This window comes from Rhodobium gokarnense, assembly GCF_025961475.1.
GTDB classification, from domain to species: domain Bacteria; phylum Pseudomonadota; class Alphaproteobacteria; order Rhizobiales; family Rhodobiaceae; genus Rhodobium; species Rhodobium gokarnense.
This window is the reverse complement of sequence record NZ_JAOQNS010000005.1, coordinates 170,749-227,524: the sequence shown is the minus strand read 5'-3', so window position 1 is coordinate 227,524 and position 56,776 is coordinate 170,749. Positions and strand designations below refer to the sequence as shown.

At 66.2% G+C, this 56,776-nt stretch carries 54 protein-coding genes (2 of these 54 running past the window's edge); 37 read left to right on the top strand and 17 right to left on the bottom strand.

Features of this window, described 5'->3' with window-relative positions; translation table 11 throughout:
* A protein-coding gene (locus M2319_RS10780; protein ID WP_264601464.1) for a benzoate-CoA ligase family protein crosses the window boundary here: on the bottom strand, positions 1-927 show its 5' portion. It extends 606 nt beyond the left edge of the window; 927 of the gene's 1,533 nt are visible here — the first part of the coding sequence; its start codon is at positions 925-927; the stop codon falls past the left edge of the window.
* Between the two features lie 113 nt (positions 928-1,040).
* A complete protein-coding gene (locus tag M2319_RS10775) occupies positions 1,041-1,502 on the bottom strand; it encodes a DUF4863 family protein (protein ID WP_264601463.1) in 462 nt (153 codons plus the stop codon).
* A gap of 341 nt (positions 1,503-1,843) precedes the next feature.
* Here M2319_RS10775 and M2319_RS10770 point away from each other — a divergent pair, with 341 nt between their 5' ends.
* From M2319_RS10770 to M2319_RS10730, 9 genes are all read left to right on the top strand, one after another.
* Positions 1,844-3,010, top strand: a complete 1,167-nt coding sequence (locus M2319_RS10770; RefSeq protein WP_264601462.1) for an ABC transporter substrate-binding protein — start codon at positions 1,844-1,846, stop codon at positions 3,008-3,010.
* Positions 3,011-3,175: 165 nt separating this feature from the next.
* Complete coding sequence (locus M2319_RS10765) at positions 3,176-4,051, top strand: branched-chain amino acid ABC transporter permease (protein WP_264601461.1); 876 nt, start codon at positions 3,176-3,178, stop codon at positions 4,049-4,051.
* A gap of 2 nt (positions 4,052-4,053) precedes the next feature.
* Positions 4,054-5,067 carry a branched-chain amino acid ABC transporter permease gene (locus M2319_RS10760; protein WP_264601460.1) on the top strand — a complete coding sequence of 338 codons (1,014 nt, stop codon included), beginning with the start codon at positions 4,054-4,056 and terminating at the stop codon, positions 5,065-5,067.
* Positions 5,060-5,806, top strand: coding sequence for an ABC transporter ATP-binding protein (locus tag M2319_RS10755; RefSeq protein ID WP_264601459.1), 747 nt, complete (start codon positions 5,060-5,062; stop codon positions 5,804-5,806). Before M2319_RS10760 ends, M2319_RS10755 begins: the two co-directional genes overlap by 8 nt.
* Positions 5,799-6,500, top strand: a complete 702-nt coding sequence (locus tag M2319_RS10750) for an ABC transporter ATP-binding protein (RefSeq protein ID WP_264601458.1) — start codon at positions 5,799-5,801, stop codon at positions 6,498-6,500. The genes M2319_RS10755 and M2319_RS10750 overlap by 8 nt, the downstream gene beginning before the upstream one ends.
* A 13-nt stretch (positions 6,501-6,513) precedes the next feature.
* Complete coding sequence (locus M2319_RS10745) at positions 6,514-7,182, top strand: class I SAM-dependent methyltransferase (RefSeq protein ID WP_264601457.1); 669 nt, start codon at positions 6,514-6,516, stop codon at positions 7,180-7,182.
* A 34-nt stretch (positions 7,183-7,216) separates the two neighbouring features.
* The gene (locus M2319_RS10740) at positions 7,217-7,696 is read left to right on the top strand and encodes a PaaI family thioesterase (protein ID WP_264601456.1); all 480 of its coding nucleotides are present in this window, start codon (positions 7,217-7,219) and stop codon (positions 7,694-7,696) included.
* Complete coding sequence (locus M2319_RS10735) at positions 7,693-8,109, top strand: PaaI family thioesterase (RefSeq protein ID WP_264601455.1); 417 nt, start codon at positions 7,693-7,695, stop codon at positions 8,107-8,109. Before M2319_RS10740 ends, M2319_RS10735 begins: the two co-directional genes overlap by 4 nt.
* Before the next feature lie 73 nt (positions 8,110-8,182).
* Positions 8,183-9,286 carry a CaiB/BaiF CoA transferase family protein gene (locus tag M2319_RS10730; protein ID WP_264601454.1) on the top strand — a complete coding sequence of 368 codons (1,104 nt, stop codon included), beginning with the start codon at positions 8,183-8,185 and terminating at the stop codon, positions 9,284-9,286.
* 285 nt (positions 9,287-9,571) lie between these two features.
* On the opposite strand, the gene M2319_RS10725 is transcribed toward M2319_RS10730, so the two are convergent.
* A complete protein-coding gene (locus M2319_RS10725; protein WP_264601453.1) occupies positions 9,572-10,483 on the bottom strand; it encodes a dihydrodipicolinate synthase family protein in 912 nt (303 codons plus the stop codon).
* A 227-nt stretch (positions 10,484-10,710) separates the two neighbouring features.
* On the opposite strand from M2319_RS10725, the gene M2319_RS10720 reads away from it, so the two are divergent.
* Genes M2319_RS10720 through M2319_RS10700 form a run of 5 tightly spaced genes read left to right on the top strand, consistent with a single transcriptional unit; the run spans position 10,711 to position 15,279 of the window.
* Positions 10,711-11,940, top strand: a complete 1,230-nt coding sequence (locus M2319_RS10720; RefSeq protein ID WP_264601452.1) for an ABC transporter substrate-binding protein — start codon at positions 10,711-10,713, stop codon at positions 11,938-11,940.
* A 30-nt stretch (positions 11,941-11,970) separates the two neighbouring features.
* Complete coding sequence (locus tag M2319_RS10715) at positions 11,971-12,843, top strand: branched-chain amino acid ABC transporter permease (RefSeq protein ID WP_264601451.1); 873 nt, start codon at positions 11,971-11,973, stop codon at positions 12,841-12,843.
* A complete protein-coding gene (locus M2319_RS10710; RefSeq protein ID WP_264601450.1) occupies positions 12,843-13,847 on the top strand; it encodes a branched-chain amino acid ABC transporter permease in 1,005 nt (334 codons plus the stop codon). Before M2319_RS10715 ends, M2319_RS10710 begins: the two co-directional genes overlap by 1 nt.
* Positions 13,847-14,566, top strand: a complete 720-nt coding sequence (locus M2319_RS10705) for an ABC transporter ATP-binding protein (RefSeq protein ID WP_264601449.1) — start codon at positions 13,847-13,849, stop codon at positions 14,564-14,566. Before M2319_RS10710 ends, M2319_RS10705 begins: the two co-directional genes overlap by 1 nt.
* Positions 14,563-15,279: an ABC transporter ATP-binding protein gene (locus M2319_RS10700; RefSeq protein WP_264601448.1), complete on the top strand. Its 717-nt coding sequence runs from the start codon at positions 14,563-14,565 to the stop codon at positions 15,277-15,279. Before M2319_RS10705 ends, M2319_RS10700 begins: the two co-directional genes overlap by 4 nt.
* A gap of 6 nt (positions 15,280-15,285) precedes the next feature.
* On the opposite strand, the gene M2319_RS10695 is transcribed toward M2319_RS10700, so the two are convergent.
* Together M2319_RS10695 and M2319_RS10690 are read right to left on the bottom strand one after the other, a co-directional pair.
* Positions 15,286-16,131, bottom strand: a complete 846-nt coding sequence (locus M2319_RS10695) for a GntR family transcriptional regulator (protein WP_264601447.1) — start codon at positions 16,129-16,131, stop codon at positions 15,286-15,288.
* A gap of 298 nt (positions 16,132-16,429) precedes the next feature.
* Entirely contained in the window at positions 16,430-17,041 is a 612-nt protein-coding gene (locus M2319_RS10690) for a TetR family transcriptional regulator C-terminal domain-containing protein (protein ID WP_264601446.1), read from the bottom strand.
* 125 nt (positions 17,042-17,166) lie between these two features.
* On the opposite strand from M2319_RS10690, the gene M2319_RS10685 reads away from it, so the two are divergent.
* From M2319_RS10685 to M2319_RS10670, 4 genes are all read left to right on the top strand, one after another.
* Positions 17,167-18,366: a pyridoxal phosphate-dependent aminotransferase gene (locus M2319_RS10685; RefSeq protein WP_264601445.1), complete on the top strand. Its 1,200-nt coding sequence runs from the start codon at positions 17,167-17,169 to the stop codon at positions 18,364-18,366.
* 111 nt (positions 18,367-18,477) lie between these two features.
* Positions 18,478-20,067 carry a 5-guanidino-2-oxopentanoate decarboxylase gene (locus M2319_RS10680; RefSeq protein WP_264601444.1) on the top strand — a complete coding sequence of 530 codons (1,590 nt, stop codon included), beginning with the start codon at positions 18,478-18,480 and terminating at the stop codon, positions 20,065-20,067.
* Positions 20,068-20,177: 110 nt separating this feature from the next.
* Positions 20,178-21,008: a transporter substrate-binding domain-containing protein gene (locus tag M2319_RS10675; protein ID WP_264601443.1), complete on the top strand. Its 831-nt coding sequence runs from the start codon at positions 20,178-20,180 to the stop codon at positions 21,006-21,008.
* Between the two features lie 21 nt (positions 21,009-21,029).
* Positions 21,030-21,992, top strand: a complete 963-nt coding sequence (locus tag M2319_RS10670) for an amino acid ABC transporter permease (protein WP_264601442.1) — start codon at positions 21,030-21,032, stop codon at positions 21,990-21,992.
* Between the two features lie 171 nt (positions 21,993-22,163).
* Here the strand turns inward: M2319_RS10670 and M2319_RS10665 are convergent, their stop codons facing one another.
* On the bottom strand, positions 22,164-24,326 hold the full coding sequence (locus tag M2319_RS10665) for a xanthine dehydrogenase family protein molybdopterin-binding subunit (RefSeq protein ID WP_264601441.1): 2,163 nt from the start codon (positions 24,324-24,326) through the stop codon (positions 22,164-22,166).
* A complete protein-coding gene (locus M2319_RS10660; protein WP_264601440.1) occupies positions 24,323-24,802 on the bottom strand; it encodes a (2Fe-2S)-binding protein in 480 nt (159 codons plus the stop codon). Before M2319_RS10660 ends, M2319_RS10665 begins: the two co-directional genes overlap by 4 nt.
* A gap of 100 nt (positions 24,803-24,902) precedes the next feature.
* Between M2319_RS10660 and M2319_RS10655 the strand changes: the two genes are divergently transcribed.
* Positions 24,903-25,511 carry a TetR/AcrR family transcriptional regulator gene (locus tag M2319_RS10655; RefSeq protein WP_264601439.1) on the top strand — a complete coding sequence of 203 codons (609 nt, stop codon included), beginning with the start codon at positions 24,903-24,905 and terminating at the stop codon, positions 25,509-25,511.
* On the opposite strand, the gene M2319_RS10650 is transcribed toward M2319_RS10655, so the two are convergent.
* Positions 25,497-26,516, bottom strand: a complete 1,020-nt coding sequence (locus M2319_RS10650; RefSeq protein WP_264601438.1) for a GNAT family N-acetyltransferase — start codon at positions 26,514-26,516, stop codon at positions 25,497-25,499. The genes M2319_RS10655 and M2319_RS10650 overlap by 15 nt on opposite strands.
* Positions 26,517-26,782: 266 nt before the next feature.
* On the opposite strand from M2319_RS10650, the gene dmeF reads away from it, so the two are divergent.
* Positions 26,783-27,787 carry a CDF family Co(II)/Ni(II) efflux transporter DmeF gene (gene dmeF, locus M2319_RS10645; protein ID WP_264601437.1) on the top strand — a complete coding sequence of 335 codons (1,005 nt, stop codon included), beginning with the start codon at positions 26,783-26,785 and terminating at the stop codon, positions 27,785-27,787.
* A 153-nt stretch (positions 27,788-27,940) separates the two neighbouring features.
* Here dmeF and M2319_RS10640 read toward each other — a convergent pair whose 3' ends face one another.
* From M2319_RS10640 to M2319_RS10625, 4 genes are all read right to left on the bottom strand, one after another.
* On the bottom strand, positions 27,941-28,231 hold the full coding sequence (locus M2319_RS10640; RefSeq protein ID WP_264601436.1) for a hypothetical protein: 291 nt from the start codon (positions 28,229-28,231) through the stop codon (positions 27,941-27,943).
* A 408-nt stretch (positions 28,232-28,639) separates the two neighbouring features.
* On the bottom strand, positions 28,640-29,245 hold the full coding sequence (locus M2319_RS10635) for a response regulator transcription factor (RefSeq protein ID WP_264601435.1): 606 nt from the start codon (positions 29,243-29,245) through the stop codon (positions 28,640-28,642).
* Positions 29,229-31,526, bottom strand: a complete 2,298-nt coding sequence (locus M2319_RS10630) for an ATP-binding protein (protein WP_264601434.1) — start codon at positions 31,524-31,526, stop codon at positions 29,229-29,231. Before M2319_RS10630 ends, M2319_RS10635 begins: the two co-directional genes overlap by 17 nt.
* On the bottom strand, positions 31,523-32,179 hold the full coding sequence (locus M2319_RS10625; RefSeq protein ID WP_264601433.1) for a biliverdin-producing heme oxygenase: 657 nt from the start codon (positions 32,177-32,179) through the stop codon (positions 31,523-31,525). Before M2319_RS10625 ends, M2319_RS10630 begins: the two co-directional genes overlap by 4 nt.
* A gap of 276 nt (positions 32,180-32,455) precedes the next feature.
* On the opposite strand from M2319_RS10625, the gene ppsR (M2319_RS10620) reads away from it, so the two are divergent.
* The gene (ppsR, locus tag M2319_RS10620) at positions 32,456-33,871 is read left to right on the top strand and encodes a transcriptional regulator PpsR (protein WP_264601432.1); all 1,416 of its coding nucleotides are present in this window, start codon (positions 32,456-32,458) and stop codon (positions 33,869-33,871) included.
* A gap of 160 nt (positions 33,872-34,031) precedes the next feature.
* Positions 34,032-34,502: a TspO/MBR family protein gene (locus tag M2319_RS10615; protein ID WP_264601431.1), complete on the top strand. Its 471-nt coding sequence runs from the start codon at positions 34,032-34,034 to the stop codon at positions 34,500-34,502.
* A 54-nt stretch (positions 34,503-34,556) separates the two neighbouring features.
* On the opposite strand, the gene M2319_RS10610 is transcribed toward M2319_RS10615, so the two are convergent.
* The 5 genes from M2319_RS10610 to ppsR (M2319_RS10590) all read right to left on the bottom strand — a co-directional run bounded on the left by M2319_RS10610 (position 34,557) and on the right by ppsR (M2319_RS10590) (position 40,124).
* Positions 34,557-34,832 carry a hypothetical protein gene (locus M2319_RS10610; protein WP_264601430.1) on the bottom strand — a complete coding sequence of 92 codons (276 nt, stop codon included), beginning with the start codon at positions 34,830-34,832 and terminating at the stop codon, positions 34,557-34,559.
* Positions 34,833-34,979: 147 nt separating this feature from the next.
* A complete protein-coding gene (locus M2319_RS10605) occupies positions 34,980-36,173 on the bottom strand; it encodes a geranylgeranyl diphosphate reductase (protein WP_264601429.1) in 1,194 nt (397 codons plus the stop codon).
* Positions 36,174-36,177: 4 nt separating this feature from the next.
* Positions 36,178-37,548, bottom strand: a complete 1,371-nt coding sequence (locus M2319_RS10600) for a BCD family MFS transporter (protein ID WP_264601428.1) — start codon at positions 37,546-37,548, stop codon at positions 36,178-36,180.
* 28 nt (positions 37,549-37,576) lie between these two features.
* Entirely contained in the window at positions 37,577-38,485 is a 909-nt protein-coding gene (chlG, locus tag M2319_RS10595; RefSeq protein WP_264601427.1) for a chlorophyll synthase ChlG, read from the bottom strand.
* 211 nt (positions 38,486-38,696) lie between these two features.
* Positions 38,697-40,124, bottom strand: a complete 1,428-nt coding sequence (ppsR, locus tag M2319_RS10590; protein WP_264601426.1) for a transcriptional regulator PpsR — start codon at positions 40,122-40,124, stop codon at positions 38,697-38,699.
* A 667-nt stretch (positions 40,125-40,791) separates the two neighbouring features.
* Here ppsR (M2319_RS10590) and bchF point away from each other — a divergent pair.
* The 15 genes in view from bchF to idi are tightly spaced (at most 44 nt apart) and all read left to right on the top strand, a layout consistent with a single transcriptional unit that may run on beyond the window.
* Complete coding sequence (gene bchF / locus M2319_RS10585) at positions 40,792-41,265, top strand: 2-vinyl bacteriochlorophyllide hydratase (protein ID WP_319801781.1); 474 nt, start codon at positions 40,792-40,794, stop codon at positions 41,263-41,265.
* Positions 41,266-41,288: 23 nt separating this feature from the next.
* Positions 41,289-42,578 (top strand): ferredoxin:protochlorophyllide reductase (ATP-dependent) subunit N, encoded by a 1,290-nt coding sequence (locus M2319_RS10580; RefSeq protein ID WP_406682103.1) that lies wholly within the window; start codon positions 41,289-41,291, stop codon positions 42,576-42,578.
* 3 nt (positions 42,579-42,581) lie between these two features.
* Complete coding sequence (bchB, locus tag M2319_RS10575; RefSeq protein ID WP_264601423.1) at positions 42,582-44,192, top strand: ferredoxin:protochlorophyllide reductase (ATP-dependent) subunit B; 1,611 nt, start codon at positions 42,582-42,584, stop codon at positions 44,190-44,192.
* On the top strand, positions 44,167-47,892 hold the full coding sequence (locus tag M2319_RS10570) for a magnesium chelatase subunit H (RefSeq protein WP_264601422.1): 3,726 nt from the start codon (positions 44,167-44,169) through the stop codon (positions 47,890-47,892). Before bchB ends, M2319_RS10570 begins: the two co-directional genes overlap by 26 nt.
* Positions 47,889-48,821, top strand: a complete 933-nt coding sequence (bchL, locus tag M2319_RS10565; RefSeq protein ID WP_264601421.1) for a ferredoxin:protochlorophyllide reductase (ATP-dependent) iron-sulfur ATP-binding protein — start codon at positions 47,889-47,891, stop codon at positions 48,819-48,821. Before M2319_RS10570 ends, bchL begins: the two co-directional genes overlap by 4 nt.
* Positions 48,822-48,835: 14 nt before the next feature.
* On the top strand, positions 48,836-49,537 hold the full coding sequence (gene bchM, locus M2319_RS10560) for a magnesium protoporphyrin IX methyltransferase (RefSeq protein ID WP_264601420.1): 702 nt from the start codon (positions 48,836-48,838) through the stop codon (positions 49,535-49,537).
* On the top strand, positions 49,534-50,973 hold the full coding sequence (locus M2319_RS10555; RefSeq protein WP_406682093.1) for a BCD family MFS transporter: 1,440 nt from the start codon (positions 49,534-49,536) through the stop codon (positions 50,971-50,973). Before bchM ends, M2319_RS10555 begins: the two co-directional genes overlap by 4 nt.
* 26 nt (positions 50,974-50,999) lie before the next feature.
* Positions 51,000-51,764: a photosynthetic reaction center subunit H gene (gene puhA, locus M2319_RS10550; protein WP_264601419.1), complete on the top strand. Its 765-nt coding sequence runs from the start codon at positions 51,000-51,002 to the stop codon at positions 51,762-51,764.
* The gene (gene puhB, locus M2319_RS10545; protein WP_264601418.1) at positions 51,761-52,456 is read left to right on the top strand and encodes a photosynthetic complex putative assembly protein PuhB; all 696 of its coding nucleotides are present in this window, start codon (positions 51,761-51,763) and stop codon (positions 52,454-52,456) included. Before puhA ends, puhB begins: the two co-directional genes overlap by 4 nt.
* A gap of 13 nt (positions 52,457-52,469) precedes the next feature.
* Positions 52,470-52,967, top strand: a complete 498-nt coding sequence (puhC, locus tag M2319_RS10540; RefSeq protein ID WP_264601417.1) for a photosynthetic complex assembly protein PuhC — start codon at positions 52,470-52,472, stop codon at positions 52,965-52,967.
* A complete protein-coding gene (locus M2319_RS10535; protein ID WP_406682092.1) occupies positions 52,964-53,266 on the top strand; it encodes a hypothetical protein in 303 nt (100 codons plus the stop codon). The genes puhC and M2319_RS10535 overlap by 4 nt, the downstream gene beginning before the upstream one ends.
* Positions 53,263-54,351 (top strand): magnesium-protoporphyrin IX monomethyl ester (oxidative) cyclase, encoded by a 1,089-nt coding sequence (gene acsF / locus M2319_RS10530; protein WP_264601416.1) that lies wholly within the window; start codon positions 53,263-53,265, stop codon positions 54,349-54,351. The genes M2319_RS10535 and acsF overlap by 4 nt, the downstream gene beginning before the upstream one ends.
* Positions 54,352-54,365: 14 nt before the next feature.
* Positions 54,366-55,250 carry a putative photosynthetic complex assembly protein PuhE gene (puhE, locus tag M2319_RS10525; protein WP_264601415.1) on the top strand — a complete coding sequence of 295 codons (885 nt, stop codon included), beginning with the start codon at positions 54,366-54,368 and terminating at the stop codon, positions 55,248-55,250.
* A 44-nt stretch (positions 55,251-55,294) separates the two neighbouring features.
* Positions 55,295-56,509, top strand: a complete 1,215-nt coding sequence (hemA, locus tag M2319_RS10520; protein ID WP_264601414.1) for a 5-aminolevulinate synthase — start codon at positions 55,295-55,297, stop codon at positions 56,507-56,509.
* A protein-coding gene (gene idi / locus M2319_RS10515; RefSeq protein WP_264601413.1) for an isopentenyl-diphosphate delta-isomerase crosses the window boundary here: on the top strand, positions 56,506-56,776 show its 5' portion. The gene runs 254 nt beyond the window's last position; the window shows 271 of its 525 coding nt (coding positions 1-271); it begins with the start codon at positions 56,506-56,508; the stop codon falls past the right edge of the window. Before hemA ends, idi begins: the two co-directional genes overlap by 4 nt.

Here is a 56,776-nt window from a genome sequence, read left to right as displayed (position 1 = left end):
GTCGACGCCGAAAAGCTTCTTCCAGCGCTTGCCCACATCCTCCGGCAGCGCCTCGCCGGCCGAAACGCAGATCCGCAGCTTCGGCGAGCCCATCGCGGGCCCGGCCTCCGGATAGGCAAGCATCGCCGCATAGAGCGTCGGCACGCCGCAAAAGACGGTCGGCTGGTATGTCTGCAGGATGTCAAAGACCGCCTGCGGCGTCGGCCGGGCGGGATAGAGGATGGTGGTGGCGCCGGCCGCCATCGGGAATGACAGGCCGTTGCCGAGCCCATAGGCAAAGAACAGCTTGGCTGCGGAAAAGACGACGTCGTTCTCCGAAAAGCCGATGATGTTGGTGCCGAAGAGCGTTGCGGTTTCCGCCGCGCTCGTCTGCACATGCGGCACGCCCTTCGGCGCGCCGGTCGAGCCGGAGGAATAGAGCCAGAAGGCGACCTCGTCGGCGGTCGTCTCGGCCGTCGCGCCGCGCTCCGAGGCGGCGAGTTCGGCGGCGAAGTCCAGCGTTCCCGCAACCGGATGGCCGACGACGAAGACATGCTCCAGCGTCGGGATCGAGGCAAGGATCGGCGCCACGGTCTGGTAGAGCGGCTCGGAGACGAAGAGGGCCTTGGCGCGGGAATCGGAGAGCATGTAGCGGTACTGCTCGCCCGACAGCAGCGTGTTCAGCGCCACCGGGATGACGCCGGCGCGGATCGCGCCGAGGAAGATGACCGGATATTCGATCGTATCGAGGGTGATCATCGCCACCCGGTCCTCGCGCCTCAACCCGAAGCGGGAAAGGAGCCCGACCATGCGCTCGCTATCCGCCTGAAGCTCACCATAGGTGAGGCTGCGCTCGCCCTCGATGAAGGCCGGCTTGTCGCCGCGCCCGGCGTCCACATTGCGGTCGATGAAATCCACCGCGACATTGAAGATGCGCTTGTCGTCCATGTGCTTCCTGCCCTTGCGCGGGGCGCTTTAGGGGCGCCCGGTCCGTTGTTGTTGCCCGATCCATTGTTGTTTTGATCGTCGGGGCCGGCCGGCATGCAGCGGCCTTGTCCCCTTTACTTTCCGGTGAACTCGATCGCCCCCTCCGGGAGCAGGTAGAGCACGTAGGCGTCGCCCCCGCTCACCGTCGGGTGGTGGGCGCTGCCCGGCTCGTAGACGTACCAGGGGCCGTCGAATCCGTCGAAGCGCGGCGCGCCGTCGATCGGCATGACGAGCCCGATCTCGCCGTTTGTGTGGACGTGGTGCGGGCCCTTGACGTCCTTCATGCGCACCACGTCGACGCTGAAGCGTCCCGCCTCCGCACCGGGCTTCACCGCGCGGCCGAACTTGATACCGCCGGCCTCGCGCTGCATCAGCCAGCCGTCTTCCTCGCCGCGGGCGCAGGCCTCGGCCAGTGTCGTCACGATATCACCGTTTGCGGGGAAGCTGCGGTTGAGGTGATCGGCGAGCGCTCCGTCAAGCGGGCGCGCGCCGATGGCATCGACGACGGTGGCGATCGAAGTCTTGAATGTGTCCATGGTCGGTCCTCCCGCGGCCTTTCCGGCCGTCGTGCTTGTAATGTGCATTATATCGCATAATCGCATTCCATGGTCCGGATCAAGCAAAATCCGGAACAGTCCGGATATGAAAGATATTACCCATGCAAAAACATAGGGTTATTGGGGTGGGGTGCGGCCGGGACATATTCGCAAATCATCACTTGCACCGTGGGGAGAAAGAATTATAGTGCTCGTATTCGGCCGGGGGACCTCCCGGAACGACAATGCGAAATCCCGGGATGCACATCGGGAAATCCAGGTAGGCTTGCACGCGGGTCCCCGCCTTGTAAGGTCGGGGGCACCACCAGGGAGGAAATAAAATGCGAAAGACTTTCATGGCGTCCGCCGTTCTGGCGGCGGCGCTGACGCTGCCCGCTCAGGCAGCGGACTACAAGGTCGGGCTGCTGCTGCCCTATTCGGGCGTCTATGCCTCGCTCGGCAATGACATCACCGCCGGCTTCAACCTTGCGGTCGAGCATTTCGGCAAGGATCTCGGCGACGACAGCCTGACCCTCGTCCAGGAAGACACCGAGGTGAAGCCGCCGGTCGGCCTCGCCAAGGCGCGCAAGCTGGTCCTGCAGGACAAGGTCGACGCCATTTCCGGCATCGTCTCGTCCGGCGTTCTCGCCGCCCTGCGCGACTTCGTGCACCAGACGGAGACCCCGCTTATCGTCGCCAATGCCGGCAACGACCAGATGACCGGCGAGCGCTGCAGCCCCTACATCATCCGCGTGTCCTTCTCCAACGGCCAGGTCAACCGGCCGATGGGCCCGTGGCTGGTCGAAAAGGGCGTCAAGAAGATCTACACCCTGGCGCCGGACTATGCCGCCGGCCACCAGATGATCGAGGCGTTCTCCAAGTCCTTCACCGAGGCTGGCGGCGAGATCGTCGACGGCCAGTTCACGCCGTTCCGCAAGACCAAGGACTTCGGCCCGTACCTGACGGCCGCTGCCGCCAGCGGCGCCGACGGCATCTTCGTCTTCTATGCCGGCGGCGAGGCGATCGGCTTCGTCAAGCAGTACGGCGAATTCGGCATCAACGAGAAGATGCCGCTCTACGGCTCCGGCTGGCTGACCTCGCCGCTCTATGTGGCCGCCGAAGGCAAGGCCGCCGACGGCGTCATCACCTCGCTGAACTATTCGCCGAGCATCGAGAACCCCGAGAACGAGCGCTTCCAGAAGGACTACATGGCCACCCATGACCGTCCGGCCTCGGAATACGCCGTCCAGGGCTACGATGCCGGCCGGCTGGTCATCGAGGCCATCAAGGCCTCCGGCGGCGACAAGGACGCCTTCAAGAAGAACCTCTCCAAGGTCAAGTTCTCCGGCCCGCGCGGCCCCCTGGAGATCGACCCGGCGACCAACAACATCGTCCAGAACATCTACATCTACGAGACCAAGGTCGCCGAGGACGGTTCCACGTCCCAGGAGATCCTGGATGTCGTCGAGGCCGTTCGCGACGCGCCGAACGGCTGCCAGATGAACTGATCCGGCTTGGGGCCGGAGGCGGCACGCTTCGCCTCCGGCCTTTCGCCCGCCCGCCGCAGTCTTTGACGAGACCCGCGTGACGCCGGCGTTGCAAAACCCGAAAATTCTGGCTGTGATGGGGGCCGTGGCGTTTTCAGCACGCGACGGCGGGAGGCGAGCTTCCTGATGTTGACCGATCCCGGATATCTTTTCGTTCAGTTCCTGAACGGGCTGCAGTTCTCCATGCTGCTGTTCCTGTTGTCGGTCGGGCTGAGCGTCACCTTCGGGCTGATGAACTTCGTCAACCTCGCCCATGGTGCACTCTATGCCTGCGGCGCCTTCATCGGCTATTCCATCGCCATGGCGACCGGCTCGTTCTGGGCCGCGTTCCTTCTTGCCCCGCTTGCCGTCTGCGTCATCGGCGCGGTCCTCTACGGCGTCCTGATCCGCCAGGTCCGCTCCGCCGGCCCGCTGACCCAGGTGCTGCTGACCTTCGGGCTCATCTTCATCTTCCTCGATGCCTTCCGGGTCATCTGGGGCGACCTTGCCCTCGGCGTCTCCGCGCCGACGCTGCTTGCCACCAACATCCACATCTTCGGCCAGACCTATCCGCTCTACCGCCTGTTCCTGATTTGCCTCGGCCTTGCCGTCTACCTGATCCTCTGGCTGTTCCTGGAGCGCACCAATATCGGCGCCATGGTGCGGGCCTCCGTCGACAATGCGGAAATGGCCTCCTGCCTCGGCGTCAATGTGGAGCGGCTGTTCTTCGCGGTCTTCTGCACCGGCTGCCTGCTTGCCGGTCTTGCCGGCGTCGTCGCCGCGCCCATCGTTTCGGTCTATCCGGGCATGGACCTTGAGATCCTGATCCCGACGCTCATCGTCGTCGTCATCGGCGGCCTCGGCAGCCTCAAGGGTGCCATCGTCGGCTCGCTCCTGATCGGCATGCTGCAGACCTTCGGCCAGGTGCTGATCCCGCAGCTTGCCGGCTCGCTCAGCTACATCCTCCTCGGCGCAACGCTCATCCTCAGGCCCGAGGGCCTGTTCCCGGCGCGGGCGCACTGACCATGTACTATCCCTCAAAGCTCCGCTCCGCCGTCGCCGCACTCCTTTTCGTCGCCGGCATCGTTGCCGCCTTCCAGGCCGGCTATTTCGGCAAGGAGATCCTCGTCGAGATCGCGCTCTACGCGCTTCTGGCCTTGAGCCTCGACTTCCTCGCCGGCTTCGGCGGCATGGTCTCCCTCGGCCACGCCGCCTTCTACGGCATCGGCGGCTATGCCTATGTGATCCTGTCGATGCAGGCCGGCGTGCCGCCGCTCGCCGCCATGGGGCTGGCGCTCGTTCCCTGCTTTGCCGCCGGCTGGCTCCTCGGCATCGTCACCTCCAAGGTGCGCGGCATCTTCTACATCATGGCGACGCTCGCCTTCGGCCAGATGATCTACGTCTTCACCTTCCAGAACCGCATGCTCGGCGGCAGCGACGGCATCGCCGGCGTGCCGCGCATCGACCTTTCCGCCATCGGCATCGACATGAACGACCCCAGCATCTTTGCCTGCGCCGTCGTCGTCGCCACCGGCCTCGTCTATCTCGTGTTCTCGCGCATCCTGACGTCGAGCTTCGGGCGAACGCTCGTCGGCCTCCACCGCAACGAAAACCGCATGCGCGCCCTCGGCCTCTCGGTGCGCTGGTACAAGGCGATGGCGAGCGCGCTCGCCGGCACGGCGGCAGGCTTTGCCGGCACCATCGCCGCCCAGCACACCATGTTCGTCTCGCCCGGCATGATGGACTGGACCACCTCCGGCGAGGTGCTGATCATGGTCATCCTCGGTGGCCTTGAAACCCTCATCGGCCCGATCGTCGGCGCCGCCTTCGTCGTGCTGCTGAAGCACGAGATCTCCGAATTCACCAACCACTGGCACTTCTTCATCGGCGTCTTCCTGATCGTCGCCATCCTTGCCGGCGGCAAGGGCCTCTATGGCTCGCTGGAAGCCGGCGTTGCCCGGCTGACCCGCAAGAAGCCGGTTGCGGACGACGCGTCTGACGCCGCCCCCGCCGAAACCCCGGAGGCCGGCAATGCTTGAGGTGATCGAACTCTCCAAGGCCTTCGGCGCGCTACGGGTCACCAACAACGTCTCGTTCAAGCTGGAACAAGGCGAGCGCCGGGTCGTGCTGGGCCCGAACGGCGCCGGCAAGACGACGCTGTTCAATCTCCTGACCGGCGAACTCGCGCCGGATTCCGGGAAGATCAACATCGACGGCGTCACCGTCAACCAGATGCTGCCGAACGAGCGCGTCCGCCTCGGCCTCGGCCGCAGCTTCCAGAAGAACAATCTGTTCACGGGCCTCACCGTCGGCGAAAGCCTCAGGCTCGCGCTCGCCATCAAGCGCCAGAAGACCTTTTCCCTGTGGCGCGACGGCACCCGCGATGCCGGTATCGTCGAAAGGGCCGAGGAAATCGCCGGCATGGTCGGCCTGACGACCCAGATCGACGTCTCCTGCGACGCGCTTTCGTATGGAGCCCGCCGCCAGCTCGAGGTCGGCCTGGCGCTCGCCTCCGAACCCAAGGTGCTCCTCATGGACGAGCCGACCTCCGGCGTCGGCCCGGACATGACCGATGCCTTCACCGCCATGGTCGGTGGGCTGCCGCGCGACCTCACCATCCTCATCATCGAGCATGACCTCGACGTCGCCTTCGACATCGCCGACAGCGTCACCGTCCTGAATTTCGGCAAGGTGGTGTTCGACGGCACGCCCGAGGCGGCCCGCACAAGCCGCGAGGTGCGCGAAATCTATCTGGGGGACTGGGCCGGCGATGCTTGAGATTTCCGGACTGCACACCGGCTACGGCGAAAAGCGCGTGCTGCACGGCGTCGACCTCACCGTCGGCGAGGGCGAGGTGGTGACCCTTCTCGGCCGCAACGGCGCCGGCAAGACGACGACCCTGAAGGCCGTCATGAGCCTGTTGCCGGCGATGGAGGGCGAGATCCGCTTCGACGGCGCGCCGCTGAAGAAGGTGAAGACCTACGATCTATCCGCGATCGGGCTGTCCTTCGTGCCGGAAAACCGCGGCATCTTCCCCTCGCTCTCCGTCCGCGAGAATTTGGAACTGACCCGCTCCACCCGCCGCGAGGTCGCCAATGGCTGGACCATGGAGCGGGTGTTCGAGTTCTTCCCGCGCTTGCGCGAACGGCTCGACAATGGCGGCTCGCAGCTTTCCGGCGGCGAGCAGCAGATGCTGGCGATCGCCCGCGGCCTGCTCCTCAACCCCAAGCTCCTGATCCTCGACGAGCCGACGGAGGGCCTTGCCCCGATCGTCGTCAAGCAGATCCACGAGCGGCTGATGGAGCTGAAGAAGGCCGGCCTCTCCATCCTGCTGGTGGAGCAGAATTTCGGCTTTGCCACGACCCTTGCCGACCGCGCCTTCGTGCTCGGCCGCGGCGAGATCCAGTGGTCCGGCCCATCCGGCGATCTGCGCGGCGAGAGCGACATCCAGCATCGCTGGCTCGGCGTGTGATACCGTTGCCGGCATGAGCCACCTGCCGTTCCTGACGCGTAACCTTTCCCTGAAGGGGCTCGCCGTTGCCGACATCGGCGCCGGTGACGGCGCCTTCGCCCGCGCGTTGGCGGGCGAGGGCGCAAATGTGACGGCCGTCGAGGTCGACGCCGACAAGGTCGCAGCGCTGGGAAGCCAGGCCGATGGTTTTGAGGTCGTCGAGGGTCGCGGCGAAAGCCTGCCCTTTGCCGACAAGAGCCTCGACCTCGTCGCCTTCATGTTCTCCTTCCACCACGTGCCGGCCGACGTGCAGGACGCCGCGCTCACCGAATCGCTGCGGGTCTTGAAACCCGGCGGACGGCTCCACATCGCCGAACCGCTCGCCGAAGGCGCGCTCACAGAGATCCTCCTGCCCCTGGAAGACGAGACCGAAATCTTGCGGCAAAGCCGCGCAGCGATCGAGCAACGGATCGACGCCGACCTCCGCCTCGTCGATACGGCAACATACGGTGTTCCCTACCGTTACGGCTCGCTTCAGGCGATCATCGATGATGTCGTCGGCATCGATCCGACGCGCGCCGCACGCGTTCCCGCTATTCGCGCGGAGATCGAAGCGCGCTTCGAGCGCTTGGCGGAATCACATTCAGGCGACTACCTTTTCCAACAGCCGTCCGTGGCCTGGCACCTCGCAGCGGCGAGGTGAGGGACACGGAGCGGCGCGAGGAGGGAGCCCCCGCGTGGCCGACGACGCCGATCTTCTGGACCAGCGCCGCAACGATCTCGTGACGCTGTTCATCGACGACCATCCGATGGCCCGCGCCCTCGGCATGGAGTTCGTGGAGGGCGATTGGGACCGCGTCGTCTGCCGCCTGCCGTTCCGCGACGATCTGGCCTTCCGCGAGGGGGCCGGCCTTGCCCCTGGCGTCCTCCTCACCGTCCTTGACGGCGTCTTCGGCCTCAGCGTCTGCATGCGCGTGCCCGTGCCCCAGGCGATCGCCACCATCGAGTTGAAGATCGACTTCATCGAGGGCGCACGCACCGACGCCGACCTCGTCTTCACCGGCGAGTGCTACGCGATTGCCGACAATGTCGGCTACGCCCGCGGCGGCATCACGCGCGAGGCCGACGGCGGCCTCGTCGCCGGCGGCTCGGCCACCTTCATGCTCGGCACCAGGGGACCGACCTTCTTCTCCGAAGCGGGGGGAGAGAGCGAATGAGCGTCTGCCTGCCGGAACTGGAGCGCGCCAACGACCTCTTGCGCGCCTCGCCCTTCGCCCACTGGCTGCGGACCGAGGCCGTCGAGGCGCATGGCCAGATTGCGGTCCGCATGCATGTGGATGAGCACCACATCGGCAACCCGTTCCTGCGCGCCGTCCAGGGCGGCATCGTCGCCAGCCTGATGGACTATGCGGCAAGCCTCACCCTGACGCTCTATCTCGGCCGGTCCGAGCTGCTGCGCCCGCTTTCCGTCAACGTCTCCTACCTGCGCTCCGTTCGCGACCGGGACTGTCTCGCCGATGCCGAGATCGTCCGCCTCGGCCGCCGGGTCGCGACGCTCTCGACGCGGGCCTGGCAGGACGATGCGGAAAAGCCCTGCGCCGTCTCCCAATACACCTTCGTTCTTTCCTGACCGTCTTTCCGGCTTGCGGTCGCCACACCGTCTCGGCGATGCTGCAACCAGAAAAAAAGAATGGGGGAACGCCATGGGGCCGCTTTCCGGCATCCGTATCGTCGAATTCGCCGGCATCGGGCCGGGACCCTTTGCGGCCATGCTGCTTTCGGACATGGGCGCCGATGTGGTCCGCATCGACCGCAAGGGCGGCAACAACACCTTTGCCATCGACTACGACATCCTCAACCGCGGCCGGCGCTCCATCGAACTGGACCTCAAGTCCGATGAGGGGAGGGCAACGGCGCTGGCGCTGGTCGCGCGGGCAGACGGCCTGATCGAGGGCTTCCGGCCGGGCGTCATGGAGAAGATCGGCCTCGGGCCGGACACCTGTTTGGAGCGCAACCCGCGCCTCGTCTATGGCCGCATGACCGGCTGGGGCCAGGAGGGCCCGCTCTCGGGCGCGGCCGGCCACGACATCAACTATATCGCGCTTACCGGCGTCCTCTCGGCCATCGGCGTGGTGGACGGCGCGCCGGTGCCGCCGCTCAACCTCGTCGGCGATTTCGGCGGCGGCGCCCTCTATCTCGCCTTCGGTCTTGTCTGCGGGTTGCTGGAGGCCAAAACCTCCGGCAGGGGCCAGGTGGTCGACGCCGCCATCGTCGACGGCGCCGCCAGCCTGATGGCGATGATCTACGGCCTCAAGGCGAACGGCAAATGGCGCGATGAGCGCGGCGGCAATTTCCTCGACGGCGGCGCCCACTTTTATCGCTGCTACCGCTGCGCCGACGGCAAATGGATCTCGGTCGGCGCCATCGAGCCGAAATTCTACGCGCTCTTGCTGGAAAGGGCCGGCATCGACGATCCGGCCTTCACGGCCCAGCTAGATACGGACGCCTGGCCGGACTTTGCCGAAAAGCTGGATGCCGTCTTTGCCACAAAGACGCGCGAGGAATGGTGCACGCTGCTGGAAGGCACGGACGCCTGTTTCGCCCCGGTGCTCGACATGGCGGAGGCACCAAGGCATCCCCACAACGCCGCCCGCGGCACCTTTGTCGCCCGCGACGGCGTCGTCCAGCCGGCCCCCGCCCCGCGCTTCAGCCGCACGCCGGGCCGTGTGCAGGGCCCGCCGCCGACGCCCGGCGCCGACCGCGATGCCATTTTGTCGGACTGGGGAGTTACCGTGCCGGCGGAGTAGCTACGAGGTTGGATCGGGGGCCGTCGCCGGCGGAGTCAAGGATTGCCGGCCATAGCACGCCTACGCCTTACGCCCGGTGGACCGTTTGGGACCTACGCCTCCACCCCCTCTGCGTCACCACCGGACTTGATCCGGTGGTCCATGATGAGGTGCGGCATAATCCAGCCTAACAGTTTGAAATCAAAGGCCTCATGGATTGCCGGGTCAAGCCCGGCAATGACGCAAGAGAGAGAAGGAGACGCGGGGAAACAACCGCGTCACCGCGCCTCCAGTAGTGTCCTGTTGCTACGCCCCCGGCGCTGCGTACGAAAATCCCATCGCCTGAAGGTCCGCATCGAGCGCGGCGACCGCATCGGGATCGGCCGCGACCATCGGCGGGCGCACGGTGGACCAGGCGGCATCGCCCGATTTCCGCGCGATATAGGCCTTCAGCACCGGCACCATCGGTCCGGTCTCCTGGAAGCGCTTGCGCACCGCCGTGATGTGCGCCTGCTTCTCGTCTGCGTCCGGTCTTTCGAAACCGTCGAACACGGCCTTGATGGAGGGAACGGCGACGTTGCCGGTCGCGGTAATGCACCCCGCGCCGCCCTTCCGGAGGCCGTCGAGCAGGAACACTTCGGAGCCCGGAAAAATCTCAAGCTCAGGATAGGCATCGAGCAGCGCCGCGGTGTTCGACCAGTCGCCGGAACTGTCCTTCAGGCCGACGACCGTCTGCGGATGCGCGTTGACCAGCCGCCCGACCACATCGAGCGAATAGCCGACCTGGGCGACCGGCGGGATGTGGTAGAGATAGACCTTCAGCTTGTCCGACCCGACCCGGTCGATCACCGTGTCGACGAAGGCAAAGACGCCGTCATCGGCAACGCCCTTGTAGTAGAAGGGCGGCAGCATCAGGACGCCACCACAGCCGAGCGACGCCGCATGGGCGGCAAGCTCGGCCGCCTCGGTGATGGAGCAGGCGCCGGTCCCCGGCATCAGCTTGTCGGCGCCAATGCCATTCTCGATCAGCATCTCCAGCAGCGCCTTCCTCTCACCCGCCGACAGCGAGTTCGCCTCGCTGGTGGTGCCGAAGACGGCAAGTCCCGCCGCGCCCTCGGCAAGGAGGTGCCGGCAAAGGGCGAGGAACCGCCCGGCATCGGGCGAAAGGTCGGCCCTGAACGGCGTCAGCACCGGCACCAGAACTCCGCGAAACCCCATCGGGCACTCCTTTCGTAAGGCAATCTCCGTTGCCCGTGCCGGTACGACATTTGCCGCTTTTCGACAAATGAAATGATCCGGGGACTGTCTTGCGGATATCGGGGATTCGCAAATTTCGGGGGTGACGGGGCGGCCGCAATCGGGAAAAGTAGCGCGCGTATAATTCGGCGTATTCAATCAGGCGGTTCAAAGAAGCCGCGTTGCGTCGCGTAAGGGAGGACAGGACCATGACCCGCAATCCGGCATTAGACCGCCGCACCATCCTGAAGGGCGCGGCGGCCGGCGCAGCCCTGTCGATCACGCCGCTGCGCCATGTCCGCGCCGCGGGGGCGCCCGTCAAGGTCGGCGTCCTGCTGCCGACCTCGGGCGTTCTTGCCTTCCTCGGCCAGGCCTGCCGGCGCGGCATCGACCTCGGCGCCAGGATGATGGCGGAGAGCGGCGCCCCGGCCATGGAGATCCTCCATGTCGACACCGAATCGAAGGCCGAGCAGGGCCGGGTCGCGGCCGAAAAGCTGATCCGCGAGGGCTGCTCGGTGCTGATCGGTGCCTTCGATTCCGGCACCACGATTTCCGCAGCCCAGGCCGCCGAGGCGGCCAAGGTGCCGCTGGTCGTCAACATCGCCGCGGCGCCGCAGATCACCAGCCAGGGCTTTCAGTACGTCTTTCGCAATTTCCCGCCCGGCGCGACGCTGGTCTACAACGCCGTTGCGCGCATCAAGGAGCTCTCCTCGCTGACCGGCGTCGCCCCGAAGACGGCGGTGCTGATGCACGTCAACGACACCTTCGGCCACGCGGTCGCCAAGGGCGTCGACATCCTCTGGCAGAAGCTTGGCGTGCCGATCGAGATCGTCGACACGATCTCCTATTCCCGCTCGGCCAAGGACCTGTCCGTGGAGATCGGCCGGGCGAAGGCCGCAGAACCGGACATCCTGATGCCGGTCACCCGCGTCAACGACGCCATCCTGATCGTGCGCGAACTGGTCAAGCAGAACGTCGGCCTCCTCGGCGTCATCGGCCCCGGCAGCCCGGGCCCCTACGAGAAGGCGTTCACCGACGCCACCGGCAAATATGGCGACGAATATATGGACTGCGTGCCCTGGTACGACCCGACGCGGGACAAGACCAAGCGGGCGATCGCCGCCTTTGCCGACGACTATCCGGACCAGCGCTTCGAGCTCAATGTCGGCTTTTCCTATGAGGCGGTGGAGATCGTTGCCGACGCTATCGCGAGAGCCGGCACGGGCGAGCCGCAGGCGCTGCAGGCGGCGCTACGGGAAACAAACCTTCAGGACCACATCATGTATGGCGGCCCGATCACCTTCGACGAGACCGGCCAGAACACCAATATCGGCGGCGTCCTCTTACAGAACCAGGGCGGCGCGCCGCAGGTCATCGGCCCGGCCGAGATCGCCGTTGCCAAGCCGGTCTTCCCGATGACGCCCTTTGCCGAGCGCTGAGGCGCCGGCAGGCAGCGCGGAGGGCGCCCCATGGCCGAACTCTATCTGAAGGTTGCCGCCAGCGGGCTGCTCATCGGCACCGTCTATGCCCTCATCGCCATCGGCCTGACGATCATCTTCGGCGTCATGCGGGTGGTGAACTTCGCCCATGGCGAAATGGTCGTCATGGGCATGTATCTCGGCTACGCCCTGTGGACGCTGTTCGCGATTCCGGCCATCCCGGCAGCCCTCATCGCCGCGGTCGTCCTCTTCGGCCTCGGCGTCTTCCTGCAGGTGACTGTGGTCAGCCGCTTCGTCGGCCGGCCTCAGCACAGCCAGTTCATCCTGTTCATCGCCTTTGCCCTCGTCATCACCGGCCTGCACCTGATGCTGATGGGGCCGGATGCGCGCTCCATCATGGCGCCTATCAGCTTTGAGACCTACAGCGTCGGCGGCCTCCGGCTCGATGCTGCAAGGGTCCAGGCGGCGGCGACGGCGCTGGTGATGATCCTCGCGCTCATCGCCTTCCTGCGTTTCACCTTCATCGGCCGCGCGATTCGCGCCGCCGCCGACAATCCGCTCGGCGCCGAGGTGGTCGGCATCCGCTCCGGCCGCGTTTATGCGATCACGGCGGGCATCGGCCTTGCCTGCGCCGGCGCTGCCGGCGCGCTGGTCTCGCCGCTGTTCGACGCCCAGCCGTTTCTCGCGCCCGAATTCACGCTGCTCGCCTTCATCATCGTCATCATCGGCGGCCTCGGCAGCCTCACCGGCGCGCTCGTCGGCGGGCTCCTCATCGGCGTTGCCGAGGGCTTTGCCGCGCTGCTCATCAATCCGGCAATGAAGTCGATGTTCTCCTACGGCGTCCTCATCGCGGTGCTCCTGTTCCGCCCCGCCGGCCTCTTCGGCGGCAAGGAGGCGCGCTGATGGCGCGGGAGAGGAACGCAAGGACCGGCCGGCGGCCGCGCGGCGTCGTTGCGGCGACCGCCTTCTTCTGTGCGCTCTTCCTGGTGCCCCATCTCCTCGACGATGCCTGGGTCGCGGTCTTCACCCTCGTTCTTTTCTTCGCCTTCGTCGGCCAGGCCTGGAACCTGATGATGGGCCATGTGGGCCTGCTCTCCCTCGGCCACGCGCTCTTTCTCGGCATCGGCGGTTATGCGACGGCGCTGCTTCTCGGTGACTATGGCATCTCGCCCTGGATCGGCATTCCGGCCGGAGCGGTCGTTGCCGCGGTGGTCGGCGTCGGCATCGCCTGGCTCGGCTTCCGGTTTTCCGTGCGCGGCGTCTATTTCGCGCTTCTGACCATCGCCTTTGCCGAGTTCTTCCGTATCCTCTTCAGCAACTGGCCGCTGATCGGCGGCACTGGCGGCTATTTCCTGCGCGTGGTGCCGGAAGACAACGTCCCGCTCCTCAGTCTTCGCGGCGGCGCCGACCATTTCTACTATGTCTTCTTCGTCCTGTTCGTTGCCGGGGTTGCACTTTCGGCCCGGCTGGTACGCGGCCGCATCGGCATGTTCTGGAGCGCCATCCGCGAGGACGAGGAGGCGGCGAGGGCGCTCGGGGTGAAGTCGTTCCGCCTGAAGGTACTGGCGGTCGCGGTCAGCGCGGCGATGACCGCCTGTGGCGGCGGCGCCTTTGCGTTGATGAACGGCAGCCTCTTTCCGAACACGCTGATGGGCATGCAGATGTCCATCCAGATCATCCTCGCCCCGATCATCGGCGGCCTCGGCACCCTGTTCGGGCCCTTCGTCGGCGCCGTCTTCGTCGTTCTGGTGCTGGAATTCTCGCGTGACCTCGGCCAGACGGCCGGCGTCTACGGCCTCAGCACGCTGATCTACGGCCTCACCGTCCTTGGCGTCATCCTCTATATGCCGGAGGGCATCTGGCCGCACCTGGTGCGGCTCGCCCGGCCGCTGCGGAGGGACCGCTGATGTTCTTGGCGGTCGAGGGCCTGACGAAATGGTTTGGCAGCGTCAAAGCCGTGCGCGGGATCGATTTCGGCGTTGCAAGGGGCGAGATCGTCGCCCTCGTCGGGCCGAACGGCGCCGGCAAGACCACATGCTTCAACATCGTTGCCGGCGCCATGCGCCCGAGCGCCGGCACGGTGCGGCTCGACGGCGCCGACGTCACCGGCCATCCGCCGGAGGAAATGGCCGCACGCGGCCTTGCCCGCACCTTCCAGATCATGCGGCCGATGGCCGGCATGACGGTGCTGGAAAACGCCCTCATCGGCCCGCTCGCCCGTGGCCTTTCCCTGCAAGATGCACGCAGCGACGCCCGGTATGCGCTGGAGCGGGTCGGGCTGGCCGAAAAGGCCGACAGCCCCGCCGGCCTCCTGACCCTGCCGGAACGGAAGATGCTGGAGCTCGCCCGCGCGCTTTCCACCGCGCCGCGGCTGCTGCTTCTGGACGAGGTGATGGCGAGCCTGAGGCCGGCCGAGGCCGACCGTATCGTCGCGCTCCTGCAAAGCCTGCGCGCGGAGGGCCTAACCATCCTCCTCATCGAGCATGTCATGCGGGTGGTGATGTCGCTCGCCGACCGCGTCGTCGTCATGCACCACGGCGAGAAGATCGCCGAGGGCGCGCCCGCCGAGATCGCCGCGGACCGGGCCGTCATCGACAACTATCTCGGCCGGAGGACGGCGCCGTGAGCCGGCCGGCGCTGCAGGTCTCGGCCCTCGACGGCCACTATGGCGATGCCCAGGCCCTGGCTGGCGTCTCTCTCGCCATCGAGGCCGGGTCGTTCGTCTCCGTCATCGGCGCCAACGGCGCCGGCAAGACGACGCTGATTCGCACCATCGCCGGCATGCTGAGGCCGACCCGCGGTGAGATCCTCTACCGGGGCCGGCGCATCGACGGCCTCGATCCGGCCGATATCTGCGAGCTCGGCATCCTTCAGGTGCCGGAAGGTCGGCTGATCTTTCCTTCGCTGACGGTTGCGGAAAACCTCGACATCGGCGGCTCGCTGCGCCGCACCCGCGCCCGGCGCCGCCAGAACATGGCAGAGGTCTTTGGGATGTTTCCGCGCCTTGCGGAACGCCGGCGCCAGAAGGCCGGAACGCTTTCCGGCGGCGAGCAGCAGATGCTTGCGATCGGCCGCTGCCTGATGGGCGAGCCGGACCTCATCATGCTCGACGAGCCCTCGCTCGGGCTGGCGCCGAACCTTGCCGACGAGATGTTTCAGATCATCGGCCGGCTGCACGGCGCGGGCCGGACGATCCTGCTGGTGGAGCAGAATGTGGAGGAGTGTCTGGCGCGCTCCGACTGCGCCTATGTCATGGAGAACGGCCGCATCGTCCTGGAGGGCACCGGTGCGGAACTGATGGCGGACGACCGGGTCCGCGAGGCCTATCTCGGGCTCTGAGTCGTCTCAGTCCCGCCGGCACCATTGCGGCTCTTCGCTCTGGCGCGCATCGAGCAGGCGCCGGTTGCCGGAAACGCAGAGCCCGGTGCCGTTCTCCGGCACGATCATTTCCGAATAGAACAGCGGCGCGTCGCGCATGGAGAATTCGCGCGTCTGCAGCAGCAGGGCGGTCGAGTTCGCCGGGCGCTGCAGCGCTGCCGCGGTCTCCGCATCGAGATGGGCGAAGCCCACGACCCGCTCGGACCGCACCGAAGGCAGGCCGAATCGCTGGTGCAGGAACCAGCGGAAACTGACGTTTCGAAGCTCGTCGGGAGCCGTGCGGGCCAGCTCCTGGACCTTCGGGTGGGCGATATAGGTGTTGCTGACGGTCAGGAAGCGGCCGCCGATGTCGCTCACCCGGCGGATCTTCAGGTAGCGCGGCTGCGTGCCGAGGAACCGCGTCCAGGGACCCCGGTCGGTGATCTGTTCGACGGCGACGTCGAGGTCGGCGAAGGACAGAACGCCCTTTCCGTCCTCGTCGATGAAGAAGAGGTCGAGGTCTTCGGCCTGCTCGCCGGCCGGCTGGGCGATGAAGCTGCCGAGCTTGCGCTTGCGGACCACCAGCCCGTCGGCGACCAGGCGCCGGAACGCCGCCTGCACCGTGGCCAGGCCCACCGGCATGTGCTCGGTCAGGAGCGCTTCGGAGGGAAGCCGGTCGCCCGGCGCCCAGTGGCCCTTTTCGATCAGCCTGAGGCAGGCCTCGTAAAGGCGCGCGGTCTTGGAAATGTGGTTTCCGGCAAGCCCTTTATAGTTCTCCAGAAGGAGAGCCAGGCTGCGGTCGTCGACGGTCCTTTCGGCCGTCGCCTTTTGCACGCTTCCCGCGTCCGATGTGCCAAGAGGTCGGGTGTCTTCGGTCTGCTGTTTCGCCGGATAGGCCATTTGCGAATAATTCCGATAGAAAAAACACCTGCAACTCTGGGGGTTCCCAAAAGTCACGCTAATTCTGTTTTTGCTTTTTTGAAGATAATTTCAAGGGCGAATCACAAAAATTTTTCAATTTTTGGATTGTATAAATGACTTAATGAATATTGCGTCAATAGTGACGCTATTCTTAAGATAGAGTGAAGAAAAGGATTACATTGTATACATTACAGAACGACTATTTTCGCTGTTATACAAGAAGAGAATCGACCCAATGTTGGCAAAGCCGCACGGCTTCTTTCGGGGTGAAGTTGGCGGGATTCAAGGACCACTCCAACCATAGCCCGTCCATCATGGCGGCAAGGCCAACGGCGGCGATGCGCGCGTCGAACCGGCCTTTCCCGTCTTGCGGGAGCAATCGCTCGAAGAGGTTGGCGAGGAGTTGCAGCGTCTTTCCGTGCGAGTCGTCGTGGATGCGGCGCATCGCTTCGGACCGTTCCGTGCCCCGCCAGAAATGCACCCAGATCATCAACAGGCCGGGATCCAGCACCTGGTCGGAAAAGGTCGTCGCGATGAAGGCGTCGAGCCGCCGGCGCGGTTGCGCTGCCGGAATGGCCAGCACCTCCCGTTCGATGATCTGCTGCTGCTCCGCGACCACCGTACGGTAGGTCTCGGCGATCAGCTCGTCCTTGTTGGCATAGTGGTGGTTGATCAGGCCAACGGAGACTCCGGCCGCCTTGCTGATCGCGCGAATCGACAGGTTGTCGGCGCCGCCCTTGGCAAAGCACGCGACCACGGCCTCGACCAGCAGCCTCTTTCGCTCCGCCACGGAATGGCGCTGAAAGCTCGGCCCGTCGGACATGGCGATCCTTCCCTCGTCAAAGAACCCTGGCAGCCCCGGCTGAGGGGGAGGAGACGCTAGCGCCTTGATCTCGCGCTGGCAAACGGGTTAGTTGAACGAACGTTCAACAAAGGCGGGCCGCCACCATGGATCAGACATATCACGGGCACCTTTTCGCGCGCCGGGTCGACGGACTTGCCGGCGAGACGACGTCGGTCTGGGACATCCACATGCGCGCCGTCGCCGACCAGGCCGCGGGCCGCGACGTCATCGTCATGAGCGTCGGCGATCCGGACTTCGCGACGCCGGCGCCGATCGTCGATGCCGCCGTCGCCGCCCTGAAGGCCGGCGACACCCATTATACGGCGATCATCGGCCGCGACCGCCTGCGCCGCGCGATCGCGGAGGAATTCGCGGCAAAGAGCGGCCGCACGGTCGGGCCGGAAAACGTCGTCGTCACCGCCGGCGCCCAGAATGCGCTCTTCTCCGCCTCCCTCTGCCTGTTGTCGCCGGGCGACGAGGTTCTGGTCTTCGATCCCATGTACGTCACCTACGAGGCGACGCTGAAGGTCTCCGGCGCCACCATCGTGCGGGTGCCGTCAGACCCGGCGACGGGGTTCCGGCCGGACATCGCCGCCCTTGAGGCCGCCGTTACCGAGCGCACCCGGGCGATCTTCTTTGCCAATCCGAACAACCCGACCGGCGTCGTCTTTTCGCCCGAGGAGGTCGCCGGCATCGCCCGCATCGCCACGGAAAACGATCTCTGGGTCGTCTCCGACGAGGTCTATGCGGGCCTCACCTTCGATGCTGACCACTGCCATATCGGCGCCCTTGAGGGCATGGAGGGGCGCAGCGTCACGGTCTCCAGCGTCTCCAAGTCGCACGCCATGACCGGCTGGCGCTGCGGCTGGCTGATCGCGCCGGAAGAGCTGGTCGGCCACGTCCACAATCTGGCGCTCTGCATGAATTACGGCCTGCCGGGCTTCATCCAGGAGGCCGGCGCCATGGCCATGACCGAGGCCCTCGGCGAGGCGGGCCGCATGCAGGAGATCTATCGCCGCCGCCGCGACATCGTCGTAGAGGAGTTGGCAAAGAGCGAGCACGTCGACGTGGTGGTGCCCGAGGCCGGCATGTTCCTGATCGCCGATATCCGCAGGACCGGCCTCGACGCGCCGACATTCGTTGCCGAGCTCTACCGGGAAAAGGGCGTCTCCGTGCTCGACGCCACCGCCTTCGGCGCCTCGCTCGCCGGCTTCGTGCGCATTTCCTTTGCCGCCTCCGAGGCGGAGCTGACGGAGGCCTCGCGCCGCATCGTCGCCTTTGCCGAGGCGCAGGGCGGCGCCTGAACCTGGCGGAGCCTCGCGCCACCCAATCCCCTTGAAGACGTTGCGAAACGGCGCTCTTCTGGGCCGCGATACCGCGCGAAAAAAAACGCAACCGAACCGGGGACACCAACCATGGCAACGCTCGGCGAAACCCTCGTCCGCCTTCTGGAAATCTATGGCACGGAGGTCGTCTTCGGCATTCCGGGCGTTCACACGGCCGAGCTCTATCGCGGCCTTGCCGCTTCACCCATCCGCCACGTCACCCCGCGGCACGAGCAGGGCGCCGGCTTCATGGCCGACGGCTATGCGCGGGTCACCGGCAAGCCGGGCGTCGCCATGGTGATCAGCGGTCCAGGCCTTGCCAACATCGCCACGGCGATGATGCAGGCAAAGGCCGATTCCATTCCGATGCTGGTCATCGCCGGCGTCAACAGCCCCGGCAAGATGGACTCAGGCAACGGCCACCTGCACGAAATGCCCGACCAGCGCGGCTTTGCCGCCCATGTGGCGGCCTTCGCCCACACCGTGCTGACGCCGGAAGAGCTGCCCCAGGTCATGGCCCGGGCCTTTGCGGTCTTCGAAGGCGCCCGCCCGGGCCCGGTGATGATCGAGATCCCCGTCCGCCTGATGCGCGCCGAGGCCGACCATGTCGTCCTGCCGGACAAAAAGCCCGAAGCGACGCTGCCGGCGCCAGACCCGCAACGGCTGGCGGCCGTCGTCGCGGCCTGCCGCGCGGCAACGTCGCCCGTGATCCTCATCGGCGGCGGCGCACGGCGCGGCGCGGCCGACGCCCTGGCGCTCGCCGAATCCCTCGACTGTCCGGTGATCGGCACCATCAACGCCCGCGCATCCCTGCCGAAGGGCCATCCGCTCGCCGTGCCGATGAATGTGGGCATGGAAGGCGTCCGCGATCTCCTTGAGGAGTCCGATCTCGTGCTCGCCTTCGGCACCGAATTCGGCCCGACGGATTTCGACATCGACGAGGCCGGGCCGGTGGGGCGCCCGAAAAAACTGGTGCGCGTCGATATCGACCCGGAACAGCTCATGCGCAATTTCCAGCCCGACATCGGCCTTGTCGGCGACGCTGCAACGGCGCTGCGTGAACTACGCGCCGCGCTCGGCCCGGAGCGTCGCAAGGCCGGCGGCGCGGCCCGCGCGGCGGGTGCCGTCCGGACGGCGCGTGAGACCCTGCCGCAGGACTACCGCGCCCACATCGCCTTGCTCGACGCCATTCGCGACCGGGTGCCCGACGCCGCGTTCGTTGGCGATTCCACCCAACTCGTCTATGCCGGCAATCTCGGTTTCGAGACCGGGGACCGCGGCCACTGGTTCAACTCCGCCGTCGGCTTCGGCACCCTCGGCTACGCGGTTCCGGCGGCGATCGGCGCCGCCCTCGGCCGCCCCGGCGCGCCGGTCATCGCAATTGTCGGCGACGGCGGCCTGCAGTTCACCCTCGCCGAACTGGGGACGCTCGCCGATTGCGGCGTGCCAGTGGTCGTCATCGTCTGGAACAATGGCGGCTATCTGGAGATCAGATATTGCATGGAAAGTCGCGGTATTGCGCCGGAAGGCGTCAGTCCGTCGCCGCCGGATTTCGCAAAGGTCGCCGAGGCTTATGGCATTGAAGCCATGGTGTTGGACGGACCGGTCGGCCTTGCCGAGGCGGTTGCCGACGCCGTTTCCCGGAATGCTCCATTCGTGATTGATGTTCGCGGCGTATGAACGTTTAATGGACGCCAGCCACCAAGGGCCGCAGCAGGCGGGATGTCGCATGCACATCCCGCACTCCCAAAAACGAACGGCCCCACCTTCGATGCACAGAGGAGAATAACGTGAAGAAAATCATTTCGTTGGGTATTGCCGCCGCAATTGCCGCGGCGCTTTCCGTGCCCTCGGCGATCGCCGGCGAGACCCTCGACCGGGTCATGAGCAACAAGAAGCTGGTGCTGTCCTCCGATCCGGAGTACCCGCCCCAGTCCTTCCTCAACGACAACAACGAGATGGACGGCTTCGACATCGACGTCGCCAAGGAAGTCGCCAAGCGTTTCGGCGTCGAGCTTGAGATCATCACCCCGGCCTGGGATATCATCACCGCCGGCAACTGGGGCGGCCGCTGGGACATCTCCATCGGCTCCATGACGCCGACCAAGGCCCGCGCCGAAAAGCTCGACTTCCCGGCCATCTACTACTACACGCCGGCCAATTTCGCGGTCCACAACGACAGCAGCGTCACCAAGATGGAAGAGCTCGACGGCAAGGTCATCGGCTCCTGCGGCGGCTGCACCTATGAGGCCTACCTGAAGAAGAACCTGGTCATCGACGCCGTCGGCACGCCGGAATTCGACTACAAGGTGACGCCGGGCGAGATCAAGACCTACGACACCGACACCACCGCCTTCGACGACCTTCGGATCGGCGACGGTGCGCGTCTCGATGCCGTGTTCTCGGCCCTGCCGACAATCAAGGAAGCGATCAAGAACGGCTATCCGCTGAAGGTCATCGAGCCGTCGGCGTTCTACGAGCCGCTGTCGGTCGCCGTCGACAAGGGCGATCCGGAGTTCTCCGCCAAGATCGCCGAGGTCATCAAGGCGATGCACGAGGACGGCACGCTCTCCAAGCTGTCGATGAAGTGGTACGACGCCGACCTGACCAAAGCCCAGTGACCGGCCGGACGGTCACGGCCCATGTCATTCGATGACTCAATCCCGGCGAGGGTGGACAATTCCACCCTCGTTCGGGCCGCCCTTGTGTTCCTCGGCTTTGCCGTCGTCTTCGCCCTGCTCAATACCGGCAGCGGCACCATGGCAAAGCTCATCGCGCCCGCGGCGGACCCCGGCTGGAGCGCGCGCATCGCCGCCGCCCTGGTGCTTTCCGCCATCGTCACCGCCAATGTGGTTGGCCTGCGGTTCCTGAATTTTCAGGTTCAGGTGATCCTGGTCTGGATCCAGCTCATCGTTCTGGCGCTGGTCTTTTTCGCCTCGTTCAATCTCAGCTACGGCTTCATCCTCAACCGGCTGCCCTTCCTGATCACCCAGGGCGCCTTCACGACGATCTACATCTCGCTGGTGGCGATCGCGATCTCCTGCGTCATCGCGCTGATCGGCGCGCTCGCCAAGCTTTCCGGCAACGGCATCGCCTACGGCATCGCCACCTTCTACATCTCGTTCTTCCGCGGCACGCCGCTCTTGCTGCAGGTCTACCTGATCTATCTCGGCCTGCCGCAGCTCGGCTTCATCATCGACGCGGTGCCGGCCGGCATCATCGCCCTGTCGCTGTGCTACGGCGCCTATATGGCCGAGATCTTCCGCTCCGGCATCCAGGCGGTGCCGAAGGGCCAGGCCGAGGCCGGTCGCGCGCTCGGGCTCCATGGCGGGCTCATCATGCGCAAGATCGTGCTGCCCCAGGCGCTGAAGATCATCGTGCCGCCGACCGGCAACCAGTTCATCGCCATGCTGAAGGACTCCTCGCTGGTCTCCGTCATGGGCGTCTGGGAGCTGATGTTCCTGGCGAGGACCCAAGGCAAGTCGGAATTCAAGCACATGGAAATGCTGATCACCGCGGCGATCGTCTACTGGATCATCTCCATGATCTTCGAAGCGATCCAGTCCCGCATCGAGAAGCATTACGGCAAGGCGGATGTGCGCTAATATTTGCCGTCTTTGTGAGTGAGCGGAGCGAACGCGGCAATCCAGGGGCCGTGCGCTTGGAGCAAGTTGCTCTGGATCGCCGCGTCGGCCTGACGGCCTCCTCGCGATGACGGGCGTTGTTGGTCCGGTTGTTCCCAAGACACGTCCGGCCCGCTATCGCAGGCTCCGATCTCAGGCTCCCCCAATTGCCAACGGCAACTCCGTCGGCTCTGCGCCGGTCAGCGCCGTCAAGGCGTTGGCGATCGCCGGTGCGACGCCGGGAAGGCCGATCTCGCCCGCGCCGAAGGGGTGCGTGGCTTCGGCCTCGTCGATCAGCGTGACGTCGATCTCCGGGGCCTCGTCGGCGGACAGCATCGCATAGTCGGCGATGCCTTCCGCTTCCGTGGCGCCGCCCGCATAGATCAGCCGCTCCTTCAGCGCCAGCGAGACGCCGTGCAGCTCTGCGCCCTCGATCTGGCCGACCACCTTCTCCGGATGGATGGCAAGGCCGACATCGGCGGCGATCCAGAGTTTTGTCACGCGGACCGCGCCGCTCTCCAGCGAGATTTCGGCGACCGTCGCGATCGCGGACTCCCGGAGCGACATCACCGAGAGGCCGCGGCTCCGGTCCGGCGACGATGTCGCGCCCCAGCCGGCCGTATCAGCCACCGCCTGAAGCACCCGTTTCTGGCGCGGATCGGTCAGATGCGAAAGCCGCCATTCCAGCGGATCGCGGCCTGCCGCCCGCGCGATCGCATCGGCGGTGGTCTCGATGGCAAACACCGTGTAGCCGGCCGAAACGCCGCGCAGGAACCCCGGATCGGGCCGGCAGGTGACCCGGTGCCAGGCGATGGCCTCGGCAGCCACCCGGTAGCCGTGGAAGAGGCCGTCGGTCGAGGTGTTGTCGACGCCGCCGCGCTGTTCCAGCGTTGCCGGGATATGCCGGCCGAGGACGCCGTCGGAGGCCACCCGGTGCACCCATGAGCGAAGCGTTCCATCCGCGTCGGCCGTCGCCTCGATGGTCTGGGCGGCGGCCGGACGGACCATGCCGCGGCGCATTTCGTCGGCGAGCGGGCGCACCACCTGCACCGGCCGGCCGACGGCCTTGGCAACGAGCGCGGCGTCGCGGACGACATCGTTGAGCACCCGCCGCCCGAACGCGCCGCCGGCGGGCGTCGCCCGTGTCTCGACCAAGAAGGGGGCCGTCTTCCAGGTCCTGGCGCCGTAGCGCATGTCGAGGTCGAGCGACTGGGTGGGGCCGGTGATTTCCGCGCCGAGCCCGTAGGCCGTGCCGCGCACCGTCGCGTTCATTGGCTCCAGCGCGATATGGGTGACGTTGGGGGAAAAGAAGGAGCGGGCAATGCGGATCGGCGCCGCTTCGGCATTTGCGGCGGCGGCAACGCTGCCGCGGACGACATGGGCCGGATCGAGCGGGCGGGCGAGGGCGTCTTCGAGCAGGGCCCGCTCAGACGCGGTGTCGAAGGGCTCCGGCCTGGTCCAGGCGATGTCGAGCAGATTGCGCCCCTTCAATGCCGGCCACAGCGCCTCGGCGACGACCGCGACGGCATCCTCCAGCCGCACCACATCGACGACGCCGGGAACGTTGCGGGCAGCCGTCTCGTCGACCGTCTCCGGTGTGGCGCCAAGCTGCGGTGCCCGGGCAAGGACGGCAACGAGCGTGTCCGCCATTCGTGCGTCGATGCCGAAGGACATCCTGCCGGTGACCTTGGCCTGAAGATCCTTTTCGGCCGGGCTGGTGCCGATCAGGCGATAGGTCGAGCGCGGCTTGAAATCGGCGGAGCCGACCGCATCGGGCAATTCCAGCGTTGTCGCCTTGGCAATCTCGGCAAAGCCGACGTGCCGCCCCGAGGGCCGGTGGCGGACCGCATGGCCTTCGGCAAAACAGTCCGCTTCCTGCCAGCCGCGCGATGCCGCCGCCGTCGTGATCAGCGCCAGCCGCGCCTCGGCGCCGGCAAGCCGGAGCGGGTCGAAATAGCCGCGGGTGGTCTTGGAATCGGCCGTCACCAGATGGCCGTCGAAGATCGGGTTGCCGTAGAGTTCGGGCGCCCGTGGCACGGGAACGACAAGGATGCGGGAAAGGTCGGCGCCCATCTCTTCGGCGACGATCATCGGCAGCACCGTGGTCGTGCCCTGTCCCATCTCCAGGCCCGGACAGGCGAACTGGATGTCGCCGGTCTCCAGGATCGACAGCCAGACATTGATCCGCCGGCCGGCAAGGCGTGCAGGTCCGGGCTTCAGCGCCTCGTAGCCGCCGGCGCCGAGCGCGACGACGGCGGCCGCCCCGCCTGCGCCGAAGAGGAAGGCGCGCCGCGACAGGCGCAGCCGGGCGCTCACGAGCCCGCCTCCCGTGCGGCGATCCCGGCCGCCCTTGCGACCGCCTTCAGGATGCGCGGGGTGGTGCCGCAGCGGCAGAGGTTGCCGGCCATGGCCGACGCGATGTCGCCCGCCGACGGGGAGGGCGTCTCTGAGAGGAAGGCGGCGGCCTGCATGATCTGGCCGGACTGGCAGTAGCCGCATTGCGGCACCCGGCCTTCGATCCACGCCCGCTGCACCGGGTGGTCTCCCGCTTCCGACAATCCCTCGATGGTAACGACTGCCGAGCCGTCCACAGCGGCCGCCGGCAAGCTGCAGGACCGCAGCGCGGCGCCGTCCAGATGCACGGTGCAGGCGCCGCACACGCCTTCCAGGCAGCCGACCTTGGCGCCGGTGAGGCCGAAGGTCTCGCGCAGCAGGAAGAGGAGCGGCATGTCCGGATCGGCGACGTCGGCCTCGACGGGGCTGCCGTTGAGCGTGAAGCGAATGAGGGCCATGGCTTTGCCTTCGAACAAAACCGTATCAATATGTACGATTTGTAGAAAACGTAATCTTGTGTACGGTTGCTGTCAATCGGGAATCGGCAGGTGAGGGGCCATGAAGGAAACGCGCCGCGACGAAAAGAAGAAGGCCATCCGCGAGGCGGCCTACGCGCTGCTTGTCGAAAAGGGCTACAAGGCGGCCTCCATGCTGGAGATCGCGCGGCGCGCATCGGCCTCCAACGAGACGCTCTATCGCTGGTACGGCAACAAGCAGGGGCTGTTCCGCGAGATGGTGGAGGAGAACGCCAGCGGGGTGCGCGAGCTGATCGACGGTGCCCTGGCGGAGGGGGCGCCGCTGATGGAAACGCTCTCCCGCCTCGGCCCACTGCTCCTGAAGCTGGTCACGGGGGAGCGGGCGGTCGCCCTCAACCGCGCCGCGGCCGCGGACGTGCATGAGACCGGGACGCTGGGGCCGACCATCGCCGCCTCGGGCCGACAGACCATCGTGCCGATGATCGCCGATCTTATCCGCAAGGCGTCAGATGGAGGGGAGGTGGCTTGCGGGGACCCGGACGAGGCCGCGGAGATCTTCGTGGCGCTGCTCATCGGCGACGTGCAGATCGCCTGCGTCATTGGCGCAAGGGGTCCGCTGTCGGATGCGGAGATCGCCGCCCGCTCGGCGCGGGCACTGGATGGCCTTGAGAGAACCTTAGGACGGTCCTGACCAGAGGCCGAGGCGCCGCGCGACGGGCTTGAGGTGGGCCTTCACGTGCCGGACGAGATAGGGCCCGGCCGCGCGCCAGTGGGCGGGGGAGAAAAGGGCGATCGGGCCGCGCCGGACGATGACGGTGGTGAGCTGCTCGCGGGCCGCGCCGAGGCCGACCTTCCATTCGCCGTCGCCCCACAGGAAGTTGGCGTTGCGGCAGCCGAGCTTTTCCACCTCCTGGACCGCATGCAGGTAGACCTGAAAGCCGGGCGCGACCCTGGCATGGTGAAGGTCGTAGCCGATCAGCGAGAAATAGGCCTCCTGGCCGGCCACCAGGATGATCGTGCCGCCGATCAGTTCGTTCCCGGCATGGAGGAGGCAGCTATAGCCGATCTCGCCGGCAAGCCGTTCCAGCGCCGCCTCGGCCGCCGCGTCGGCATGGTGCCGATGGCCGGAGGTCTCGACCTTGATCCGGTTGTAGCGGGTGACGGCGGCGACGTCGCCGGGCCGTGTGCGCCCGAAGCTCAGCCGAACGCCGTCCGGATCACCGAACTCTTCCCGGAAGCGCCTGAGGCGGCGGCGCACGTCGCTCGCCTTCTTGGCCGGCAGGTATTTCTCGCCCGGGCCCACCGCCCGGCGCCAGTTCGCCTGGTAGCGGTAGCGCATCTGGCGAAAGCGCGTTGCGGCCGGACCGGCCGCCTCAAGGACGATGTCTTCGAAAACAACGGCCGGCGCATCGGTCTCGGCAAAGACCCGCGCGGCAAGGGTGTCGATGTCGGCGGGGGTCAGGCGGTCGAGCCGGCCGAGATAGGTCGGCGCGCCGGATCGGTCGGAGAACAACGCCGTCCGTCCTGCTTCGGTGAAGACGAGCGAGGGGGCGATGCCGTGCGCCCGGCGATAGGCCGGATGGGTGAAGAGGGAGTCGGAAAGCGCGGCAGGCTCGGCGGCAAGGTCGAGCGGCGCCGCGCCGGCGGCCGGCGCTGCGGCGATGCGGGCTGTCCTCAGGGCCTCCGAACTGCTCATTGCGCCTCGATGTCGAAACGGGGTCTATGCCGGCCTTCGGCGTGTACCGGCCCGAATCCTCGCGCTGTGGATGTGCGAGCGGGTCGCAAGTTCGCAAACTACCAGCGCAGGTCCCCGTTCCGAAGGTGAACCGTTTCTTAGGGTTAACGGCGTCGGCGGGCGAGGCGAGCGGAGCTGCGAATGGCCGGCGCCCGGTGCGCATTTGTCCCGTCCCGGCAACGGTGCGAAAATGCTAGGCAGATGCCCTCAACGGGAATGCAATTGAGATGCATATTCATCAGCTCGACACCTGGCGCCACGGCCACACCTTCATCGACCTGGAGGCGAGCCGGGCCAACGAACGGCGCACGCTCTATGTGGTCGTTCTGACCGCAACCATGATGGTGGTGGAGATTGCCGCCGGCTGGGCCTTCAATTCCATGGCCCTCTTGGCCGACGGCTGGCACATGGCGACCCATGCCGGCGCGCTGGGGATCTCCGTCTTTGCCTATCGCTACGCCCGCAGCCACGTCGCCGACCGCCGCTTCACCTTCGGCGTCGGCAAGGTCGAGGTGCTCGGCGGCTATACCAGCGCCATCGTCCTCGGCATCGTCGCCTTGCTGATGGTCTGGGAATCCGCCCTGCGGCTGATCGAGCCGCGCGCAATTTCCTTCGACGAGGCAATCGCGGTCGCCGTTCTCGGCCTCATCGTCAATCTCGCCAGCGCCTGGATTCTGCACGGCGGCGACGGCCATCACCACCATCACGGCCACGCCGCCCACCACCATCACCACGATCATGATCACGACGACGACCACCACCACGACCACGGCAAGGACCACAATCTGCGCGCCGCCTACCTGCACGTCCTTGCCGACGCGTTGACCTCGATCCTCGCCATCGTCGCGCTGGTCTGCGGCAAGCTGTGGGGCTGGAACTGGATGGATGCGGCCATGGGCATCGTCGGCGCCGTGGTCATCTCGCGCTGGGCCTTCGGCCTTCTGACCGACACCGGCGCGATTCTCCTCGACAGCGCCGTCGACGGCGGCAAGGCCGACAGGGTGAGGGGCCTGATCGAGGCCGACGCCGACAACCGGATCGTCGACCTGCACCTGTGGCGCGTCGGGCCCGAGGGCTTCGGCGCAATCGTCTCGCTGGTGACGCACTATCCGCGGCCGCCGGAGCACTACAGGGAACTGTTGTCGGAGATGACCGACCTCGTCCACGTCACCATCGAGGTCAACGTGTGCACCGACGCGCCCTGCCTGCCGGTCGCCGGCCTGAAGGCCTGACCCGCCGTCAAGGCAATAGCCAACCGTTCTCCGCAAGACCCGCGGACCGCGCGGCCTGCCGAAAACCAGGACGGAAATCAATCGGCCGGGGCGAGGCTCGTCCCGGCTGATTTCCGTGCTCCGTATGAACCGGAGGCGCTGACCTGGGAAACGTCAGTTCGGAGTGTGCGGCGCCTGATAGGCGAAGTCATCCTCGTCGTCGTCGACGGAATGACGGATCGCCGAGACAAGGCCATAGACCTTGGAGATCTCCGACAGGAGACCGAGACGCAGCAGTTCGCGAGCCGCTTCGTCCGGCGAGCCGATATTGTTGGCAAGGCGCCAGCCTTCGAGCGCGGCTGTCTCTTCGGTGTTGAGAGTGAGCGTCAATTCGCGATCCCCACCTGCCGGCTTCCGATGGATGCCGTCCGCACCGTTTGTCTTCTTCATTTCGAGAACTTGCACTGTTGAACCCTCCCGCTCGGCTCAACCGACCGAAAGCAAAGCCCCAGGTTCAGTTGTGCCCGATAACCGGAGGCTATTACGCAATGCTGAATACACTCTATTTCGGTTTTGCCACTACGTAAAAACACAAGGACCCCCTGACGCATGGGAATCGCCGTAAGGTCATGTATTTTCCGCGATTTTTCTGTGAGGCGGCCAAAGAAAATACGTCACCGAACGACCTCGTCGTCTGTGTCCGGAACCTCTACGGCTCAAAAGATATATTCAGAATATATGTTTTACTGGCAGGCGCAGTCTGTCAACCGGAAGAGGTGTCGATCGTGCAATTTTTTCGGGTGAGGGAAGGTGGATGCACTGGAAAACGCCTGGTAGCGGTTTACACCCCGCCTGCCGGCCGCGCCGGCCGACTCAGCGCATCATCCGGATCAGATCGGAAATGCCGCGCGCGTGCATCTTCTCGCGGATGCGCGAGCGGTGGATCTCGATGGTGCGCTGGCTGACGCCGAGCTCCTGGGCGATTTCCTTGTTGAGCTTGCCGAGGACGAGGTGGTCGAGCACCTCGCGCTCGCGCTCCGTCAGCTTGGCGATGCGCTCGCGCACCAGGTCGTCCGGCACCGACGGCGGCGGCCGGTTGGCGAGGATCTCGCCGGCGACGGCCACCGCATCGAGCAGCTGCTCGACCTGGGCCGGCTTCTCGATGAACTCGATGGCGCCCGCCTTCATCGCCTGCACGGCGATGGGCACGTCGCCGTGGCCGGTGACGACGATGGTCGGCAGATGGGCGTCGAGCGAGTTGAGATGGGCCTGCAGCTCCAGCCCGCTCATGCCGGGCATGCGCAGGTCGAGCACCAGGCAGGCGACGACGTCCGGGTCGTAGACCTCCAGGAAGCTTTCCGAGGAATCGCAGGCAATCGTCGTGTAGCCGTGCGAATTGAGCAAAGCGCACAGGGATTTCAGGACCGAGGGATCATCTTCCACCACATAGATGCTGAAATCTCTAGTCGGTGCTGCCATCGGTCCCCTCCCTTACCGGCAATTTGAAGATCACTTCCGCTCCGTTCGGCGCGGATTTCGCCCAGATCCGTCCGGCATGGGCTTCGACAATGGACCGGCACAGCGACAGGCCGATGCCCATCCCGCTGGTCGTCGACGCGTGGAACGGCTCGAACAGGTTGCTTTCCAGCTCCTTGGGGATACCCCGTCCGGTATCCTTCACGGAGACTTCCACATAGTCGCCGACCCGTTGCGTCTCGAGCGTCAGCGTCTGGTTTTCCAGCCCCTCCATGGCGGCGATGCTGTTGCGCGCCAGATTGAGCACCACCTGGCCGATCTGCACCGGATCGGCCCAAATCTTCGGCAGGCTCTTGTCGAGGAGCATGATCAGCCGCAGCCGCGGCAGCTCCTGGGACACCATGACGAGGTCGATGCCCTGCTTGATCGATTCGTTGATGTCGACATAGTCGGCGTTGAGCTGGCCGCCGGAGATGAAGTTGCGCATGCGCCTGACGAGGTCGCCGGCGCGCGAGGACTCCGTCACCGCCTCGTCGATCAGCTCCGCCGCCCGCTCCGGGATCGCCACCCCCGCATTGCGGAATTCCTGGCGGCACGCATTGACGTAGTTGGCGATGGCGGCGAGCGGCTGGTTGAGCTCGTGGGCGATCGCGGAGGCCAGCTCTCCCATGGAGGTGGTGCGGGCGACGTCGAGCAGTTCGTGGCGCAGCCGCGTCTCGGCCGCCTCGGCGACGCGCTGGGCCTCCAGCGCCGCATGGGCCCGCTCCAGGCTGTTGACGGCAAAGAGCGCGCGCCGGAGGATCCGGACCGCGTCGCTGTCGAGGGCGTCGAACGGCCGGCTCTTGCCGATCCGCTCCTCGCGCCACAGCTCGAACGAGCCGCGCGGCGACAGCCGGAACGTGCCGTCTTCGAGCCGTTTTTCGATCTTTTCCGGCTTGCCGGCCCAATTGATCGTCTGCTCGAAATTCGGCCTCAGGAAAACGACGAAATCGGCGCCGTCCTCCGACAGTTCGACGAGCGCCGCACCGGCCGCCGCCTGGCGCTGCTCGTCGTCCATATCGACGAGGGCGGACAGGTGCGAGGTGGTCGCTATGCCGTCGATGACACGGGCCTTCATGGCCCGGTAATCGAGCGGCGGGACCGGCACCTGGCCGTGCTCGACCACCTTGCCCTGACGCACGAAGACGAGGCCGGTCGCGGTCATCACCTCCATCAGGGTGTGGGCGCGCTGGTCCAGGATGTCGAGCAGCGAGGTGCCGCCGCGCGCGTCCTGTTCGATGGTGTAGGCGATCTTCTCCGCCGAGATGCTCTTCCTCAGCTGGTTGGTGTTCTCGATGCTCTGCAAGAGCGCCGACACCGTGCCGCCGAGGAGTTCTGCAAAGCGCAGCCGGCTGGAGGAGATGTAGCGCGGCGAATAGTTGTGGCAGGCAACCAGGCCCCAAAGCTCCTTGTTGGTGATCAGCGAGATCGAGAGGCTGCCCTTCACGCCCATATTGTTGAGATATTCGATATGCACCGGGGCGACGCCGCGCAGCTTGGCATAGGTCAGGTCCAGCGGCTGGGCCGCGTCCGCATCGGCAAAGCCGCCGCCGCGCTTGATGATCGGCACCGGCTCGGCGTTGATGTCCGGGATCGAGCGCATGACGTTGAGCGTGAAATGGCGCCGTGCCGGGTCGGGGATGTCCGAGGCCGGATAGTGCAGGCCGAGGAAGCTGTCGTCGCGCGTCGTCGATTCGGCGATCACCTCGCCGTGCTTGTCTTCGGCGAACCGGTAGATCATGACCCGGTCGAAGCCGGTGACCTCGCGGATGATCTCCGCGCTGACCTGGGCCAGCTCGTTCAGCGCGTTCGGCTTGATCAGCTCGGAGATGATGCGCTGTCGCAGGATCTCCTCTTCCCAGACCGCCGCCGGGCTCTCCGAGGCGTTGACGAATTCCAGGATGATGCTGCCGGCGTTGCGATGGGCAAGGCACTCCAGACGCCGCGGCGCGTCGCCGGCCGGTTCGAACGCCAGGAACCACGGTTTCAGGAGTTCCGGCGTCGACGGCAGGAGCTGCATGCGCGACAGCTCCGCCACATTAGCCTCGCCGATCACCTCGGCGAGGTGCCGGCCGAGGATGTCGGCGGCGGCGATGCCGAGGAACCGGTCGGTGTTGAGGCTGGCATAGTCGACGGTCAGCGTCTGCTTGTCGACGGCGATCAGCGCGCCGTGCGGCTGCACCGAGCCGATCAGGTGGATCGGCTCCCGGTCGCAGGTGTTGAGGTCGATGGTACCCGTCTTCACGAAAGACTCTCAGTCGACCGGCCGGCAGACGGGGAGGGCCGGTCGAGCGGCATCAGCCAGTCCGCAATCGACTGGAATGTCTGACGCGCCCCCTTGATCAGATCCTGCTGCGGCGTCCCCGCTTCCTTCAGCCGCAACAGCAATCGGTTCGTCATCTCCCAGCGATAAGCACCTTTCGTGCGGCACCAGTCCCAGTAGCGTCGTCCGTCCGGGGGCCCGTCGCCGAGGAGGTCGCGCGCGGCACGATCGATGACACCGCCACCATGCGTCGACCCTTCGACGACGTATAACACGCCACCGAGGGTGTTCGGCGAGATTTTTGTGCCCGCCTCGGGCGATCGGGGGGCGGCCGCAAGCGCGGCATCGTCAAGGCCGAGATCGACGAGGTCCTGGGCAAAGAGTGGCGCCCGCGGATGATAGGCATAGTCTCCGGCATCGAAGCCGGAGCTGCCGAGGGTTTCGGCGATCGCCGCGTCGAGCGGCACGTAGAAACCGTAAAGTCGAAGAATCAGAGCGCGATAGCCCGAGCGGTCGAGCGTGCCCTTGAACAGGGCGCGGAAGCTCGCATGCAGGTGAAGTTGCTTGTGCTGGCCCCAGGTCTCGTCCCTGAGAACGTTCCGTACGGCGGAATTTACGTCAACCGCATCAGTCATCGGCCCGTTATCCTCCGGTTTGCCGCCGCGGCATTTTGGCACCCCGGGGCGGCCGCCGATATCCGGGGAAAACAGTCGCATTGGCATTTAAGCTTGAAAGCATTAAACAAATTCCCATCTAATCTGAATCAGGACTGCCGGTGTACAATCCTTGGCGCGAATGTCGGACGGCCTGCAAGTAGAGGGTGTCAAAAAACGTTGACAAACGTTGTCAAGGCGAAATCTCTGCGCTAATTGGAAATTAGAACCGTTTTACGTCAACCGGAATGAACGCTCGTGAACTCGCTCTTCTCGCAGCCCGCGGCCTTCTTCTCTAACGCCGACCCGAAGACCGTTGGGGCTCTCGTTGCAAACGCATCCGACATCGCCCTGATAGTCGGTCGTGACGGCATCATCAAGGATGTTGCCGGTGACGGCGAAAGCCTCGCCCAGATCGGCGCCGGGGCCTGGCGCGGCGCGCCCTTGCATGACGTCGTCAGCGAGGACTCCCGCCAGCATGTCGACGACCTGATTCGCCTTGCCCCCGGCGAGGATATGCCGGCGATGGCCGACATCCGTCATCCGGCTCCCTCCGGCGAGCAGATTCTGATACGCTATTCGGCGATCGCCACGGGCGCTGACGACGACATCGTGCTCCTTGGCCGCAACCTGTCGCCGCTGCGCTCCCTGCAGGAGCGGCTGCTTTTGTCGCAGCAGACCATGGAACGCACCTTTGAGCGCCAGCGTCAGGACGAAGCGCGATACCGCATGGTGTTCCAGGTCGCGTCCGAAGCCGTGCTCATCGTCGACGTTTCGTCAGGCCTCATCCGCGAGGCCAACCGCGCGGCGCTGCAGCTCCTCAAGGAGGACGGCCACAACGTGCTCGGCCGCCGCCTCGGCACCTTTTTCGAGCGTGAGGACCGGGCCGACCTGCAGTCGCTGCTGACCGGCGTCCTCGGCACCGATACGGCGTCCGAAGGCACCGCCCGGCTCGCCGACGGCCGCAAGGTCCGGGTCAAGGCCAACCTCTTCCAGTCCCGCGATGCGTCGACCTATCTGGTGCACCTTCAGGAGGCCGTCGAGGCCGCGACCGGACCGATCGCCGACCGCAGTCTGGCCCGGCTCATCCACCTCGCCAGCGAGGCCATCGTTCTCACCGACGATGCCGGCACCATCCTGTGGGCCAACGATTCCTTCCTCGACCTGTCCCAATGCGGCAAGCTGGAATCGGCCGTCGGCCGTTCCCTCGGCGACTTCTTCGACGGCACGGCGTTCAATATCGGCGTCACCCTCGACAATGTGCGCAGCCACGGCCGGCTGAAGATGCTGCCGACGACGCTGCGCAGCCTTTCCGGCCAGACCAGCGAGGTCGAGCTCTCCGTCGTCTCCATGCCCGACGGCAGCGGCTTCGGCATCGTCATCCGCAACGTCGCCCTGCGCGCCCAGCCGATCGATCTCGGCGCCGTCCCCAAGGCGGGCGAGCGCAACGCGGTCGTCGCCCGCTCCGGCGAGCCGGTGGAGGACCTGATCGGCAAGGTGCCGCTGAAGGACCTCGTCCGCGACGAGATGGACGCGATCGAAAAGAGCTGCATCGCCTCGGCCCTGCAGCTGACCGGCAACAACCGGGCGCTGACCGCCAAGGTGCTCGGCCTCAGCCGCCAGGGGCTCTACAGCAAGCTGAGGCGTTACGGCTTCGCGTCCGACGAGGAATAGGCGCTCGCGGGCGGTCATGTCCGCCATGCGCCGAATTACCTACAAGAAGAGCTGCGACCTGGCGCCGCGCGCGGGAACCGGCGGGCCGCTGAGAGGTTATAGTGGCGATGCGGCGTGACCACGCCTCCCTCCGATTCCGGACCCATCTTCAGGATTGCCGATGCTCAATTTCATTCCCTTCGCCATCTTCGTGATGCTGGCCGCGTCGAGCGGCGCCTATTTCAAGCCCGACGACTGGTACGCCCGGCTCGACAAGCCGCGCTGGAACCCGCCCAACTGGGTGTTCCCCGTGGTCTGGACGCCGCTCTATGCGCTGATCGCCGTTGCCGGCTGGATGGTCTGGAACGAGGCTGGGCCAAGCCTCGTCATGGTCGTCTGGTTCGCCCAGCTCCTCCTCAACGGCACCTGGTCGTGGATGTTCTTCGGCAAGCGCCGTATGGACTGGGGCATGATGAACGTCTCGGCGCTCTGGGTCCTGGTGGCGCTGTTCATCGCGCTCGCCTGGCCGATTTCCATGTGGGCGGCGCTGATGTTCGCGCCGTACCTGGTCTGGGTCTCCGCCGCGGCGCTGCTGAACTGGCAGGTCTGGCAGATGAACAAGCATGGCGGCGCGCTCGAAAGCCAGTCCTGACCGCCGCCAGGTCCTGCAATCGAAAGACCGTGAGCCCGGCGTCCTGCCGGGCTCCTATTCGTTGAGCCTTTTCACCAGATCGGTGAGATGGGCGACGAACGAAGCGGCGAGGAAGGCGCATATCAGCGCCCCGTCGCCACCGTTCCACAGCACCCTCAGCGCCATCAGGATGAACGCGCCGGACAGCCCGTTGAGGGCGACGGAGCGGGCCAGCCGCGGTCGCCGGCGCTTCAGGAACAGCGCCACGGCCAGCGTCTCGCCGATCAGCACCGCAAGCACGATGTCGGCGATGACCGGTGAATTAAGGAAGGCGGAGACGCTCTCCGGCATGGTTTTGACCTCGTTGGCGGGATGGCCGGTCGCCGGCTGTCGGCGATGCCGCCCAAGAGACTATCCGAAAACGGAAACCGCCGCCCCGCACGAAGGCGGGGCGGCGTCTCTGCTCCATTGAAAAGTGATGGCGCCTGCCAGAGCGTTTCAGCGGTGCGACAGGCCAAAGAGTTGCTGCAAATCCTTGCCGAAGACGCGCAAATGCGCCATCGGCTCGCGCTTGACGAGTTTCTTGTTGAGATAGGACTCCCAGGTCAGCCGCTGCACGTCCGGATCCCGGCACATCTTCACGAACTGCTCGCGCCGCTTGTCGTTGCGGTACCAGATCGTCTGCATGACGCGCAGGATGAAGAAGGTCCGGCCGTGGTCCTTCATGAAGCGCTTGCGGGCGCTCTTCAGCGCCTTGACCTCGCCGGTGACGAGCAGTTGCTCGACCGCCTCGGCGGCAAGCTGGCCGCCCAGCATGGCGTAGTAGATGCCTTCGCCGGAGGAGGGGGCAACGATGCCCGCCGCATCGCCGGCAAGGAGAACGTTGCGACCGTTGTCCCAGCGCTTCAGCGGCTTCAGGGGCAGCGGGGCGCCTTCCTCGCGCAGCGTCTCGCAGTCGGCAAGGCCGGCCTGTTCGCGCAGGCGCCGGGTTGCGGCCCTCAGGTCATAGCCCTTGATGGCGCTGCCGCAGCCGATGCTGGTCGCCGGCCCGTGCGGAAAGATCCAGCCATAGAAATCCGGCGAGATCTCGCCCTTGTAGATGACGTCGCAGCGGGTCGGATTGAAATTGTCGTTGGCGGTGTCCGGCGAGCGGACGATCTCGTGATAGGCAAAGACGAAGGGCGGCTTGACGTTGGCGCCGAAGACCGCGCGCCGCACCGGCGAGTTGGCGCCGTCCGCGCCGATCAGGGTCCGAGCCTTGTACTCGCGGACGGCCTTGCCGTCGTCCTTCTCACGGATCTGCACGGTGACCGTGCCGTCGGCGTTCTGGGTGGCGCCGGTGAAGGTGCCGGCGATGCGGGTGGCACCGGCTTCTGCTGCGCGCTGGCGCAGCCAGGGATCGAAGACGTCGCGGTCGACCATGCCGACATAGCCGGTGCCGGTGATCTCCATGTCGACGGTCTTGTTCGACGGCGAGACCATGCGGGCCGCGGCAATCCGCGCCGTCAGCATGTGCGGCGGGATGTCGAAATCGCGCACCGCTCGCGGCGGAATGGCGCCGCCGCAGGGTTTCGTGCGGCCCTCGCGGTCGACGAGGAGGACGGCCCGGCCCTTGCGGGCCAGTTCGTGCGCCGCGGTGGCGCCGGCCGGCCCGCCGCCGACAACGATGGTATCGAAGAAATCCTTGGTCATTTTCCTACACCGCCGGTTGGAGGTCGCTCCGCTCGTCCTTTGCCGGTGCCGCAATGGCGGCGGCCGGCGCGCCGGCCATGGCGAGCCGGCTGGCAATGACGGCGGAGATCAGGAACAGCGCCGCCTCGCCGGAGAACACCCAGGCATAGGAAATGCCGACGTCCCCGGTGAGATAGCGCGCGAAGTCGATGGTGACGGTGCCGGCGAAACCGCCGAGGCCGAAGGCGATCCCCTGCGCCGCACCCCACAGGCCCATGCGGATGCCCTCGCGCGATTTCACGCCGGCACCCGCCAGCACCATCATCGTGCCGATGGCGGCCACCGCGAAGGCCCCGTTGGCGTAGCCAAGGGCGAAGATGTTGACCCACAGCGGCCAGTCGGGGGCAAAGGTGGTGGCAAGGGCCAAGAGCGCCAGCGCGACGCCCGATCCGATGCAGCCGACGACGGTGAACATCTTCAGGATGAGGGACTTTCTGCCGGGCCAGAGGCTGCCGACGATGCCGACAGTCGCCATGCCGAGGAAGACGCCGCTGTGCTGGTTGCCGGAAAGCTGGGTCGTCTCACCGGGCTGCATGTTGAAGAGGAGGCCCGCGAAGGGCTCCAGGATCAGGTCCTGCATGGAGTAGGCGAGCATGGAAACGAAGACGAATATGGTGAAGAGCCGTGCCTCCGGATCGTCCCAGATTTCTCGCAACGCTTCCCAGAAGGTCGGCTTCGGCGCATTCGGATCGTCGTCATGGACGACCTGTTCCACGGTGCGGCTTTCCAGCCGGCCGACGGCGATGGCGGCAAGGGCAAAGGAGATCGTGCCGGCGACGGCGGTAATGGTGATCAGCTTCGCATGGGAATAGGGATCGAGGAAATGGCCGGAGGTGACGGCGGTGACCACGATGCCGGCGATCATCATCATCCAGACGATGGTCGCCGCGGCAGGCCGCCGTTCCGGCGCGGTGCGGCTGGCAAGCAGGGCTAGCAACGAAGTGCCGGCGGCCCCGATGCCGAAGCCGATGAAGGCAAAGGCGACGATGGCGGTGGAAAGGCCGAGCCAGAAATGGGTTTCCAAGAGGATCGTCGAGGCCGCCGCGCCGGTGCCGGACAGCGCCAGCATCGCCATGCCGCCGAGGATCCAGCGGGTGCGGCCGCCGCCGATGTCGGATTCATAGCCCCAGACCGGGCGCAGCATCTGCACGGCGTAGTGCAGGCTGACGAGGGCGCCCGGAATGGCGGCGGCGAGCGCCAGTTCCACGACCATGACGCGGTTGAGGGTCGAGGTGGTGAGGACGACGATGGAGCCGAGGCTCGCCTGCACCAGCCCGAGCCTCAGGATGCCGATCCAACCAAGTCCGTCGCGAGTCCCCTTCGCCAACGACGCCATTGCTGTTGTCCGCTCCTTCAGAAAGCCGTCATGCGACGGTCAGCGTCCTCAGCGAGATGGCGGTCGCCATCATGCCGCTGACATAGAGCCCGACGCCGATCGCCGAGTACCAGACGGCGCGCTCCTTCGGGCTTTTCAGCATGTGGACCATGCAGCCGATCTGGATCGCCAGCACCAGGCCGACGACGCCGGCCGCCCAGAAATGCTGCCAGATGAGGAGAAGCGCAATCACGGCCGCTTGCGAGCCGCCCATGACGAGGCAGGCAAAGCGCGCGGCATTGGAAACGCCCAGCTGCACCGGCAGCGAGGCGAGCCCGTGCTGGGTGTCGCCTTCGACCGACTTGAAATCGTTGAGTGTCATGATGCCGTGGGCGCCGACGCCGTAAAGGAGCGCAACGGCGATGATCTCCGCCGGCGGCAGGCCGCCGAGGGCGGCGGCGGCGGCGGTGAACCAGGGCAGGCTCTCATAGGAAAAGCCGACGGCGGCATTGCCGAACCAGCCGTTCTGCTTCAGCCGGAACGGCGGCGCGCTGTAGGCCCAGGCAAGCGCCAGGCCGATCAAGGCGGCCCAGAAGACGGCAGCGCCGAGCAGCGCGGCAACGACCATGGACAGCGCGCTGGCGATGATCGCCACATAGAGCCCCCAGCGCCCCGGCATCCGGCCCGACGGGATCACCCGGTCCGGCTCGTTGATGGCGTCCACATGGCGGTCGAACCAGTCGTTCACCGCCTGGCTGGTGCCGCACAGCAGCGGGCCGGCGAGCAGAATGCCGCCGATCACGAACCACCAGCGCTCCGCCGTGAAGGCGCCGGCGGAGACGACGCCGCAGGCATAGGCCCACATCGGCGGAAACCAGGTGATCGGCTTCAGCAGCTGAATGGTGGCGCCGACGGTCGGAACCCTCGGCAATTCCTGGGAAACCCGGTAAGCATCCATGGCGAAATGCTAGGAGCGATCCAAAAAAGTGTCAATTCAGAATGACACTTATGGATGTGCGCGAACGCCGCAGCAGCAACCTCCCTGCAAAATATTGCCCGAAAATAGGTTTTTCCGGTTGAGGGACGGCGCCAGATGTCCATCGGGCGTGACAAATGCAAGCCCGATGCCCACCCTGCCGGCGCCCGAACGGACCTTTTGACGGCGGACCCTACTCCGCTTCCGGGGCGCCGACGCCGTGGCGCTTCAGCTTGATGTAGAGGCTCTGCCGGCTGAGGCCGAGCATTTCTGCGGCCGAGGCGCGGTTGTTGCCGGTCTGGCGCAACGCCGCCTCGATGCACAGCTTCTCGATGATGTCGGAGGCCTCCCGCAGGAGCTCCTTCAACGGCACCCGGCCGACCAGCTCGCCGAAATTCGACGGCTCGTAGGGCAGGGCGCCGGTCACCGACGGATAGCCGCTGTCGCCGGTCGCCTCGGAAATGAGGAAGCCGATGCGCGAGGAGCGCGGCCCGGTCAGCCGCTTGGCGGCGATGCGGACCGGGATCGCCTTGCCGAAATCGTCGCGGATGACGGTCGAGAAGGAGCGGACCTCGCCCTTTTCCTTCAAGTTCGACATCAAAAGCTGCATGTCGATCGCCGCTGCCCCGACCCAGGAATTGAGGTTGCGGCCGATCACGTGTTCCCGGGTCACGGCCTTGACCATATTTAGGAACTGGTCGTTCGGCTGCTCCACGATGCCCTCGCCGTCGGTGACAACGACGGCCTCCGGCAGCTCCCAGATCAGGCCCTGCGGATCGAACGCATCAGAATCGGTCTCCTCGCCCTCGCGGGTCACCTGGCGCAGGCGCACGAGCAGGTTGACCTTGCCGTCGTCGCGGAACGGCTGCACGGTCATCGCGTAGGAGCCGTCCTGGTTGGCGAGCCGCACTTCCAGGCTGTCCGCGGTGCCCTGGCGCTGGGCTGCTTCGAGCACGGCGTCGATGTCCTCGCGGGCGCCGCGCCGGAACAGCGTCGTCACCGTTTCGCCGACCAGCCGGCTGCTTGGTCGCTCGACCAGTTCGGCCGCCGCCCGGTTGACGTCGAGGATGCGCAACAGGTCGCCGTCGACGATGAACATCGGCTGGGCGATCAGTTGAAAGAGCATGCGGTAGCGGGTTTCGGCCTGACGGAGGTCGCGGTATTCCCGCTCCATTTCGAGTTGGTTTTGTACCATCCGGCTTTGCATGTCAGCTATCTTTCGAAGGTCTTGGCCGAGGGCGACCGTGGAGGAGGATCCGTCGATCGCCACCAGGGCATAGTTGACCGGCAGGTCGGGGAGCCCTTCTTTGGGGTGGTTGATTTGCCGGCGCCGGGTCGACCGGGCGGCGGTGATGTCCGAGAGCAGCGTCCGCACCTTGTCCACGCTTTCGCTTGTCACGGTGGCCTCCCAGGGGCGGCCGATCCATTTGTCCGGAGCGTAGGGTTGCAGACTGGCGTTGGCGTAGGACACGTCCTCCACCTCGCCTCTCTCGGAAAGGATGAGCGCGATGTCGGAGCCGACGGCTGCAAGCTCGGCGGCGGCGACATGGTCGACGTCGTGGAACCACTCCGACGGGCGGCTGAATGGCCTGTAGCGCGTTTTTTCGGCCCGGTCGCTCATGGTCTTCGACGTCGTCTCCGCGTCATTTCTGTGCCGGCAGGGCCGGCCGTCTGCGACAGCGCGTGCGGGCCTCCGGCCGGCTGGCGTCCGGCGGCAGCGCGCCGCGGCGCACCGCGCCTGTCGCCGGGCCTGGCCCGGTGTCAGCGCGAATTGTCACATGGGGTGTCGGAGCGGGGCGCGAAAGCCCCCTCCGTGAAGAACGCGCGCCCGCGCGCGCTCGCGCATGAGGCGGCTCGCAAGCGCCGGCCGGTTCCCCGTCCGGGCACACGCGGCCGGCTCCGGCCTTCCGTAGTAATCCGGTTTCTGCGGCAGCGACCGTGTGATAGCTGTTGCCGTCAGGAGCCCTTTTGAGGGATAAAATCATAGCGCCCCCAATACGAAGCGGCCTCGGTCGCCACCCGCGCTGACGTGTTGTGCTGGTCAAGGCCGACGAGGGGGGCGGCACCCTCCATGGGAGCCCGTCCGGCGCGCCGAGCCCACGGTCGACGACCGTGCGCGGAAGCCTCCCAACAATGTCCCATCGAACGTCGAATGTAAATCGCTATTAACGTCAAATGAAGTTGACACTTCGTTTGTCGCGGCGTTAGAGTCCTTGCCAGCAGGAGTGAGGGAGGCGGTCACCCGCAGGACCATGAAGGTTGCCGCGAATTCAGGGAAATCGCAGGTCATGCTGTACACGCCGGAAGAACGCCGGCGGCGGGACGCCTCGCCCTGGACGCTGGTGCAGGGCATCCTCGCCCCGATCCAGTTCCTGGTCTTCTTCGTCAGCCTCATCCTCATCATCCGCTACTTCCTGACCGGCGAGGGCCTGTGGGGCGCGAATCTGTCGATCGTCCTGAAGACGTTGACGCTCTACGCGATCATGATCACCGGCTCGATCTGGGAAAAGGACGTCTTCGGCAAGTACCTGTTTGCACGAATGTTTTTCTGGGAGGACGTGTTCTCCATGGCGGTGCTGACGCTGCACACCGCCTATCTCCTGGCCCTCGGGCTCGATCTGTTGTCGCCGACCCCACTTCTGCTCCTGGCCCTTGCGGCCTACGCGACATATGTGATCAACGCCGGCCAGTTCCTGTGGAAGCTGCGCATGGCCCGGCGCGACGCCGAAATGCGTGCCGTACCGCTCGAGGCCGCGCCATGAACCGGCCGACCTCCCAGACGGTTTTGTCCAACACCGCCGCGCGCTGCGATGCGCCGGCCGCGGGCCGCGAACCGACCATCCACCAGCGCGGCCAGCACGAGGTTTTCTGCGGCCTGACGTCGATCATCTGGCTGCATCGCAAGATGCAGGACGCCTTCTTCCTGATCGTCGGCTCGCGCACCTGCGCCCATTTGATGCAGTCCGCCGCCGGCGTCATGATCTTCGCCGAACCGCGCTTTGCCACCGCCATCATCGAGGAACGCGACCTCTCGGGCATGGCCGACCTCCACGACGAGCTCGACGCCGTCGTCGAACGGCTCCTGAAGCGCCGTCCGGACATCAAGATGCTGGTCCTCGTCGGCTCGTGCCCGTCGGAGGTGATCAAGCTCGACCTCTCCCGTGCCGCGGAACGTCTTAATCGTGAACATGCGCCGGATCGCCGGGTCATCGCCTATTCCGGCAGCGGCATCGAGACCACCTTCACGCAAGGCGAGGACAGCTTTCTTGCGACCCTCGTCGACGAATGCCCGGTTGCCGAGGCCGACGCCGCCCCCTCGCTGGTCGTCGCCGGCTCGCTCGCCGACGTCGTCGAAGACCAGTTCTCGCGCATCTTCCAGGCGCTCGGCATCGAAAACGTCGCCTTCCTGCCGACCCGCCGCAGCGACCGGCTGCCGGCGATCGGGCCGAATACGCGCTTTCTGCTGGCGCAGCCGTTCCTCAACGAGGCGGCCAAGAAGCTAGAGCGCCGCGGCGCAACGCACATTCCCGCGCTCTTCCCGCTCGGCGAGGAGGGCACGACAGCCTGGCTGAAGGCCGCTTCCGATGCCTTCGGCGTCGACCCCGCCCGCTTCGAGGCGGTGACCGCGCCGGGCCGGGAACGCGCCCGCAAGGCCCTTGAAAGCTATGCCGAGACCCTTTCCGGCAAGCGCATCTTCTTTTTCCCCGATTCGCAGCTTGAGCCGGCGCTCGCCCGGTTCCTCAGCCGCGAGGCGGGCATGGGGCTGACGGAGATCGGCAGCCCCTATCTCCACCGCCGGCACCTTGCCGCCGAACTCGATCTCCTGCCGGAGGACGTGGTCCTCAGCGAGGGCCAGGACGTGGAGCGCCAGATCGACCGCTGCCACGAGGCCGATCCGGACCTCATCGTCTGCGGCCTCGGCCTTGCCAATCCCTTCGAGGCGGAGGGCTACGCGACGAAGTGGTCGATCGAACTCGTCTTCACCCCGATCCAGGGCTACGAGCAGGCCGGCGACCTCGCCGAGCTGTTCGCCCGTCCGCTGCGGCGCCGTGCCGCGCTGAAGGTGGAGGTCTAGGCGATGCAGCTCACCGTCTGGACATATGAGGGACCGCCCCATGTCGGCGCGCTGCGCATCGCCGCCTCCATGAAGGGTGTCCACTACGTGCTGCACGCGCCCCAGGGCGACACCTACGCCGATCTGCTCTTCACCATGATCGAGCGCCGCCGCACGCGCCCGCCGGTCACCTACACCACCTTCCAGGCCCGCGATCTCGGCAAGGACACCGCCGAACTCTTCAAGGACGCGTGCCGGGAAGCGGTGGAACGCTTCAAGCCCCAGGCGATCCTGGTCGGCGCCTCCTGCACGGCCGAACTGATCCAGGACGACCCGGGCGGTCTCGCCAAGGCGCTCGGCCTCGACGTGCCCGTCGTGCCGCTGGAGTTGCCCTCCTACCAGCGCAAGGAAAACTGGGGCGCGGCAGAGACCTTCTACCGGCTGGTCCGCGGCTTTGCCGGCGGACGCGAGAAGCCGGCGAGGCAAGAGGGCGCACCGGCCTCCTGCAACATTCTGGGCCCGACCGCCCTCGGCTTCCGCAACCGCGACGACATCGTCGAGGTCAAGAAGCTGCTGAAATCATTGGGCGTCGAAATCAACGTCGTTGCCCCGCTCGATGCCTCGCCGCTTGATCTCACCCGGCTTCCGGCCGCCGACTTCAATGTCGTGCTCTATCCGGAGATCGCCGAGACGGCGGCCAACTGGCTGAAGCGCGAATTCGGCCAGCCGATCGTGCGCACCGTGCCGATCGGCGTCACCGCGACGCGCGAATTCATCCGGGAAGTCGCCGAACTCGCCGGCGTCGATCCCGCCGAGGCGCTCGCGACCGACGCCGACCGGCTCTCCTGGTACGCGCGCTCGGTCGACAGCAATTACCTGACCGGCAAGCGGGTCTTCATCTACGGCGATGCCACCCATGCGCTCGCCGCCGCCCGCATCGCCGAGGAAGAACTCGGCTTCAAGGTCTGCGGTCTCGGCACCTACAGCTTCAATTTCGCCCGCGACATCACCGCGGCGGCCCGCAAATACGGCGTCGAGCCGCTGATCTCCGACGACCATCTGGACGTCGAGGAGGCGATCGTCGAGGCCCATCCGGAACTGGTGCTCGGCACCCAGATGGAGCGCAACACGGCCAAGCGCCTGCGCATCCCCTGCGCCGTCATCTCCGCCCCGGTGCACGTCCAGGACTTCCCGGCGCGCTACGCCCCGCAGATGGGTTTCGAGGGCGCCAATGTCATCTTCGACAGCTGGGTCCACCCGCTGATGATGGGCCTGGAAGAGCATCTCCTCGGCATGTTCCGCGAGGATTTCGAATTCCACGACGACACCGGCGCCTCGCACCTGGCCGCCGTCAACGCCGCCCGTGGCGCGGGCGGGCAGGGCGCTGCCATTCGCGCCGAGCAGCCCGCCTTCGAGGCCGCCGCGGCGCCTGAAGAAACCACACCCGACACGACCGACAGCCCCGACGGCGCTGCCGCCCGCTGGACCCCCGAGGCGGAAAAGGAACTGAAGAAGATCCCGTTCTTCGTGCGCGGCAAGGCCCGCCGCAACACGGAGCGCTTCGCCGACGAGACCGGCGTCAATGTGATTACGATCGAGACACTCTACGATGCAAAAGCCCATTTTGCCCGCTGACGCAGAGGCCCGGAAGGGATCCGGAAAGGCGACGCCGATCCGCGTGACCTTCGTGACGCTCGACAATCACATGACGAGCGCCATCGACCGTGCCCGCGCGACCCTGCGCCGCGAGATTCCGGGCCTGGAACTCAACATCCACGCGCTGGCCGGCTGGGGCGAAGACCAGACCGCCGCCGAGCGCTGCCGCGCCGACATCGAGACCGCCGACATCATCGTCGCCAGCATGATCTTCCTCGACGACCACAGCCGGGCCATCCGGCCGTCGCTGGAGGCGCGCCGCGATGCGTGCGACTGCGTCGTCGGCTGCCTGTCGGGCGCGGAGATCGTCAAGCTGACCCGCATCGGCGACTTCAACATGTCGAAGCCGACGACGGGCATCCTGGGGCTCCTGAAGCGCCTGCGCGGCGGCTCCAAGGGCTCCGGCGGCGCCGGCCACGGCCAGATGAAGGTGCTGAGGGCGATCCCGAAGATCCTGAAATTCATCCCCGGCAAGGCGCAGGACGTCCGCGCCTATTTCCTCACCCTGCAATACCTGCTCGCCGGGTCCGACGAGAACCTGACCAACCTCGTCCGCTTTCTGATTTCGCGATATGCGTCGGGGCCGCGCGCCGGATTGCGCAAGCTGGTCAAGCCGGCCGATCCGGTCAACTACCCCGACACCGGTCTTTACCACCCCGTGCTGAAGGAGCGGGTGACGGACGACCTTGCCGCGTTCCAGCGCAAGGTCTGCGCCAAATCCGCCACCGGCACGGTGGGACTCCTCGTCATGCGGTCATATGTGCTCGCCGGCAACACGGCGCACTATGACGGCGTGATCAGCGCACTCGAGGCTCGCGGGCTTAAGGTTGTCCCCGCCTTTGCAAGCGGCCTCGATGCACGTCCGGCCATCGAGCGATTCTTTCTCAAGGATGGCCAAGCGATAGTCGACGCGGTCGTCTCTCTGACCGGCTTCTCGCTGGTCGGTGGTCCCGCTTACAACGACGCTCCCGCCGCTGAAGCCATGCTCGCTGAGCTGGACGTGCCCTATTTATCCGCCTTCGCGATCGAGTTCCAGACCCTCGAGCAGTGGCTCGACTCCGATCTGGGGCTCTCGCCGGTGGAAACGACGATGATGGTGGCGCTGCCGGAAATGGACGGCGCCTCCGGATCGCTGATCTTCGGCGGCCGTTCCGGCGCCGCCGAGATCAAGTCCGAGCGCGACATGGTCTGCAAGCCGGACCGCGCCGAGCGCCTCGCCGACCGGGTCGAAAAGCTGATCCGCCTGCGCCGCAGCGCCAGGAAAGATCGCCGCGTCGCCATCGTCATCTACAACTTCCCGCCCAATGGCGGGGCCGTCGGCACGGCCGCCTATCTGTCGGTCTTCCAGTCGCTCTTCAATACCCTGAAGGCGATGAAGGCGGAGGGCTATACGGTCGACCTGCCGGAGAGCGCCGATGCGCTGCGCGACCGCATCCTGATCGGCAATTCGGAGCGCCATGGCACGGCCGCCAACGTACTCCACCGCGTTCCCGCCGAGACCCATGTGGCGCGCGAGAAGTATCTCGCCGAGATCGAGGCCCAGTGGGGCCCGGCGCCCGGCCGCCACCAGACCGACGGCGCCGGCATCTTCGTGCTCGGGGCTGACTTCGGCAACGTCATCGTCGGCGTCCAGCCCGCCTTCGGCTACGAGGGCGACCCGATGCGGCTGCTCTTTGAAAAGACCTTCACGCCGACCCACGCCTTCTCGGCCTTCTACACCTATCTGAAGACCGACTTCGCGGCCGACGCCGTGCTCCATTTCGGCACCCACGGCGCCCTGGAATTCATGCCCGGCAAGCAGGTTGGCCTCTCCGATGCGTGCTGGCCGGAACGCCTCATCGGCGCCCTGCCGAACTACTATCTCTACGCCGCCAATAACCCGTCGGAGGGCATCATCGCCCGCCGCCGCTCGGCCGCGACGCTCGTCAGCTACCTGACCCCGCCGCTCAGCCACGCCGGTCTTTACAAGGGTCTCCTTGACCTGAAGGCCTCGGTGGAGCGCTGGCGCGCCCTGCCGCCGGGCCAGGACGGCGAGCGCCGCAAGCTGGCCGAGATCATCCAGAGCCAGGCCGCCACCGTCGACCTTGCCGAACAGGAGGCCGAGTGGAGCGACGGCGGCGAGGCCGAGATCCCGGCCATCCACGAGCGCATCATCGAGCTTGAGACGACCCTGATCCCGCACGGGCTCCATGTGGTCGGCGAAGTGCCGAGCGACATCGAGCGCCGCGACCTTCTCGCCGCCACCAACGAGGCGATGATGGAGGGCCGCCTGGTCGACGCCGACATCGACGCCATCGTCGCCGGGACACGCGTTGCGATCGCCCGTGGCGAGGAGGCCAAGGCCGTCACCGTGGAGCGGCTCGCCCGCCTCAACGAGGGCCTGCAGGTCGATCATGAGACCGGAGCGCTCCTTCGCGCCCTCGACACCCGCTACATCCATCCGGTTGCCGGTGGCGACATCGTCCGCGCACCGGAGATCGTGCCGACCGGCCGCAATCTGCACGGCTTCGACCCGTTCCGCCTGCCGACCGCCTATGCGGTCGAAGACGGCCGCGAACAGGCCGACCGGCTGATCGAGCGCCACATCCGCGACAGTGGCGAAATGCCGAAATCGATCGCGCTGGTGCTGTGGGGGTCGGACAACCTCAAGACCGAGGGCTCGACCCTCTCCCAGGCCCTGGCGCTGATCGGCGCCAAGCCGCGCTTCGACGGCTTCGGCCGCCTCGCCGGCGCCGAGCTGATCCCGCTGTCCGATCTCGGCCGGCCGCGCATCGACGTCGTCATTACCCTGTCGGGCATCTTCCGCGACCTGCTGCCGATGCAGACCAAGCTTCTCGCCGAAGCCTGCAACCTCGCCGCCACGGCCGACGAGCCGGTGGAGAAGAATTTCCTGCGCAAGCACGCGCTGGAATACGCCGCCAGGCACGACTGCTCGCTCGACGAGGCAGCGCTGCGCGTCTTCTCCAACGCCGCCGGCGCCTACGGCTCCAACGTCAACATGCTGATCGACAGCGGCGCCTGGGACGACGAGGACGAGATCGCCGAGACCTACACCTCGCGCAAATGCTTCGCCTATGGCGTCGACGGCAAGCCGGTGAAGCGCCAGGAACTCCTCGGCGAGGTCCTGCAGAGCGTCGATGCGGCCTACCAGAACCTGGAATCGGTGGAACTCGGCATCACCACCATAGACCATTATTTCGACACGCTCGGCGGCATCAGCCGGGCCATCCGCAAGTCCGGCGGCGGCCATGTGCCGGTCTATGTCGGCGACCAGACCTGCGGCAAGGGCAAGGTCCGCACGCTCACCGAACAGGTGGCGCTGGAGACTCGCAGCCGCATGCTCAACCCGAAATGGTACGAAGGCCTCCTGAAGCACGGCTATGAGGGCGTGCGCCAGATCGAGAGCCACGTCACCAACACGCTCGGCTGGTCGGCCACCACCGGCCAGGTCGCGCCCTGGGTCTACAAGAACCTCACCGAGACCTTCATTCTCGACGAGGAAATGCGGACCCGCCTTGCCGATCTCAATCCGAAGGCGTGCTCCAAGCTCGCCAACCGGCTGATCGAGGCGCATGAGCGCAATTATTGGCAGCCCGACGAAGCGACGCTCGAAGCGCTGAGGGCCGCCGGGGACGAGTTGGAAGACCGGCTCGAAGGCATCGACGTGGAGGCAGCATGAACGCGTATTCGTACAGGGACGTCGCCGATAAGGGCGCCAAGAGCTCCAAGGTTGCCTCCGAGCACCGCGAGGACGGCGAGGGATCGGTCCAGGTCAAGCTCGACCCGACCATGGAGATCGAGGGCGCCAAGGTCTTTGCCATCTACGGCAAGGGCGGCATCGGCAAGTCGACCACCTCGTCGAACCTCTCCGTCGCCTTTTCCAAGCTCGGCAAGCGCGTCCTGCAGATCGGCTGCGACCCCAAGCACGATTCCACCTTCACCCTGACGAAATCGTTGATCCCGACGGTCATCGACATCCTCGAAGAGGTCAACTACCACGCCGAGATGTTGCGCCCGGAGGACTTCGTCTTCGACGGCTACAACGGCGTCCAGTGTGTTGAAGCCGGCGGCCCGCCGGCCGGCACCGGCTGCGGCGGCTATGTCGTCGGCCAGACGGTCAAGCTCCTGAAAGAGCATCACCTGCTTGAGGACACCGACGTCGTCGTCTTCGACGTCCTCGGCGACGTCGTCTGCGGCGGCTTCGCCTCGCCGCTGCAGCATGCCGAACGGGCGCTGATCGTCGCCGCCAACGACTTCGATTCCATCTTCGCGATGAACCGCATCGTCGCCGCCATCCGGGCCAAGGCGAAGAACTACGACGTGCGCCTCGGCGGCGTCATCGCCAACCGTTCGGCCAGCACCGACCAGATCGACCGCTACAACGAGGCGATCGGCCTGAAGCGCCTCGCCCACATCCCGGACGACGATGCGGTGCGGATGAGCCGGCTCAAGAAGCGCACCCTTTTCGAAATGGACGAGACCCCGGAAATCAAGCGGATCCAGCAGGAATACCTGAAGCTGGCCGAATATCTCTGGTCCGGGTCGGAGGAACTCGATGCGACCCCGATGAAGGATCGCGACATTTTCGAGTTCCTTGGCTTTGAATGAGAAAGAAGAAGAAGATGGAGCAAGCCCGCTACATCCGGCGTCGCAGTGAAATCCAGGACTATTTCGATCGCACCGCGATCCATCACTGGAAGAAGCTGGCAACCGACGAGCCGCTGAACCGGATCCGCGAGACGGTCCGCGCCGGCCGCGACCGGATGCGCGGGCTGCTGCTCTCCTGCCTGCCAAATGACCTTTCCGGCTGGCGCGTGCTCGACGCGGGCTGCGGCGCCGGCATGATGTCGGCGGAACTCGCCCGCCGCGGCGCCGACGTCGTCGCCGTCGACCTGTCGCCGGAGATCGTGCGCTATGCGGCGACCAAGCTCGCCGCCGAGGACCTGAAGGGCTCCGTGACCTTCCATTCCGGCGACATGCTGTCGGCCGAGTTCGGCCGCTTCGACGCCGTCGTCGCCATGGACTCGCTGATCCACTACAAGCTCGACGACGCCGTTCAGGCGATGGCGACGCTCGCTGCCCGCACCGACAAGAAGATCGTCTGCACCTTCGCGCCGCGCACCGTGCCGCTGACCCTCATGCACATGACCGGCCGCCTGTTCCCGCGCTCCGATCGGGCGCCCTCGATCCAGCCGACCGCGCCCAAAAAATTCCGCAAGCGCCTGCTCGCCGATCCGGCCTTCGCCGACTGGCAGGTCGGGCTCTGCGAACGCGTCAAGAGCGGCTTCTACACGTCACAAGCCATCGAGGTGTCGCGCCGATGAACATGGTCGGACAGGCGAACGCCCGCATGGTGGCGTTCTGGAAGAGGGTAGGGATGCGGTTCATGCCGTTCGCCGACGTGGCGACGGCGGAAATGCCGTTCTCGCGCCTTCTCCGCCTGGCCCTGTTCCAGGTCTCCGTCGGCATGGCCGCGGTGCTCCTCACCGGCACGCTCAACCGGGTGATGATCGTCGAACTCGGCGTTTCCACCAGCCTCGTCGCCATCATGGTGGCGATCCCGGTGGTCGCCGCGCCGTTCCGCGCCCTCATCGGCCACAAGTCCGACACCTACCGCTCGTTCCTCGGCTGGCGTCGCGTGCCATACATCTGGTTCGGTACGCTGTTGCAGTTCGGCGGCCTTGCCATCCTGCCCTTCGCGCTCTTGCTGCTGCAGAGCCAGAACAACGGCCCGGAATGGGCCGGCAGCGCCGGCGCCGCGCTCGCCTTCCTGCTGGTCGGCCTCGGCATGCACATGACGCAGACCGCAGGGCTCGCGCTCGCCACCGACCTGGTGCCTGAGGACAAGCGCCCGCGCGTCGTCGCGCTCACCTATGTCGTCTTCCTCATCGGCATGATCGGCAGCGCTTTCGTCCTCAGCTACCTGCTCAACGACTTCAGCGCCAAGCGCCTGATCCAGGTCATCCAGGGCGCCGCCGTCCTTACCCTCGGCCTTAACGTCATCTCGCTGTGGAAACAGGAAGCGCGCGACCCGAGCCGCACCGCCCACAGCCGCGAGTCCCTCAGCTTCCGCGAGGCGATCGCCAACTACCGCGCCGACCCGCGCACCACCCGCCTGCTGGTGGCCCTTGCCCTCGGGACGGCCGCCTTCAGCATGCAGGACGTGCTTCTGGAGCCCTACGGCGCCGAAGTGCTCGGTCTGACCGTCAGCCAGACGACCATGCTGACGGCGCTCTGGGCGGCCGGCACGCTGACCGGCTTCCTGCTCGCCGGCCACCTCTTGGCGAAAGGCTTTGAGATGCATCGGGTCGCCGCCATCGGCGCGCTTTCCGGCATCGTCGCCTTTTCGGCCGTCGTCTTTGCCGCGCCGCTGGAGGCGCCGAACCTGTTCAGGGCCGGCGCCGCGGTCATCGGCTTCGGCGGTGGTCTCTTTGCCGTCGGCACCATGCTGGCGGCGATGGAGCTCGGCGAGCACACCGATCACGGCCTTGCCATCGGCGCCTGGGGCGCGGTGCAGGCCACCTCGATCGGCATCGCGCTCGCCGTCGGCGGCGTCCTGCGCGATGTCGTCAATTCGCTGGCCATGTCGGGCACGCTGGGGGCCACCCTCAACGACGTCACGGTCGGCTACAGCGTCGTCTATCACATTGAAATCATGATGCTATTTGCGAGCCTGGTGGTGCTGGGCCCGTTGACCTACCGGCGCCGGCACAGCGCCGCGACACAACGGCAGTTCGGATTGGCCGAGTTGCCGGGATAATCGAAACCGCGAACCGGGAGAGAGCTATGGAATCCGGAGCGTTAACATCACATATCGACGTTGCACAGGTGACGCTTTATGCGTTCTGGGCATTTTTCGCCGGCCTCGTCTGGTACCTGCGTCAGGAAGACCGGCGTGAGGGCTATCCGCTGGAAGCCGACGTTTCCGGCGAGTACAGCAAGGATCCCTGGCTGTTCCTGCCGCAGCCCAAGACCTTCGTGCTGTTCAACAACCAGGGCACCAAGACCGTCCCGGACCAGGTCCGCGACACCCGTCCGATTGCCGCCGAGCGGCTCACCGTCGCGCCGGGCTCGCCGCTCGTGCCGACCGGCGATCCGATGGCCGACAGCATCGGCCCGGGCTCCTATGCCGAACGTCTCGACATCGTGGAGAAGAACCCGGACGGCTCCAACCGCATCGTGCCGCTGAGGACCACCGACGAGTTCCAGGTCGTCGAAGACGATCCGGATCCGCGCGGCATGGCCGTCGTCGGTTGCGACAAGCAGGTCGCGGGCACCGTCACCGACCTTTGGGTCGACAAGTCGGACAGCCTGATCCGCTATCTCGAGGTTCAGCTCGAAGGCGCCGGCACGGTGCTGCTGCCGATGCCGTTCAGCGTCGTGCGCGCAGGCCACATCTACGTTCACGCCGTCACCTCCGAGCAGTTCGCCGGCGTGCCGACGACGGCCAGCCCCGACGCCGTCAGCCGGCTGGAAGAAGAGAAGATCGCTGCCTACTACGGCGCCGGTCAGCTCTACGCCACGCCGGAACGGCAGGAGCCGCTGCTATGATGTTCGACCAGGTGCGCGAGCACGAATACGAACCCGTCGAGGGTCTTCCCGAAAAGCTTCCGGAAGGCGAGTTCATGCTGTGGCAGGGCCGGCCCGACGGTCGGTCCATTGCCCGGCGCGTCATGAAAACGGGCTGGTTCGCGTTCTACTTCCTCGTGCTCGCGGCCTGGGCGTTCACGGCCGGTCTCTATGACGGTCGCGGTCTCGGCGCGTCGACGTTTTCCGCCGGCGCGCTGGTCCTCTTCGCCGCGGTGCTGATCGGCCTCCTGGAGGCCTATGCCTGGGGCGTCCACAGGACGACGATGTACACCGTCACCAACCGCCGCGTGGTCATGCGTGTCGGCGTGGCGCTGCCATTCACCCTCAATCTGCCGTTCTCCAAGATCGCCTCGGCGGACCTTGCGACCGGCAAGCGGGGGATCGGCGACATCGCCATGGCCCTGAGGGCCGACGAGCGGGTGTCGTGGCTGATGATGTGGCCCCATGTCCGGCCGTGGCGGATGTTCCGCTGCGAGCCGGCCCTGCGCTGCATTCCGGAGGCCGAAAAGGTCGCCGGCATCCTCGGCAAGGCGCTCTCCGACTACCTCGCCGGCCATGCCGACGAGGCGCCCCGGATCGCCGTCACCACCGCCGGACCGGAAACGTCCCGCCAGCGCACGGCTGGGCTGAAGACGGTCACGGCCGCCGAATAGAAGGAAAAAGGGGATGAGCATGAACGCCGCTGTCGCGTCCGGAAAGCCGAAGAAGGAGAGAAGGGGGGGCGTGCCCTCGTTCCCGCGCTTTCCGCTCTATTCGGCCCTGGCGCTTGTCGGTTTCGCGCTGATCGCCACCATTTTTGGCTCCGTGACCGATATCGGCACGGTCCGCAACCGGCTGGGCAATCCGGTCGCCATCCGCGACGTGGTCATCACCCGCGACGGGGCCGGTACGGTCACCGTCACCGATGCCATGTCCGGCGACCGCGTAGCGGTCATCGCATCGGGCGAGGGCGGGTTCGTCAGCGGCGCGCTGCGCGGCCTCGACCGCATGCGCCTCGTCGCCGAGGTCGGCAAGGACCAGCCCTACCGCATCATCAAATGGGAGAACGGCTGGGTGTCCCTGTCGGACACGGGCACCGGACAACGGCTTTACCTGAACGCCTTCGGGCCCGACAACGCGGCCGCCTTCGAGGCGTTCCTCAAGAACTATGGAGACGTGAAGTGATCGGCAGGCTGATCGGCAGGAAGCGCATCGACGTGTCCTGCACGGTTGAGATCAGCAATACCTTCGACAGCCTCGGCGCCCATGTACGGTTTTCGGACGGGACGATCGTACATCCGGGGGACGAGGTGGTCGTACACGGCGCGCCGGTCGCCGTGCCCTATGGCGAAGTCCGCGAGTTCAGGCGGACCGCAACGATAACGCGGGCAAGTCTGCTCGAGCGCGCCTTCGTGAAAGCGACCGGCGACCTGGAGCTGATGGAACTCTGCGAATTCAGTTTTTCAGGGAGGGGAACCGTATGAACAGGCACGTCGCACCGGACGAACTGGCGCCCAAGGTCGCCGAGCAGAGCGAGACCACCAGGGCCGCGCTGCAGTCGACCATGCTCAATCCGCGATTCTATACGACGGATTTCGACGAGCTCGACCGCATTGACGTGTCGGCCGTGCGCGAGGAATGGGACGTCCTGATGGACGACCTGCGCGCCGACCACAACAAGGGCCACTTCAAGCGCAACGAAAACTGGGACGATCTGGATATCGACGCCCTGCCGGAAGATTTGCGCGCCGAGCTGGTCGATTTTCTGGTCAGTTCACTGACCGCGGAATTCTCCGGCTGCGTGCTTTACAAGGAAATGAAGCGGCGCGGCAAGAACAAGGAGATCTGTGATCTGTTCGGCTTCATGAGCCGCGACGAGTCGCGCCATGCCGGCTTCATCAACGACGCGCTGAAGGATTTCGGCATTGGCGTCAATATGGGGTTTCTGGCCAAGGCGAAAAAGTATACCTATTTCCGACCGAAGTTCATATTCTACGCCACCTACCTGTCGGAAAAGATCGGCTATGCCCGCTACATCACCATCTACCGCCATTTGGAACGGCACCCGGAATACCGATTCCACCCGATTTTCAAATGGTTCAAGGAATGGTGCAATGACGAATTCCGTCATGGCGAAGCGTTCTCGTTGATCATGCGGTCCGACCCGAAGCTGCTCGGCGGCGTCAACAGGCTGTGGATCAAATTCTTCCTGCTCGCCGTGTACGCGACCATGTATGTGCGCGACCACGCGCGTCCGGCCTTCTATCGCGGTCTCGGCATCGACATCGATGACTACGACGCGAAGGTGTTCCGGACGACGACCGAGATTTCCAGGCAGTGCTTCCCGGTGCTGCTGGACACCGACCACCCGGCGATGGTCGCCGGCTTCAAGCGGCTCTGCCGCATCAATCGCCGCCTGGAGGCGGCTTCCGAGAAGGGCGGCCTTGCCGGCGCCCTCGGCAAGGCAGTGTGGGGCGCGGCGGCCGCCGCCGTCTTTGCCCGCCTCTACCTGTTGCCCGGCAAGACGAACGAAATTCCGCAGACCAGCCGCCTGCAGCCGGCCTGGTAATTGGGAGAGACCTGTTGGTCCAGTACGTAGCGCCCGTCGTGTTCGTGGTCTTCACCTGGTGGTTCTCCACCGGGCTGGTCCTCTATGCGGCGCGGCGCCAGCGTGGCTTCCGGCGCGGGGCGATGGTGGTGGCGACGCTGGTCGCCGGCCTTGGCGTCTTCGGGCTCTACGAGAGCGCCCGCATGGAAAGCGCGGCCGGTGCCTATCTCGGCTATCTGAGCGCCATCGGCCTGTGGGCCTGGCACGAGCTCTCCTTCCTGACCGGCATGGTCACCGGGCCGAACCGTGCACCGTGCCCGCCGGGCGCCTCCGGCTGGCGCCGGTTCCTCGCCGCCTTTTCCGCGATCCGCGACCACGAGGTCGCCCTCGCCGTCACCGCGGTGCTGGTCGCGGCGCTGACCTGGACCGCGCCGAACCATGCGGGCCTGTGGACCTTCCTCATTCTCTGGGGCATGCGGCTCAGCGCCAAGCTGACCGTCTTCCTCGGCGCGCCCAACGCCATCAACGAGATGACGCCGGCGCGGCTTTCCTATCTCACCAGCTATTTCCGCACCGACCGCACCAACCCGTTCTTCCCGGCCATGGTCGGGGCGGCGATGGTGGTCTGCGGCTGGCTGATCGCCAATGCCTATGCCGCGGACGAGCCCCATGTGGTCGCCGCCACGGTGCTGGCCTCGGCGTTCCTCGCGCTCGCCATCATCGAGCACTTTTTCCTTGTCCTGCCGGTCTCCGAGGCCGTGCTGTGGCGCTGGGCGATCCCGGAACGCGGCGAGGCCGCTCCGATCGACCTCACCGCCGCCAATGGCTCTGCCTGGCAGGGCTTCGAAAGCCGGTTTTCCGGCAAGACATCCATCCGCCGACGCCGCCTGGAGGCGGCGCCAGATCACGATGCGCCATGACGTGCCGGTGGCGCAGTAACGAACCGGTAGCTTTGGAGGTACAAATGGATTTTGACGCGTTCTTCGAGCAGGAGCTTGAGCGCCTTCGCAACGATGGCAACTACCGGATTTTCGCCGACCTGGAACGTCATGCCGGCGCATTCCCGAAGGCCACCCGCTATGACGGGGAAGACACCCAGCACGTTACCGTCTGGTGCTCCAACGACTATCTCGGCATGGGCCAGAACGAGACCGTTCGCACTGCCATGCACGAGGCGATCGAGAAGTGCGGCACCGGTGCCGGCGGCACCCGCAACATCTCCGGGACGAACCACTACCACATCCTCTTGGAGCGCGAGCTCGCCGACCTGCACAACAAGGAAGCCGCGCTGATCTTCACCTCCGGCTACGTCTCCAACTGGGCGACCCTCGGCACGCTCGGCGCCCGGCTCCCGAACTGCGTGATCCTGTCGGATTCCCTCAATCACGCCTCCATGATCGAAGGCATCCGTCATAGCCGCGCTGACAAGGTGATCTGGAACCACAACGACGTCCAGGACCTGGACCGCAAGCTGTCGCTGATCGACCCGTCGCGGCCGAAGCTGGTGGCGTTCGAATCCGTCTACTCGATGGACGGCGACATCGCCCCGATCAAGGAGATCTGCGACGTCTGTGACAAGCACGGCGCCATGACCTATCTCGACGAAGTCCATGCCGTCGGCCTCTACGGCCCGCGCGGTGGCGGCGTTGCCGAGCGCGAAGGTCTGATGGACCGCCTGACCATCATCGAGGGCACGCTGGGCAAGGCGTTCGGCGTCATGGGCGGTTATATCGCCGCCTCGGCGGCCCTGTGCGATTACGTCCGCAGCTTCTCGTCGGGCTTCATCTTCACCACCGCCCTGCCGCCGGCGATCGCCGCGGGCGCCACGGCCAGCATCCGGCACCTGAAGGAGAGCAACGAGGAGCGGATGGCCCAGCGCGACCGCGTCGCCACCGTGCGCGCCCGCTTCGATGCCCTCGGCATCCCGCACATGCCGAACCCGAGCCACATCATCCCGGTGATGGTCGGCGATCCGACCAAGTGCCGCTGGATCAGCGACGTGCTGCTCGACACCTACGGCATCTACATCCAGCCGATCAACTACCCGACCGTCCCGAAGGGCACCGAGCGCCTGCGCATCACGCCGTCGCCGCTGCACTCCGACGACGACATCGACCACCTGGTGCGGGCGATCAACGACCTGTGGTCGCAGTGCGCCCTGGCTCGCCAGGTGGCATGACGGCCCCGGTCATCATACCGGGTATCGCGCGGGACGGTTCGCTGTTCCCGATCGAGAAACTGCGCGCGCACACCGACGCGGTCTTTCATCTGGCCGTGTCGGTGTTCGTCTTCAACGAAGACGGCGAACTGCTGATCCAGCGCCGGGCCGACGGCAAGTATCACTGCGGCGGCAAATGGGCCAACACCTGTTGCACCCATCCGCACTGGCAGGAATGCTCCGCCGCCTCGGCCGGCCGCCGGCTGCACGAGGAGCTGTGCTTCACCG

Bases quoted from the DNA above. Each gene is read 5' to 3' on its own strand.
- M2319_RS10775 (WP_264601463.1), bottom strand. From the start codon at position 1,502: ATGGACACATTCAAGACTTCGATCGCCACCGTCGTCGATGCCATCGGC.
- acsF (WP_264601416.1), top strand. From the start codon at position 53,263: ATGAACAGGCACGTCGCACCGGACGAACTGGCGCCCAAGGTCGCCGAG.
- M2319_RS10635 (WP_264601435.1), bottom strand. From the start codon at position 29,245: ATGGCAGCACCGACTAGAGATTTCAGCATCTATGTGGTGGAAGATGAT.
- M2319_RS10605 (WP_264601429.1), bottom strand. From the start codon at position 36,173: ATGACCAAGGATTTCTTCGATACCATCGTTGTCGGCGGCGGGCCGGCC.
- M2319_RS10600 (WP_264601428.1), bottom strand. From the start codon at position 37,548: ATGGCGTCGTTGGCGAAGGGGACTCGCGACGGACTTGGTTGGATCGGC.
- M2319_RS10730 (WP_264601454.1), top strand. From the start codon at position 8,183: ATGGGGCCGCTTTCCGGCATCCGTATCGTCGAATTCGCCGGCATCGGG.
- M2319_RS10720 (WP_264601452.1), top strand. From the start codon at position 10,711: ATGACCCGCAATCCGGCATTAGACCGCCGCACCATCCTGAAGGGCGCG.
- bchF (WP_319801781.1), top strand. From the start codon at position 40,792: ATGCTGTACACGCCGGAAGAACGCCGGCGGCGGGACGCCTCGCCCTGG.
- M2319_RS10750 (WP_264601458.1), top strand. From the start codon at position 5,799: ATGCTTGAGATTTCCGGACTGCACACCGGCTACGGCGAAAAGCGCGTG.
- M2319_RS10765 (WP_264601461.1), top strand. From the start codon at position 3,176: ATGTTGACCGATCCCGGATATCTTTTCGTTCAGTTCCTGAACGGGCTG.
- hemA (WP_264601414.1), top strand. From the start codon at position 55,295: ATGGATTTTGACGCGTTCTTCGAGCAGGAGCTTGAGCGCCTTCGCAAC.
- M2319_RS10735 (WP_264601455.1), top strand. From the start codon at position 7,693: ATGAGCGTCTGCCTGCCGGAACTGGAGCGCGCCAACGACCTCTTGCGC.
- M2319_RS10625 (WP_264601433.1), bottom strand. From the start codon at position 32,179: ATGACTGATGCGGTTGACGTAAATTCCGCCGTACGGAACGTTCTCAGG.
- bchL (WP_264601421.1), top strand. From the start codon at position 47,889: ATGAACGCGTATTCGTACAGGGACGTCGCCGATAAGGGCGCCAAGAGC.
- bchB (WP_264601423.1), top strand. From the start codon at position 42,582: ATGCAGCTCACCGTCTGGACATATGAGGGACCGCCCCATGTCGGCGCG.
- chlG (WP_264601427.1), bottom strand. From the start codon at position 38,485: ATGGATGCTTACCGGGTTTCCCAGGAATTGCCGAGGGTTCCGACCGTC.
- bchM (WP_264601420.1), top strand. From the start codon at position 48,836: ATGGAGCAAGCCCGCTACATCCGGCGTCGCAGTGAAATCCAGGACTAT.
- M2319_RS10615 (WP_264601431.1), top strand. From the start codon at position 34,032: ATGCTCAATTTCATTCCCTTCGCCATCTTCGTGATGCTGGCCGCGTCG.
- M2319_RS10760 (WP_264601460.1), top strand. From the start codon at position 4,054: ATGTACTATCCCTCAAAGCTCCGCTCCGCCGTCGCCGCACTCCTTTTC.
- M2319_RS10690 (WP_264601446.1), bottom strand. From the start codon at position 17,041: ATGTCCGACGGGCCGAGCTTTCAGCGCCATTCCGTGGCGGAGCGAAAG.
- M2319_RS10710 (WP_264601450.1), top strand. From the start codon at position 12,843: ATGGCGCGGGAGAGGAACGCAAGGACCGGCCGGCGGCCGCGCGGCGTC.
- M2319_RS10655 (WP_264601439.1), top strand. From the start codon at position 24,903: ATGAAGGAAACGCGCCGCGACGAAAAGAAGAAGGCCATCCGCGAGGCG.
- puhA (WP_264601419.1), top strand. From the start codon at position 51,000: ATGGAATCCGGAGCGTTAACATCACATATCGACGTTGCACAGGTGACG.
- M2319_RS10725 (WP_264601453.1), bottom strand. From the start codon at position 10,483: ATGGGGTTTCGCGGAGTTCTGGTGCCGGTGCTGACGCCGTTCAGGGCC.
- M2319_RS10770 (WP_264601462.1), top strand. From the start codon at position 1,844: ATGCGAAAGACTTTCATGGCGTCCGCCGTTCTGGCGGCGGCGCTGACG.
- M2319_RS10680 (WP_264601444.1), top strand. From the start codon at position 18,478: ATGGCAACGCTCGGCGAAACCCTCGTCCGCCTTCTGGAAATCTATGGC.
- M2319_RS10650 (WP_264601438.1), bottom strand. From the start codon at position 26,516: ATGAGCAGTTCGGAGGCCCTGAGGACAGCCCGCATCGCCGCAGCGCCG.
- M2319_RS10745 (WP_264601457.1), top strand. From the start codon at position 6,514: ATGAGCCACCTGCCGTTCCTGACGCGTAACCTTTCCCTGAAGGGGCTC.
- M2319_RS10610 (WP_264601430.1), bottom strand. From the start codon at position 34,832: ATGCCGGAGAGCGTCTCCGCCTTCCTTAATTCACCGGTCATCGCCGAC.
- M2319_RS10755 (WP_264601459.1), top strand. From the start codon at position 5,060: ATGCTTGAGGTGATCGAACTCTCCAAGGCCTTCGGCGCGCTACGGGTC.
- puhC (WP_264601417.1), top strand. From the start codon at position 52,470: ATGAGCATGAACGCCGCTGTCGCGTCCGGAAAGCCGAAGAAGGAGAGA.
- M2319_RS10660 (WP_264601440.1), bottom strand. From the start codon at position 24,802: ATGGCCCTCATTCGCTTCACGCTCAACGGCAGCCCCGTCGAGGCCGAC.
- ppsR (WP_264601426.1), bottom strand. From the start codon at position 40,124: ATGAGCGACCGGGCCGAAAAAACGCGCTACAGGCCATTCAGCCGCCCG.
- puhB (WP_264601418.1), top strand. From the start codon at position 51,761: ATGATGTTCGACCAGGTGCGCGAGCACGAATACGAACCCGTCGAGGGT.
- M2319_RS10715 (WP_264601451.1), top strand. From the start codon at position 11,971: ATGGCCGAACTCTATCTGAAGGTTGCCGCCAGCGGGCTGCTCATCGGC.
- M2319_RS10555 (WP_406682093.1), top strand. From the start codon at position 49,534: ATGAACATGGTCGGACAGGCGAACGCCCGCATGGTGGCGTTCTGGAAG.
- dmeF (WP_264601437.1), top strand. From the start codon at position 26,783: ATGCATATTCATCAGCTCGACACCTGGCGCCACGGCCACACCTTCATC.
- M2319_RS10705 (WP_264601449.1), top strand. From the start codon at position 13,847: ATGTTCTTGGCGGTCGAGGGCCTGACGAAATGGTTTGGCAGCGTCAAA.
- M2319_RS10670 (WP_264601442.1), top strand. From the start codon at position 21,030: ATGTCATTCGATGACTCAATCCCGGCGAGGGTGGACAATTCCACCCTC.
- M2319_RS10685 (WP_264601445.1), top strand. From the start codon at position 17,167: ATGGATCAGACATATCACGGGCACCTTTTCGCGCGCCGGGTCGACGGA.
- M2319_RS10570 (WP_264601422.1), top strand. From the start codon at position 44,167: ATGCAAAAGCCCATTTTGCCCGCTGACGCAGAGGCCCGGAAGGGATCC.